This window comes from Dietzia sp. WMMA184, from assembly GCF_002441635.1.
GTDB classification, from domain to species: Bacteria; Actinomycetota; Actinomycetes; order Mycobacteriales; family Mycobacteriaceae; genus Dietzia; species Dietzia kunjamensis.
Window position 1 is genome coordinate 3,657,163 of sequence record NZ_NXEI01000001.1, and the last position, 55,864, is coordinate 3,713,026.

General features: G+C 71.6%; 56 protein-coding genes, 1 tRNA gene and 1 pseudogene (2 of these 58 running past the window's edge). 34 read left to right on the forward strand and 24 right to left on the reverse strand.

Annotation, left to right across the window (positions count from 1 at the left end; genetic code table 11):
• The 5 genes in view from CK206_RS16930 to CK206_RS16950 are tightly spaced (at most 54 nt apart) and all read left to right on the forward strand, a layout consistent with a single transcriptional unit that may run on beyond the window.
• Positions 1 to 582 carry the 3' portion of a CoA ester lyase gene (locus CK206_RS16930; RefSeq protein ID WP_096907095.1) on the forward strand. The gene continues 285 nt to the left of window position 1, outside the view, so the window shows 582 of its 867 coding nt (coding positions 286-867); the start codon falls outside the window, past its left edge; its stop codon occupies positions 580 to 582.
• Positions 583 to 636: 54 nt separating this feature from the next.
• Positions 637 to 2,286, forward strand: a complete 1,650-nt coding sequence (locus tag CK206_RS16935) for an AMP-binding protein (RefSeq protein ID WP_096907096.1) — start codon at positions 637 to 639, stop codon at positions 2,284 to 2,286.
• A 27-nt stretch (positions 2,287 to 2,313) separates the two neighbouring features.
• The gene (locus CK206_RS16940) at positions 2,314 to 3,090 is read left to right on the forward strand and encodes a CoA transferase subunit A (protein WP_067713235.1); all 777 of its coding nucleotides are present in this window, start codon (positions 2,314 to 2,316) and stop codon (positions 3,088 to 3,090) included.
• Positions 3,090 to 3,752, forward strand: a complete 663-nt coding sequence (locus tag CK206_RS16945; RefSeq protein ID WP_096907097.1) for a 3-oxoacid CoA-transferase subunit B — start codon at positions 3,090 to 3,092, stop codon at positions 3,750 to 3,752. Before CK206_RS16940 ends, CK206_RS16945 begins: the two co-directional genes overlap by 1 nt.
• Complete coding sequence (locus tag CK206_RS16950; RefSeq protein ID WP_096907098.1) at positions 3,749 to 4,498, forward strand: CPBP family intramembrane glutamic endopeptidase; 750 nt, start codon at positions 3,749 to 3,751, stop codon at positions 4,496 to 4,498. Before CK206_RS16945 ends, CK206_RS16950 begins: the two co-directional genes overlap by 4 nt.
• Here the strand turns inward: CK206_RS16950 and CK206_RS16955 are convergent.
• The 5 genes from CK206_RS16955 to rpmB all read right to left on the reverse strand — a co-directional run bounded on the left by CK206_RS16955 (position 4,487) and on the right by rpmB (position 6,594).
• A complete protein-coding gene (locus tag CK206_RS16955; protein ID WP_069388689.1) occupies positions 4,487 to 5,431 on the reverse strand; it encodes an AEC family transporter in 945 nt (314 codons plus the stop codon). The genes CK206_RS16950 and CK206_RS16955 overlap by 12 nt on opposite strands.
• 183 nt (positions 5,432 to 5,614) lie before the next feature.
• Positions 5,615 to 5,872: a 30S ribosomal protein S18 gene (gene rpsR / locus CK206_RS16960; RefSeq protein ID WP_007632792.1), complete on the reverse strand. Its 258-nt coding sequence runs from the start codon at positions 5,870 to 5,872 to the stop codon at positions 5,615 to 5,617.
• 10 nt (positions 5,873 to 5,882) lie between these two features.
• Positions 5,883 to 6,188 (reverse strand): 30S ribosomal protein S14, encoded by a 306-nt coding sequence (rpsN, locus tag CK206_RS16965; RefSeq protein WP_017836289.1) that lies wholly within the window; start codon positions 6,186 to 6,188, stop codon positions 5,883 to 5,885.
• A gap of 3 nt (positions 6,189 to 6,191) precedes the next feature.
• Positions 6,192 to 6,356, reverse strand: a complete 165-nt coding sequence (rpmG, locus tag CK206_RS16970) for a 50S ribosomal protein L33 (RefSeq protein ID WP_010542298.1) — start codon at positions 6,354 to 6,356, stop codon at positions 6,192 to 6,194.
• A gap of 1 nt (position 6,357) precedes the next feature.
• Complete coding sequence (gene rpmB / locus CK206_RS16975; protein ID WP_010542299.1) at positions 6,358 to 6,594, reverse strand: 50S ribosomal protein L28; 237 nt, start codon at positions 6,592 to 6,594, stop codon at positions 6,358 to 6,360.
• A 385-nt stretch (positions 6,595 to 6,979) separates the two neighbouring features.
• Between rpmB and CK206_RS16980 the strand changes: the two genes are divergently transcribed.
• The 7 genes from CK206_RS16980 (at position 6,980) to CK206_RS20065 (ending at position 11,942) form a co-directional block, all read left to right on the forward strand.
• The gene (locus CK206_RS16980) at positions 6,980 to 7,237 is read left to right on the forward strand and encodes a type B 50S ribosomal protein L31 (protein WP_067713246.1); all 258 of its coding nucleotides are present in this window, start codon (positions 6,980 to 6,982) and stop codon (positions 7,235 to 7,237) included.
• A gap of 53 nt (positions 7,238 to 7,290) precedes the next feature.
• Positions 7,291 to 7,461 carry a 50S ribosomal protein L32 gene (gene rpmF, locus CK206_RS16985; RefSeq protein ID WP_067713249.1) on the forward strand — a complete coding sequence of 57 codons (171 nt, stop codon included), beginning with the start codon at positions 7,291 to 7,293 and terminating at the stop codon, positions 7,459 to 7,461.
• A gap of 193 nt (positions 7,462 to 7,654) precedes the next feature.
• Entirely contained in the window at positions 7,655 to 8,338 is a 684-nt protein-coding gene (locus tag CK206_RS16990) for a response regulator transcription factor (protein WP_069388691.1), read from the forward strand.
• Positions 8,338 to 9,729 (forward strand): HAMP domain-containing sensor histidine kinase, encoded by a 1,392-nt coding sequence (locus CK206_RS16995; RefSeq protein ID WP_096907099.1) that lies wholly within the window; start codon positions 8,338 to 8,340, stop codon positions 9,727 to 9,729. Before CK206_RS16990 ends, CK206_RS16995 begins: the two co-directional genes overlap by 1 nt.
• 61 nt (positions 9,730 to 9,790) lie before the next feature.
• A complete protein-coding gene (locus CK206_RS17000) occupies positions 9,791 to 11,224 on the forward strand; it encodes a S1C family serine protease (protein WP_216824147.1) in 1,434 nt (477 codons plus the stop codon).
• 53 nt (positions 11,225 to 11,277) lie between these two features.
• A complete protein-coding gene (locus tag CK206_RS17005) occupies positions 11,278 to 11,796 on the forward strand; it encodes a molybdenum cofactor biosynthesis protein B (RefSeq protein WP_200841576.1) in 519 nt (172 codons plus the stop codon).
• Positions 11,793 to 11,942 (forward strand): hypothetical protein, encoded by a 150-nt coding sequence (locus tag CK206_RS20065; RefSeq protein WP_172812104.1) that lies wholly within the window; start codon positions 11,793 to 11,795, stop codon positions 11,940 to 11,942. Before CK206_RS17005 ends, CK206_RS20065 begins: the two co-directional genes overlap by 4 nt.
• 106 nt (positions 11,943 to 12,048) lie before the next feature.
• Here CK206_RS20065 and mscL read toward each other — a convergent pair whose 3' ends face one another.
• The 4 genes from mscL to CK206_RS17025 all read right to left on the reverse strand — a co-directional run bounded on the left by mscL (position 12,049) and on the right by CK206_RS17025 (position 14,281).
• Positions 12,049 to 12,477 (reverse strand): large conductance mechanosensitive channel protein MscL, encoded by a 429-nt coding sequence (gene mscL / locus CK206_RS17010; protein ID WP_067713269.1) that lies wholly within the window; start codon positions 12,475 to 12,477, stop codon positions 12,049 to 12,051.
• A gap of 79 nt (positions 12,478 to 12,556) precedes the next feature.
• A complete protein-coding gene (locus tag CK206_RS17015) occupies positions 12,557 to 13,006 on the reverse strand; it encodes a hypothetical protein (RefSeq protein WP_096907101.1) in 450 nt (149 codons plus the stop codon).
• Positions 13,007 to 13,238: 232 nt separating this feature from the next.
• On the reverse strand, positions 13,239 to 13,616 hold the full coding sequence (locus CK206_RS17020; protein WP_082923739.1) for an FmdB family zinc ribbon protein: 378 nt from the start codon (positions 13,614 to 13,616) through the stop codon (positions 13,239 to 13,241).
• 38 nt (positions 13,617 to 13,654) lie between these two features.
• Positions 13,655 to 14,281 (reverse strand): 5-formyltetrahydrofolate cyclo-ligase, encoded by a 627-nt coding sequence (locus CK206_RS17025; RefSeq protein WP_067713276.1) that lies wholly within the window; start codon positions 14,279 to 14,281, stop codon positions 13,655 to 13,657.
• Positions 14,282 to 14,345: 64 nt separating this feature from the next.
• On the opposite strand from CK206_RS17025, the gene CK206_RS17030 reads away from it, so the two are divergent.
• The 9 genes from CK206_RS17030 (at position 14,346) to CK206_RS17070 (ending at position 23,004) form a co-directional block, all read left to right on the forward strand.
• The gene (locus CK206_RS17030) at positions 14,346 to 15,245 is read left to right on the forward strand and encodes a UTP--glucose-1-phosphate uridylyltransferase (RefSeq protein WP_067713277.1); all 900 of its coding nucleotides are present in this window, start codon (positions 14,346 to 14,348) and stop codon (positions 15,243 to 15,245) included.
• 64 nt (positions 15,246 to 15,309) lie between these two features.
• Entirely contained in the window at positions 15,310 to 16,569 is a 1,260-nt protein-coding gene (gene glp / locus CK206_RS17035) for a gephyrin-like molybdotransferase Glp (protein ID WP_096907102.1), read from the forward strand.
• Positions 16,570 to 16,582: 13 nt separating this feature from the next.
• On the forward strand, positions 16,583 to 17,251 hold the full coding sequence (locus CK206_RS17040; RefSeq protein ID WP_082923740.1) for a GNAT family N-acetyltransferase: 669 nt from the start codon (positions 16,583 to 16,585) through the stop codon (positions 17,249 to 17,251).
• 132 nt (positions 17,252 to 17,383) lie between these two features.
• Entirely contained in the window at positions 17,384 to 18,610 is a 1,227-nt protein-coding gene (gene glpR, locus CK206_RS17045) for a gephyrin-like molybdotransferase receptor GlpR (RefSeq protein ID WP_096907103.1), read from the forward strand.
• Between the two features lie 113 nt (positions 18,611 to 18,723).
• Positions 18,724 to 18,796, forward strand: a tRNA-Ala gene (locus CK206_RS17050).
• Positions 18,797 to 18,920: 124 nt separating this feature from the next.
• Entirely contained in the window at positions 18,921 to 20,174 is a 1,254-nt protein-coding gene (locus tag CK206_RS17055) for an alpha/beta hydrolase fold domain-containing protein (protein WP_067713286.1), read from the forward strand.
• Positions 20,175 to 20,374: 200 nt separating this feature from the next.
• The gene (locus tag CK206_RS17060) at positions 20,375 to 21,628 is read left to right on the forward strand and encodes an NADH:flavin oxidoreductase (RefSeq protein WP_067713288.1); all 1,254 of its coding nucleotides are present in this window, start codon (positions 20,375 to 20,377) and stop codon (positions 21,626 to 21,628) included.
• Between the two features lie 108 nt (positions 21,629 to 21,736).
• Entirely contained in the window at positions 21,737 to 22,600 is an 864-nt protein-coding gene (locus CK206_RS17065) for an SDR family oxidoreductase (RefSeq protein WP_069390420.1), read from the forward strand.
• Between the two features lie 5 nt (positions 22,601 to 22,605).
• Positions 22,606 to 23,004, forward strand: coding sequence for a DoxX family protein (locus tag CK206_RS17070; RefSeq protein ID WP_096907104.1), 399 nt, complete (start codon positions 22,606 to 22,608; stop codon positions 23,002 to 23,004).
• Positions 23,005 to 23,041: 37 nt separating this feature from the next.
• Here the strand turns inward: CK206_RS17070 and CK206_RS17075 are convergent, their stop codons facing one another.
• Positions 23,042 to 24,070: a mechanosensitive ion channel family protein gene (locus CK206_RS17075; RefSeq protein ID WP_069390418.1), complete on the reverse strand. Its 1,029-nt coding sequence runs from the start codon at positions 24,068 to 24,070 to the stop codon at positions 23,042 to 23,044.
• Positions 24,071 to 24,251: 181 nt separating this feature from the next.
• A complete protein-coding gene (locus CK206_RS17080) occupies positions 24,252 to 25,763 on the reverse strand; it encodes a dolichyl-phosphate-mannose--protein mannosyltransferase (protein WP_067713301.1) in 1,512 nt (503 codons plus the stop codon).
• Positions 25,764 to 25,829: 66 nt separating this feature from the next.
• On the opposite strand from CK206_RS17080, the gene rsmI reads away from it, so the two are divergent.
• The gene (rsmI, locus tag CK206_RS17085) at positions 25,830 to 26,669 is read left to right on the forward strand and encodes a 16S rRNA (cytidine(1402)-2'-O)-methyltransferase (protein WP_096907529.1); all 840 of its coding nucleotides are present in this window, start codon (positions 25,830 to 25,832) and stop codon (positions 26,667 to 26,669) included.
• Positions 26,670 to 26,683: 14 nt separating this feature from the next.
• Here the strand turns inward: rsmI and CK206_RS17090 are convergent, their stop codons facing one another.
• A complete protein-coding gene (locus CK206_RS17090) occupies positions 26,684 to 27,913 on the reverse strand; it encodes an aminodeoxychorismate synthase component I (protein ID WP_096907106.1) in 1,230 nt (409 codons plus the stop codon).
• Between the two features lie 156 nt (positions 27,914 to 28,069).
• Here CK206_RS17090 and CK206_RS17095 point away from each other — a divergent pair, with 156 nt between their 5' ends.
• The 7 genes from CK206_RS17095 to CK206_RS17125 all read left to right on the forward strand — a co-directional run bounded on the left by CK206_RS17095 (position 28,070) and on the right by CK206_RS17125 (position 37,602).
• Positions 28,070 to 29,587: a BCCT family transporter gene (locus CK206_RS17095; RefSeq protein WP_244200750.1), complete on the forward strand. Its 1,518-nt coding sequence runs from the start codon at positions 28,070 to 28,072 to the stop codon at positions 29,585 to 29,587.
• A 79-nt stretch (positions 29,588 to 29,666) separates the two neighbouring features.
• Positions 29,667 to 31,505: a methionine--tRNA ligase gene (metG, locus tag CK206_RS17100; protein ID WP_096907108.1), complete on the forward strand. Its 1,839-nt coding sequence runs from the start codon at positions 29,667 to 29,669 to the stop codon at positions 31,503 to 31,505.
• A gap of 9 nt (positions 31,506 to 31,514) precedes the next feature.
• Positions 31,515 to 32,381 (forward strand): TatD family hydrolase, encoded by an 867-nt coding sequence (locus tag CK206_RS17105; protein ID WP_096907109.1) that lies wholly within the window; start codon positions 31,515 to 31,517, stop codon positions 32,379 to 32,381.
• A 224-nt stretch (positions 32,382 to 32,605) separates the two neighbouring features.
• Positions 32,606 to 33,796, forward strand: coding sequence for a resuscitation-promoting factor (locus CK206_RS17110; protein WP_096907110.1), 1,191 nt, complete (start codon positions 32,606 to 32,608; stop codon positions 33,794 to 33,796).
• The gene (gene rsmA / locus CK206_RS17115) at positions 33,793 to 34,722 is read left to right on the forward strand and encodes a 16S rRNA (adenine(1518)-N(6)/adenine(1519)-N(6))-dimethyltransferase RsmA (protein ID WP_067713441.1); all 930 of its coding nucleotides are present in this window, start codon (positions 33,793 to 33,795) and stop codon (positions 34,720 to 34,722) included. Before CK206_RS17110 ends, rsmA begins: the two co-directional genes overlap by 4 nt.
• Before the next feature lie 10 nt (positions 34,723 to 34,732).
• Entirely contained in the window at positions 34,733 to 35,752 is a 1,020-nt protein-coding gene (locus tag CK206_RS17120) for a 4-(cytidine 5'-diphospho)-2-C-methyl-D-erythritol kinase (RefSeq protein ID WP_096907530.1), read from the forward strand.
• Positions 35,753 to 35,754: 2 nt separating this feature from the next.
• Positions 35,755 to 37,602 carry an ABC-F family ATP-binding cassette domain-containing protein gene (locus CK206_RS17125; protein ID WP_096907111.1) on the forward strand — a complete coding sequence of 616 codons (1,848 nt, stop codon included), beginning with the start codon at positions 35,755 to 35,757 and terminating at the stop codon, positions 37,600 to 37,602.
• Positions 37,603 to 37,620: 18 nt separating this feature from the next.
• Here the strand turns inward: CK206_RS17125 and CK206_RS17130 are convergent, their stop codons facing one another.
• The 4 genes and pseudogenes from CK206_RS17130 to CK206_RS17145 form a co-directional block, all read right to left on the reverse strand.
• The gene (locus tag CK206_RS17130) at positions 37,621 to 39,144 is read right to left on the reverse strand and encodes an HNH endonuclease signature motif containing protein (protein ID WP_096907112.1); all 1,524 of its coding nucleotides are present in this window, start codon (positions 39,142 to 39,144) and stop codon (positions 37,621 to 37,623) included.
• Between the two features lie 337 nt (positions 39,145 to 39,481).
• The gene (locus tag CK206_RS17135; RefSeq protein WP_096907113.1) at positions 39,482 to 40,183 is read right to left on the reverse strand and encodes an HAD hydrolase-like protein; all 702 of its coding nucleotides are present in this window, start codon (positions 40,181 to 40,183) and stop codon (positions 39,482 to 39,484) included.
• Positions 40,180 to 40,533 (reverse strand): TetR/AcrR family transcriptional regulator, encoded by a 354-nt coding sequence (locus CK206_RS17140; RefSeq protein ID WP_096907114.1) that lies wholly within the window; start codon positions 40,531 to 40,533, stop codon positions 40,180 to 40,182. Before CK206_RS17140 ends, CK206_RS17135 begins: the two co-directional genes overlap by 4 nt.
• 51 nt (positions 40,534 to 40,584) lie before the next feature.
• A pseudogene (locus tag CK206_RS17145) lies at positions 40,585 to 42,194 on the reverse strand (GMC oxidoreductase).
• A gap of 86 nt (positions 42,195 to 42,280) precedes the next feature.
• Between CK206_RS17145 and ppk2 the strand changes: the two are divergent.
• The 3 genes from ppk2 to CK206_RS17160 all read left to right on the forward strand — a co-directional run bounded on the left by ppk2 (position 42,281) and on the right by CK206_RS17160 (position 45,556).
• Complete coding sequence (ppk2, locus tag CK206_RS17150) at positions 42,281 to 43,183, forward strand: polyphosphate kinase 2 (RefSeq protein ID WP_235027705.1); 903 nt, start codon at positions 42,281 to 42,283, stop codon at positions 43,181 to 43,183.
• Between the two features lie 85 nt (positions 43,184 to 43,268).
• Positions 43,269 to 44,312 carry an enoyl-CoA hydratase/isomerase family protein gene (locus tag CK206_RS17155; RefSeq protein ID WP_069390334.1) on the forward strand — a complete coding sequence of 348 codons (1,044 nt, stop codon included), beginning with the start codon at positions 43,269 to 43,271 and terminating at the stop codon, positions 44,310 to 44,312.
• A 74-nt stretch (positions 44,313 to 44,386) separates the two neighbouring features.
• Entirely contained in the window at positions 44,387 to 45,556 is a 1,170-nt protein-coding gene (locus CK206_RS17160) for an AI-2E family transporter (protein ID WP_096907115.1), read from the forward strand.
• A gap of 14 nt (positions 45,557 to 45,570) precedes the next feature.
• Here CK206_RS17160 and CK206_RS17165 read toward each other — a convergent pair whose 3' ends face one another.
• From CK206_RS17165 to CK206_RS17180, 4 genes are all read right to left on the reverse strand, one after another.
• Positions 45,571 to 47,301, reverse strand: coding sequence for a serine hydrolase (locus tag CK206_RS17165; protein WP_096907116.1), 1,731 nt, complete (start codon positions 47,299 to 47,301; stop codon positions 45,571 to 45,573).
• A gap of 60 nt (positions 47,302 to 47,361) precedes the next feature.
• Positions 47,362 to 49,014 (reverse strand): hypothetical protein, encoded by a 1,653-nt coding sequence (locus tag CK206_RS17170; protein WP_254050640.1) that lies wholly within the window; start codon positions 49,012 to 49,014, stop codon positions 47,362 to 47,364.
• 85 nt (positions 49,015 to 49,099) lie between these two features.
• Positions 49,100 to 50,044 (reverse strand): LLM class F420-dependent oxidoreductase, encoded by a 945-nt coding sequence (locus tag CK206_RS17175; RefSeq protein WP_096907532.1) that lies wholly within the window; start codon positions 50,042 to 50,044, stop codon positions 49,100 to 49,102.
• A gap of 57 nt (positions 50,045 to 50,101) precedes the next feature.
• Positions 50,102 to 51,775 (reverse strand): peptide chain release factor 3, encoded by a 1,674-nt coding sequence (locus tag CK206_RS17180; RefSeq protein WP_096907117.1) that lies wholly within the window; start codon positions 51,773 to 51,775, stop codon positions 50,102 to 50,104.
• Between the two features lie 290 nt (positions 51,776 to 52,065).
• On the opposite strand from CK206_RS17180, the gene CK206_RS17185 reads away from it, so the two are divergent.
• Entirely contained in the window at positions 52,066 to 52,497 is a 432-nt protein-coding gene (locus CK206_RS17185) for a DUF6508 domain-containing protein (protein WP_096907118.1), read from the forward strand.
• 38 nt (positions 52,498 to 52,535) lie between these two features.
• On the opposite strand, the gene CK206_RS17190 is transcribed toward CK206_RS17185, so the two are convergent.
• Genes CK206_RS17190 through CK206_RS17200 form a run of 3 tightly spaced genes read right to left on the reverse strand, consistent with a single transcriptional unit; the run spans position 52,536 to position 54,548 of the window.
• On the reverse strand, positions 52,536 to 52,994 hold the full coding sequence (locus tag CK206_RS17190) for a DUF1990 family protein (protein WP_096907119.1): 459 nt from the start codon (positions 52,992 to 52,994) through the stop codon (positions 52,536 to 52,538).
• Positions 52,991 to 53,602: an aminoacyl-tRNA hydrolase gene (gene pth / locus CK206_RS17195; RefSeq protein ID WP_096907120.1), complete on the reverse strand. Its 612-nt coding sequence runs from the start codon at positions 53,600 to 53,602 to the stop codon at positions 52,991 to 52,993. The genes CK206_RS17190 and pth overlap by 4 nt, the downstream gene beginning before the upstream one ends.
• 49 nt (positions 53,603 to 53,651) lie before the next feature.
• A complete protein-coding gene (locus tag CK206_RS17200; protein WP_096907121.1) occupies positions 53,652 to 54,548 on the reverse strand; it encodes a LysR family transcriptional regulator ArgP in 897 nt (298 codons plus the stop codon).
• Between the two features lie 68 nt (positions 54,549 to 54,616).
• Between CK206_RS17200 and CK206_RS17205 the strand changes: the two genes are divergently transcribed.
• Complete coding sequence (locus CK206_RS17205) at positions 54,617 to 55,234, forward strand: LysE/ArgO family amino acid transporter (RefSeq protein WP_096907122.1); 618 nt, start codon at positions 54,617 to 54,619, stop codon at positions 55,232 to 55,234.
• Positions 55,235 to 55,367: 133 nt separating this feature from the next.
• Here the strand turns inward: CK206_RS17205 and CK206_RS17210 are convergent, their stop codons facing one another.
• Positions 55,368 to 55,864 carry the 3' portion of a 50S ribosomal protein L25/general stress protein Ctc gene (locus tag CK206_RS17210; protein WP_069389953.1) on the reverse strand. It continues 136 nt past the right edge of the window, so 497 of the gene's 633 nt are visible here — the last part of the coding sequence; its start codon lies beyond the right edge, outside the window; the stop codon is at positions 55,368 to 55,370.

Here is a 55,864-nt window from a genome sequence, read left to right on the forward strand (position 1 = left end):
AAGACCGAGTCCGCCGCGCAGGTCACGGATCTGCACTCGACGACCGGCGCCGCTGTGCTGGCGTTGGTCGAGACCCCGCTCGGCGTCGTCCGCGCGGAGGAGATCGCCGCCGCGCCCGGGTGCGCCGGGATGATGTGGGGCGCCGAGGACCTCCTGGCCGCGATGGGCGGATCGACCAGCCGGTTCTCCTCCGCCGAGGCCGGTGGCCCCCGCGAGGCGGGGGAGTACCGCGACGTGCCCCGTCACGCCCGGGCGCGGGTCGCGCTCGCCGCGGCCGCGTTCGGTCGGTGGGCGGTCGACTCCGTGCACCTGGACATCGCCGACTCCTCCGGTCAGCGCGCCGAGGCGCTCGACGCCGTCGCGCTGGGATTCGTGGCCACCGCGTGTATCCACCCGTCCCAGGTCGCGGTGGTCCGCGAGGCCTACGCCCCCGACGACGACGAGGTGGCCTGGGCCCGGAAGGTCCTCGCCGCCGCGGAACACAACCAGGGCGTGTTCCGGCTGGACGGTCGCATGGTCGACGGTCCCGTCTTCCGCCAGGCCGAGGCGACGATGCGTCGCGCCGCGGCCGTCGCCACCTGATACCGCAATCCCCACCCCGTGGGCCGTCCGGCCCCACCCCCAAGGAGTACCGAGATGACCACCACCGATCTCGATTCCACGACCCTCGACCCCGCCGGGTCCCACACGCGCGGAGAGACCGACGTCCCCCTGCTCACCCAGACGATCCCCGAGAACCTCGCGGCGACCGTCGAGAGGTTCGGCGACCGCGACGCGCTCGTCGACGTGCAGGCCGACCGGCGGTGGACCTACGCCGAGTTCCTCGCCGACGTCCGCCGCCTCGCCTCCGGACTGCACCGCCTCGGCATCCGTGCGGGCGACCGGGTGGGGATCTGGTCGCCCAACCGGTGGGAGTGGGTGATGGTCCAGTACGCCACCGCCGAGATCGGCGCGGTGCTGGTCAACATCAACCCGTCCTACCGGGTCCACGAGCTGGAGTACGTGCTCAAGCAGGCGGGGATCAAGGCCGTCGTCGCCGCCCCCCAGTTCAAGGATTCCGACTACACCGGGATGCTCGCGCAGGTCCAGCCGAACTGCCCCGACCTCGAACTGGTCGTGCTCTTCGGCGACGAGGAGTGGGAGTCGCTGGTCTCGGGCCCCACCCACGCCGAGGAACTGGCGTCGATCCGCGCCGCACTGCAGCCGGGCGACCCGATCAACATCCAGTACACCTCCGGCACCACGGGCTTCCCCAAGGGCGCCACGCTCTCGCACTCGAACATCCTCAACAACGGGTACTTCGTCGGCGAGCTCGTCAACTACACGGAGGTCGACCGGGTGTGCATCCCGGTGCCCTTCTACCACTGCTTCGGCATGGTGATGGGCAACCTCGCGTGCACCAGCCACGGATCGGCAATGGTCATCCCGGCGCCCGCGTTCGACCCCGCGGCCTCGCTGCGCGCGGTGGAGCAGGAGAAGTGCACGAGTCTCTACGGCGTGCCCACGATGTTCATCGCCGAGCTCGCGCTGGAGGATTTCGACTCCTACGACCTGTCCACGCTGCGCACCGGGATCATGGCCGGCTCGCCGTGCCCCGAATCCACCATGCGTCAGGTGATCGACAGGATGAACATGGAGGAGGTCTCCATCTGCTACGGCATGACGGAGACCTCGCCGGTGTCCACCCAGACCCGTCGGGACGATTCGCTGGACCGGCGCGTGTCCACGGTCGGCCGGGTCGGGCCGCACCTCGAGATCAAGATCGTCGACCCGTCGACCGGTGCCACCCTGCCGCGCGGCGAGGCCGGCGAGTTCTGCACGAAGGGCTACAGCGTCATGCTGGGCTACTGGGACCAGCCGGACAAGACCGCCGAGGCGATCGACCCCGAGGGCTGGATGCACACCGGCGACATCGGGGAGATGGACGACGCCGGTTACGTCCGCATCACCGGCCGCATCAAGGACATGGTTATCCGCGGTGGCGAGAACATCTACCCGCGGGAGGTCGAGGAGTTCCTCTACACCCACCCGGACATCCTCGACGCCCAGGTGATCGGCGTGCCCGACCCCAAGTACGGCGAGGAGCTCATGGCCTGGGTCCGGCTCAAGCCGGGACGCGACGATCTCACGGCCGAGGAGGTCCGCGAGTTCGCCACCGGCAAGCTCGCCCGCCACAAGATCCCGAAGTACGTCCACGTGGTCGACGAGTTCCCCATGACCGTCACCGGCAAGGTCCGCAAGGTCGACATGCGCAAGAGCGCCATCGAGATCCTCGGCATCGCCTGACCGCCCCCACACCCAAGGAGTGCGTGTATGTCCAGCAAGATCATGACCGCGGCGGAGGCCGTCGCGGACATCCCCGACGGGGCGTCCATCGCCGCCGGCGGGTTCGGCCTGAGCGGGATCCCGCAGATCGTCATCGAGGCCCTCGCCGCCCGCGACGTCGGGGACTTCGAGGTGTTCTCCAACAACGCCGGCGTCGACGGCAAGGGCCTCGGCATCCTGCTGGAGAGCGGCAAGCTCCGGCGCATCGTCTCCTCCTACGTCGGGGAGAACAAGGAGTTCGCCCGCCAGTACCTGTCCGGTGAGCTCGAGGTGGAGCTCACCCCGCAGGGCACGCTCGCCGAGCGGATGCGTGCGGGCGGGTCCGGCATCGGGGCGTTCTTCACCCGCACCGGCGTCGGCACGTTCGTCGCCGACGGCGGCATGCCGTGGAAGTACGACTCGGCCGGCGGGATCGCGGTGGCCTCCCCGCCCAAGGAGACCCGCGAGATCCGCGGCGAGACCTACGTGCTCGAGCAGGCCATCGAGGCCGACTACTCGCTGGTGCGCGCCGCGGTGGCCGACCGCAACGGCAATCTCCGGTTCAACCTCACGGCCCGCAACTTCTCACCGCTCGCGGCGATGGCCGGCCGGGTGTGCATCGTCGAGGCCGAGAAGATCGTCGAGGTCGGAGAGCTCGCCCCCGACGACATCCACCTCCCGGGCATCTTCGTCCACCGCCTGGTGGAACTGACCCCGGAGCAGGTCGCCCAGACCAAGTGGATCGAGAAGACCACCACCAACCCGCCCTCGGAAGGACAGCGCTGATGAGCACGCCCGCACGACTCGGACGCGACCGCAAGGCCATGGCCGCCCGCGCGGCCCTGGAACTGGAGGACGGCCAGTACGTCAACCTCGGAATCGGCCTGCCGACCCTGGTCCCCAACTACGTCCCCGAGGGCGTCAACGTGACTCTGCAGTCCGAGAACGGGCTGCTGGGCATCGGGCCGTACCCGCACCCCGACCACGTCGACCCGGACCTCATCAACGCCGGCAAGGAGACCGTCACGACCCTGCCGGGGTCGGCGATCTTCGACTCGGCGATGAGCTTCGGCATGATCCGCTCGGGCAAGATCGACGTGGCGATCCTCGGCGCGATGGAGGTCAACCCGGCCGGTGACATCGCCAACTGGATGGTCCCCGGCGCGATGGTCAAGGGCATGGGCGGGGCCATGGACCTCGTGGTGGGCGCCCGCCGGATCGTCGTGGTCATGGACCAGGTCGCCAAGGACGGTTCCTCCAAGATCGTCTCCGAGATCTCCCTGCCGCTGACCGGCCTGGGCTGCGTCGACCGGATCATCACCGAGCTGGGCGTGTTCGACCGGGACGCCGACGGGCTGACCCTCATCGAGATCGTCGACGGGGTCACCGTCGAGCAGATCGAGGCGGCCACCGACGCGCCGTTCCGGGTGGCCGAGCACCTCAGGTGACCCCGCCGCCGCCGGCGCCGCCCGGCCTCTGGACCACACCGGTCCGGGGCCGGGCGGCGCTCTCGGCGTTGGCGTGGGTCCTCGTGTACGGGGCCTCCCTCGTCGTCGTCGTCCTCCTCGGCCTGGTCACGGCACGGACCCTCGGGGCCGGCCGCCCCGACACCGCGCTCCTCGCCCTGGTCGTCCTCGCCGGCACCGCCGTGGCCGCGCTGCTCGCGGTGCGGATCCACCTCCTGCGCCGGCGCGGTCTCGGGTGGGCGGACGTCGGCCTCCGGCCACCGGACCGCTCTCCCTGGCACCTGGCGTGGCAGATCCCCGCGGTGATGGCGGCCGGCGTCACCGCCTCGATGATCGTGCTCATCCCCCTGGGGGCGGGCGCCGAGTCGACGGGGGATGAGGCCGATGCGGCGATCGCGGACCTGGCGGCCGGCGGGCCGGTGTTCGCCGCCCTCGGGCTGCTGACCGTCGCCGTGCTCATCCCGGTGGCGGAGGAGGTCGTGTTCCGCGGCATCGTGCTGCCGGCCCTGCGGGCGCGGCTGCGGGCCGTCGCGGGGATCACGCTCGCGGGAGCGGTGTTCGCCGCCGTGCACCTGCTGCCCCCGGCGCTGCCGTACCTGCTGGTGGTGGGGATCTCACTGTGCGCGATGGCAGAGTGGTACCGGTCGATCGTGCCCGGCATCGTGCTCCACGGCGTCAACAACGCGATCGTGTTCACCGGCGTGATCGCCGCCGGGTCAGGCCAGTAGCGCCGAGACCAGCAGGAGGACCGGCAGCGCGCCGAGGGTCGTGAGGACGGCGGAGTCCCGGGCCAGCAGTGTCCCGTGTCCGTACCGGGTCGCGACCACGAGGACGTTCTGCGCGGTGGGCAACGCGGCGGCGACCACCACCGTGAGAAGCTCGTGACCCTGCATGCCCATCAGCCCGGCGCCGATGGCGTACGCGAGCACGGGGTGGGCGACGAGCTTGAGTGCGCTCGCGAGGAAGATCTCCCGGCGGGGCGAGGCGCCGGCCTCGAGCACCTTGACTCCGTAGAGCGACATGCCGAACACCAGCAGGGCGCCGGGGACGGAGATCTGGCCGACCAGGTGCACGGGCTCCAGGAGAGTCTCGGGCGGCGTCCAGGGCAGGGCGGCGACGACGACGCCCGCGAGCGCAGCGAGGACGATCGGGGTGCGGACCGACTGCAGTAGCGCACCGAGCGCGCCCCCGTCCCCGCCGCCGTCCGACCCCTCGGCCCGCGCGGCCCGCTCCAGCACGGCGATGGCGACCGGTTGGAGGACCACCACCTGGAAGAGCAGCAGCGGCATGACGAACCCGAGGTCCCCGAGGACGTACAGCGCGATGGGGATGCCGAGGTTGGCGGAGTTGACGTAGCCGGCGGACAGGGCACCCACCACGAGGTCCGCCGCCGGGCGCTTGAGCCACAGCCGGGCGATCGCCACGTACAGGACCGCGACGATGATCGCCGACACCGCGGACACCACGAACACGCCGGTGAAGACCTGGTCGAGGGTGGTGCGGGCGAGGGAGTCGAACAGCAGTGCCGGGGTGGCGACGTAGAAGACGAGCCGGTTGAGCACCAGGTGCGCGTCCGTGCCGAGGACCAGGGTGCGGGCGAGTATCCAGCCCAGCGCGACCAGCGCGACGATGACGGCGAAGCCGTTGAGGACGCCGGCCACGGGTGGACTCCTGGTGTCGGGGAGGGGAGGGGGAGAGGGGAGCGGTAGGCGCGGTAACGCCGATCGGGGTCGCGCACTCCTGCGTGAGGAGGCACGACCCCGATCGGGTTGCTGTTGCCTGAGTCGGCGGCTAGAGGCCGCAGGCGGGACGGGCGGTCCGGTTCACCCGCGCCGAGTGGTGACTCAGCGGCTGGTGAACGGCAGCAGGGCCATCTCGCGGGCGTTCTTGACCGCGACGGCGACCTGACGCTGCTGCTGCGGCGTGAGGCCGGTGACCCGACGCGAACGGATCTTGCCGCGATCGGAGATGAACGTACGGAGGGTGTTGACGTCCTTGTAGTCGACCGTCTCGATACCCGCCACCTTCAACGGGTTCTTCTTGGGTCGACGGCCCTCCTGGGCGCGGATCTTCTTGGACGGGGTGCTACGTGCTTTAGCCATGGTTACCTACTCACCAACTCGACTTCGTGACACCGGGCAGCTCGCCACGGTGGGCCATCTCGCGCATGCGGACGCGGGAGAGGCCGAACTTGCGGAGGTAGCCGCGGGGGCGACCGTCGGCGACGTCGCGGTTACGCACCCGCACGGGCGAGGCGTCACGCGGCATCTTGTTGAGAGCGGTCTGGGCATCCATACGTGCCTCGTCCGTGCTCTCGGGGTTCTTGATGATTGCCTTGAGCTCGGCGCGACGCTCGGCGAACCGGGCGACCTTGGCCTTGCGCTGCTCGTTGCGCGCGATCTTGGACTTCTTGGCCACGAGTCAGCGCTCCTCTCGGAATTCGACGTGCTTACGGACGACCGGGTCGAACTTCTTGAGGACGATGCGGTCCGGATTGTTGCGACGGTTCTTGCGGGTCACGTACGTGAACCCGGTACCGGCCGTGGACTTCAGCTTGATGATGGGGCGGATGTCGTTACGAGCCATCTCAGATCTTCTCCCCACGGGCGCGGATGCGGGCCACGACGGCCTCGATGCCATCGCGGTCGATGGTCTTGATGCCCTTGGTCGAGACCGTCAGCGTGACGCGACGACCCTCGGAGGGCACGAAGTAGCTACGGCGCTGGATGTTCGGGTTCCAGCGACGGTTGGTCCTGCGGTGTGAGTGCGAGACGGACTTGCCGAAACCCGGCTTCCGTCCCGTTACCTGGCAATGCGCCGACATGGCGTGGTTCTCCTTCCGCCCCGTCCTGCGGTGGCGCGCGGCGGAGGGGGCACCCTCGGTCGGCCTGGGCCGTACGGGGGGCTTACCGCCACGTCGCGAGCACCGTGAGAGGCGATAGCAAACGTGCAGACAACAGCGATGGTCTAGTTTACGGCCCGACCGCGTGAAACGGTAATCGGCACGTCAGTGGGCATAAAGGCGGCCGGACCGGCTCCGGCGGCCGGATGTCCGCGCCGCACGAATTGGGTGCCCGGCCATCCTACGGGTACGATCTACCGATGCGTGTGCTGACACCGGGATCCCCGGTTCGGCCACTGGCAGTTGCGCGCTCTTGCAGGAGCGAGCGCCAGACCCACAGACTTCTACCGAGCTAGAGGGATCCAGTATGAAGAACGACATTCACCCCGACTACCACCCGGTGGTCTTCCAGGACTCGGGCACGGGCACCAAGTTCCTCACCCGTTCCACCGCGACCAGCAGCCGCACTGTCGAGTGGGAGGACGGTCAGACGTACCCGCTCATCGTCGTGGACGTGACCAGCGAGTCGCACCCGTTCTGGACCGGCGCGCAGCGCGTCATGGACACCGCCGGCCGCGTCGAGAAGTTCCAGCGTCGCTACGGCAACCGCACCCGCCGCAAGTGAGCAGCGGGGCGTCCGCGCCCCGACCACCCTCCTAGACCCCGAGGACGATAATCATGGCAGTTCCGAAGCGCCGCCTCTCGCGTGCCAACACCCACTCCCGCCGGTCCCAGTGGAAGGCCGACAACGTCGCCCTCCAGGAGACCAAGATCGACGGCCGCCCCGTGGCGCTGCCGCGTCGTCTGGTCAAGGCCGCTCAGCTCGGCCTGGTCAACCTCGACCGCTGAGCCGCGTCGGCTGCCGCCCCCGGGGCGCAGCTGAGCACGGCGGCGCCGCGGGCGCCGCACGCACACGCCCGGTCACGAGCCCGGCGGGTCCACACGGACCCGTCGGGCTCGTCGGCGTCTGTGGCGCGCGTGGCGGCGGCCCTCCGGGGCGGATCCTCAGCCGCGCTTCAGTCGGGTGGGCGAGAATCCCGTCATGAAGATTCTCGTTGTCGACGACGACCAGGCCGTGCGCGAATCGCTCCGGCGCTCCCTGACTTTCAACGGCTACGACGTGGAGCTCGCCGGCGATGGCATCGAGGCGATCGAGAGGGTCGACACCAACCGGCCCGACGCGGTCATCCTCGACGTGATGATGCCCCGTCGGGACGGGCTCGAGGTGTGCCGGATCCTGCGCAGCAGGGGGGACGACCTGCCGGTGCTCATGCTCACCGCGAGGGACGCCGTCTCCGAGCGGGTCGCTGGTCTGGACGCGGGGGCCGACGACTACCTGCCCAAACCCTTCGCGTTGGAGGAACTCCTCGCCCGCCTGCGGGCTCTGCTGCGTCGTCGCGGCACGGACGCCGAGGAGGTCGACGAGGTGCTGGAGTTCGAGGACCTGCGGATGGATATCGCGACCCGCGAGGTCACCCGCGGCGAGCGCCGGATCCAGCTGACCCGCACCGAGTTCTCCCTGCTCGAGCTCCTCATGCACCACCCACGCCGGGTCCTCACCCGGAGCCACATCCTCGAGGAGGTGTGGGGCTACGACTTCCCGACCTCGGGTAACGCTCTCGAGGTCTACATCGGCTACCTACGGCGTAAGACGGAAGGGGAGGGTGAGAGCCGGTTGATCCACACCGTGCGCGGTGTGGGTTACGTGCTGCGCGAGACGCCGTAGTGCCCGCCCGCACGATGCGGACGGGGTCCGCACCGATCTCCCTGCACCAGCGGGTGACGCTGCTGGCGGCGAGCTCGGTGGGTGTCGCGGTCGCCCTCATGGCCGTCGCGGCGTACTTCGTCGTGTCGGGGTCGATGTACAGCGATGTCAACAACCGCCTGCAGCAGCAGGCCGACCAGTTGGTCAACAGCCAACTCGCCTCCGAGTTCGCCCTGCAGTCGCGCAGCACGCTGATCGCACTGCGGGCGTTCAACCCGAACCTGGACGCGCAGATCGTCGCTCCCTCCGGGGTGCGCACCGCGACCGGGGAGCCCTTCCAGATCGGTGGCCCGGAGATCGCGGTCGTGCACGGCGAGGCCGAGTCGAGCCTGCGTACCTCCGGGGGCAAGCAGATCTACGCGGTCGGGGTCCGAGACGGCTCGACCCTCATCCTGGCCCAGGACCTCAGCCCCACCCGTGCTGCGTTGAACCGTCTGGCGATCGTGCTCACGCTCGTCGGGGCAGCGGGCATCGCCCTGGCCGCGGTGGCCGGGACGGCCGTCGGCCGCACCGGGTTGGCGCCGGTGGCCCGGCTGACCAGGGCCGTGGAACGCATCGCCCGCACCGATGATCTGCGGCCGATCCCCGTGGCCGGTGACGACGAGATCGCCCGCCTGACGAGCAGTTTCAACCAGATGCTCGTCGCGCTGGGGGAGAGCCGGGAGAGACAGGCGCGGCTCGTCGCGGACGCCGGGCACGAACTCAAGACGCCACTGACGAGTCTGCGGACGAACGTCGAGTTGCTCATCGCGGCCAGTCGCCCCGGCGCGCGGACGATCCCCGACGCCGACCGGAACGAACTCGAGGCAGACGTCGTGGGGCAGATCTCGGAACTCAGTCAGCTCGTCGGGGATCTGGTCGAGCTCGCCCGCGAGGACTCCGGGGAGGTCGAGCTGGAGCCGGTGGCCGTCTCCGACGCGGTCGAACGGGCCCTCGAGCGGGTCCGGCGTCGCCGGCACGACGTGGACTTCGACGTCGAGTTGATGCCCTGGTACTCCTTCGGCGACTCGGCCGGGATCGAGCGTGCGGTGCTGAACGTGTGCGACAACGCGGCCAAGTGGAGTCCCACCGGCGGGACGGTGACGGTGCGGATGCGGCCCATCTCCGACGCGGTGATGGAACTGACTGTCGCCGACCAGGGGCCCGGCATCCCCGAACAGGACCGCGAGCTGGTCTTCGAGCGCTTCCATCGCTCGCACGAGGCGCGCGCGATGCCGGGGTCGGGTCTGGGGCTGGCCATCGTCCGACAGGTCACGACCCGACACGGCGGAACCGTCGAGATCAGCGACGCCGAGGGCGGCGGCGCACTGGTGCGGGTGACCATCCCCGGAAGCGAGCAGCCGACCGGGTGAGTCCCGGGGTGGCGCGCACCGTCTCAGCGGGCACACAGCGCCATCGGGAACCATGGGACTCATGGAGAACGAGAACGAGAACGGCCGGGGCAGGGGCGAACCCGGGTCCCCGGACGAGTGGGCCGGTAGATCGGGTGCAGGTCTCGAAGGACCCGCACACGGACCCTCCGGCCAGAACCCCTACGCCGCCAAGAATCCCTACGGCATGGCCCAGGGGTGGGGTGGAACCGATCGGCCCACCACGGCCTTCCCCGCACAGCACCCCGCACAGCCCCCCGCACAGGCGCAGGGGCAGGGGCAGCACCCCGCACAGGGGCAGGGGCAGGGGCAGGCCGGACCGTGGCGACCCGCGGACGCCATGCCCCCCTCGGGCCCGCCGCCCCACCCCGGGGCCGGGCCGGGTGTGGAGCCCGGGACGCCGCAGGGCCAACGGAAGTCGGGCCGGGGCCTGCTCGCGGCCGGCATCGTGGCCGCCATGCTCGTCTCCGGTGGGCTCGGTGGGTGGATCGGTGCGACGGTCGCCGGTGGGTCCGCGGCGGGGTTGTCCTCGCCCATCAGCGCGACCCAGCCCGAGGGGACGGCGCCCGACGGCACCGTCGAGGCGGTGGCGGACAAGGTGCTGCCGAGCGTCGTGTCGATCGACGTGCGTTCCCAGACGGGCCGCGGCGAGGGGTCCGGGGTGGTGCTGACCGCCGACGGCCTCATCATCACCAACAGCCACGTCATCGGCGCAGCTCTCGCCGGGGGCCAGATCCAGGTGCGTTTCGACGACGGCTCCAAGGCTCCCGCGAGCGTCGTCGGCACGGACCCGGCCACCGACATCGCGGTCATCAAGGCGGAGACCTCCCGCCCGCTCACCCCCATCGCCCTGGGCACCTCGGCGACGTTGACCGAGGGACAGGCCGTGGCCGCGGTGGGGTCGCCACTGGGGTTGTCGGGTACCGTCACGACCGGCATCGTCTCCGCGCTGAACCGCCCGGTGCGGGCCGGCGGCGCCCAGTCGGACCAGAGCACGGTGATCGACGCCATCCAGACCGACGCAGCCGTGAACCCGGGCAACTCGGGCGGCGCGCTGGTCAACATGAACGGCGAACTGGTCGGGATCAACTCGGCCATCGCGTCGTTGGGATCGGGCAATTCGGGATCGATCGGCCTGGGCTTCGCCATCCCGGTGGACCAGGCCAGGCGGATCGCCGACCAGCTGATCAAGCAGCAGTACGCGACCCGCGCGGTGCTCGGGGTCTCGGTCAGCGACTCGCCGGAGGGCGACGGCGCGCTGGTGCGTGCCGTCGAGCCGGGTGGGCCCGCCGAGCGCGCGGGGATCGAGCAGGGCGCGGTCATCACCGGGGTGGGGGATCGGCTCATCGAGGGCGGCGACGCGCTCGTCGCGGCCATCCGGTCCCAGGCGCCGGGGGACACCGTGACCGTCACCTATGCTTCTCGTGAGGGCGATTCGCCGAACACCGTAGACGTGATGCTGGGAGAGGCCAGATGAGCACCAGATTTGACCCGCGGGCTCTGCCCGGGGGCCGCAAGCTCCCCACCGGTATGGACTTCGACCCCGCGGCCGTCGAGCCGGTCGAGCCGCAGATCGCCGGACGCGCCATGGTCGTGGTGGTGACCGACCGCCTCAACGAGCGGGAGGACTCCATCGGTCCGCTGGTCACGGAGCTCCTCGAGGAGGAGGGGTTCCTCGTCGGCGGTGTCGTGGGCGTGGCGTCGGACGAGGCGGAGGTGCGCAAGGCCCTCGAGACGGCGGTGGTCGGTGGATTCGACTTCGTCGTGACGGTGGGGGGCACCGGGGTCGGTCCCCGGGACATCACGCCCGAGGTCACCGAGGAGATCCTCGACCAGCGACTGCCCGGCATCGCCGAGGCCATCCGGTCGTCGGGTCTCACGGCCGGCGCGGTGGACTCGATCGTCTCGCGCGGTTACGTGGGGGTGTCCGGAAGCACGGTGGTCGCCAACCTCGCGCCGAGCCGCGCGGCCATCCGCGACGGGATGGCGACCCTGTGCCCGCTCGTCTCGTACGTGGTGGCGCAGTTGTCCGCCTTCGACGAACTGTGACGGATCCGCGGCCGGTGGACCGGGCGCGACTCGACGAGGTGTTCGGGGAGATCCTGCCCGAGACGACCTCGGACGAGGCGCGCACCGCGGACAGTCGGATCGACGACGACTGGTGGCGCGATCAGCGTCCGCCGCATCACGGCTGACTCCACGGCGACGCAGCGCCACCTCCGGCAGACGCCGACGCCCCGCCGGCCATGACGGCGCCGACGGGGCGTGGAACGTAGACCGTGGAACGCGGACCGGAGTCGATCAGGCGTTGCTCGACGGGCTGTCCGGCTCGGACGGGTGCGTGAGCGGGCGGCCGGCGAGCAGGTCGCGGATCTCCACGAGGAGGTCGTTGTCCGAGGCGGGGGCCTCGATGCCCTTGCGCTTGGCGGCGGCCTCCTTCATCTTGTTCATCGGCCCGACCAGGACGAAGTAGATGATGGCCGCGATCAGCAGGAAGTTGATGATCGCGGTGATGAGCATCCCGAAGTCCATGACCGTCTCGGGATTGCCGTCCAGGAGCTGGACGGCGAATCCGATCTCGCGGTCCCCTCCGAGCAGCGCGATCAGCGGGTTGATGATCGCGCTGGTGAACGCGTCGACGATGGAGGCGAACGCGGTGCCGATCACGACGGCGACCGCCAGATCGATCACGTTGCCCTGCATGATGAATTCCTTGAAGCCCTTGAGCATTCGTGGCGCCCCTTTCCCAGACGGGTCTTCTCACCGGATCCGGTGACGATACCACCCGGCCGTGCCGCTTCCGGGCATCTCAACCGTGGACCACGACGGCCAGCGGGGTCCCGGCGGCCGTCGCGGCGAGGCGGGCGGCGTCGGCCGCGGGGACCTCGACGAGGAGGGATCGCGCGCCCGACCGTCCCACGGGGGCGTCCCGTACCCGGGCGGCGTGGGCGACGAGCGCGGGCGGCTGCCCCGGGGCGAGTTCGGCGGTGCCGACGAGATCGACCAGGTCGCCGGGCCGGAGCAGATCGGCCACGGTCGGGTCGGCGAGCGGGACGGGCACCACCCGGACCGGCCCGCGAGCGGGATCGTCGCCGGGTCCCGCGGCGGCGGCCGGGGCGGTGAGCTCCGCCGGATCCGGGGCGCCGGATCGGTCCACGAACGGGGCGGCCACGACGAGCGCGGCCGCGAGCCCGATCCGAACCGCGCGGCGCCGCCGCCACCGCCCGGGTGTGGTCACCGAGGCGATGGTGCGGCGCATGGGGTCCCCCGTCGGTCGGTGCGCTCGACTCGAGCGCCGGATCGGTGGGCGCCGGGCGGGCCGGTGCCGTTCGATCAGACCGTAGCGGCGCGGCGGGGCGGCCATGCCGCTCCGGGCGCGTGGAGGTGCGACGCCTGTGGAGATGGCCGGGGGTGTGGATAACCGCGCGGGGAGAACCGGCGGGCGGTGCCCCGGCAGGTGATGATGACGGTGCCGGTGACGACGGTGCCGGTTACGACGACGAGGTCGACGACCCCGAGGAGGAGCCCGAGCCGGTGGATGCGCCGGAGCCGGAGCCCGAGCCGGATCCCGAGGAGCCGGACGTCGAGGAGCTACTGTCCGACGAGCCGGAGCCCGAGGAACCGCTGCCGGACGAACTGCCGCCCGATCCCTTGCCGGCCGATCCCTTGCCGGCCGAGCCGCTGTCGCCGGAGGCCCGGCTGTCGGTGCGGTAGAAGCCGGAGCCCTTGAAGACGACGCCGACCGTGTTGAAGAGCTTGCGCAGCGTGCCGTCGCACCGGGGGCAGACCGTCAGCGAGTCCTCGTCGAAGGACTGCTGGATGTCGAAGGCGACGTCGCAGTCGCGGCACCGGTAGGAGTAGGTGGGCATCGGGCCTCCCGAGGAGTATCGGATAACGCCTTGGCACTCTACTCCGGCGAGTGCCAAGTTCCGAAGTCGAGAACCGCCTCCGGGGTGATGACGCCGTCGACCGGCCGGTCGTGTGGCTCGGCGGGGACGTGGTCGACGACGTTCTCGGAGTCCAGCAGCGCGAGCATCCTCGTGCGCGGGCCGGTCAACGCGAGGGACCGGTCGTAGTAGCCACCGCCCCGGCCGAGCCGGTTCCCGGACCGGTCCACGGCGACGGCGGGGACGAGGACGAGATCGGCACCCGAGATGAACTCCGGCCCGGCGGGCGGGGCCGACGGGACGGGGATGCCGAACCGTCCCGGGACCAGGTCCGCCGGCCCCGCGTACGCCGCCCACTGCAACGGGCCGACCACCGGCGAGACCGGCAGGAACACCCGCGCACCGCACCGGGTGAGTTCCTCTGCCAGACCCCGTCCGCCGGCCTCGTCGTCGTCGGGGACGTACGCGCAGACCACCATCCCGGCGGTGACGACGCCCCCCAGGCGCCCGAGGATCCTCCGGTCGCGTTCGGCGCGCACCGGCGCCGGCACCGCGGCCCGGCGATCGAGGGCCTCGCGGCGCAACCGCGTCTTGGCGACCGAGAGGGCGACGGTCTCGTCGGTACGATCGGGCCGGTCGGACTGCATGACCCCAGTCTGCCGCGCGTGGCGCCACCCCGAGGGGGCGGGTGCGAGGTCTAAGGTGGTCGCCATGACGTCCAGTACCTCTGTCGACCCGCAGTTCCGGACCGCCGTCGTGCCGGCGGCCGGCCTGGGGACCAGGTTCCTGCCCGCCACCAAGACGGTGCCCAAGGAACTGCTACCGGTCGTGGACACCCCGGGCATCGAGCTCATCGCCGAGGAGGCCACCGAGGCCGGCGCCGGCCGACTCGCGATCGTCACCTCCGAGCGCAAGGTCGGCGTGATGGCGCACTTCTCCGAGGACCAGGTCCTCGAGGACACGCTGTCCGACCGCGGCAAGGACGTCCTGCTGCACAAGGTCCAGCGCGCCCCCGGGCTCATCGAGGTCGTGGACGTGCGCCAGGACGAGCCGCTGGGGCTCGGTCACGCGGTCGCGCAGGTGGAGTCGGTGCTCGGCGACGAGGAGAAGGCGGTGGCCGTACTGCTGCCGGACGACCTCGTCCTGCCGTTCGGGATCCTCGGCCGGATGTCGGCGGTCCGCGCGGCCCGCGGCGGCAGCGTGCTGTGCGCGTTCGAGGTGGATCCGGAGGACGTGTCGTCCTACGGCGTGTTCCGCGTCGAGGACACCGATGACCCGTCGGTGAAGAAGGTGCTCGGCATGGTCGAGAAACCCGCCGCCGAGGACGCTCCGTCCAACCTCGCCGCGGCCGGGCGGTACGTGCTCGACCGGGCGATCTTCGACGCGCTGCGCCGGATCGAGCCGGGTGCGGGCGGCGAGCTCCAGCTCACCGACGCGATCGACCTGCTCATCGGCGAGGGACATCCCGTGCACGTGGTGGTCCACGACGGTACGCGGCACGACCTGGGCAACCCGGGCGGCTACATCAAGGCCTGCGTGGACTTCGCTCTGGACAACCCGGCGTACGCGGACGATCTGCGCGAGTGGCTCTCGGACCGACTGGGTTCCTGACGAGCACCGTAGGTGAGGCGGGCCCGCTCGGCGGGCGGTGACTGGTACGGGAAGGGGACACTGGGTGCGCTCCGTCGAGGAACAGCTGGCGCTGGTGACGGCGGCCGCGGTCGCCCCGCGCCCGGTCCGTGTGGCGATCTCCGAGGCGCAGGGTCTGTTGTGCGCCGAGGAGGTCGTGGCGGAGCGGCCGCTGCCGGCGTTCGACCAGGCCGCGATCGACGGGTACGCGGTGCGCAGCGTCGACGTGCGCGCCGGCGGACCCACCCCCCAGGGCGGGGACGGCCCGGCCGGACCGGCGACACTGCCCGTGGTCGGTCAGATCACCGCCGGATCCCGCCAGCCGACCCGCCTCCAGCCCGGCCAGACCGTCCGGGTGGACACCGGCGCGCCGCTGCCCACGCTCGCGGACGCGGTCCTGCCGATCGGATGGGCCACCGCCGACGGGCGTCACATCACCCCCTCCCGCGCCGTCCGCACCGGGGACTACGTCCGACGGGTCGGCGACGACGTGCAGCCCGGGGACGTGGCGGTGCGCGCGGGCAGCATCATCGGACCGGCGCAGGTCGGCCTGCTCGCCTCGGTCGGGCGCGCGAAGGTATTGGTGCACCCCAAGCCGCGGATGGCGGTCATCTCCGTCGGCGACGAACTCGTCGACGTCGACGGCCGGCCCGGCACCGGACAGGTCTACGACGTCAACTCCTACGCCCTCACCGCGGCCGGCCGGGACGCCGGCGCCGACGTCCACCGCGTGGGCATCGCCAGTAACGAACCGTCCCGCCTGCGCGAGGTCCTCGAGGGTCAACTCGTGCGCAGCGAGCTCGTCGTGGTCTCGGGCGCCGCCGGCGGTGAGGCGACCACCCGCATCCGCCAGGTCATGGCCGAGCTCGGCCAGATCGAGGTCAACCGGGTGGCGATGCATCCCGGGTCGGTCCAGGGGTTCGGGCGGCTCGGACGCGACGAGGTCCCCACCTTCCTCCTGCCGTCCAACCCGGTGAGCGCCCTGGTGGTCTTCGAGATCATGGTCCGCCCACTCATCCGGATCGCCCTCGGCAAGCGCCAGCCCATGCGCCGCACCGTCCGCGCACGGACCGTCGCGCCGATCTCGTCGGTCGAGGGTCGGCGCGGCTACCTGCGCGGACAACTGATGCGCGACACCGACACCGGCGAGTACCTGGTCCGCGCCCTCGGCGGCGCCCAGGGGTCGTCCACCCACCTGCTGGCCTCGCTGGCGGAGGCGAACTGCCTCGTCGTGATCGACCCCGGCGTCACCGCGGTTCGTACGGGTGACGAGGTCGACGTGATGTTCCTCGCCCAGCGCGGGTGACCGGGCCGGCGACGTGAGCGGACCGTGGAGCGCGTTCGCCGCCGACACGGTGACCCGCCCCGGGTGGCCGATCGAGGCCGGGCCGGTGCGGGTGCGCGCAGGGGTCGTGACCCTGCGCCCGGTCCGCCGCCGCGACGCCCGGGACTGGGCGGCGCTGCGGTTGTTCGAGCGGGACCACCTCGAACCGTGGGAGCCCACCGTTGAGGGGAGCTGGCACGAGAACAACTCCGCGCGCGCCTGGCCCCCCATCCACGCCCAGCTCAAGCGTTACGCCCGCGCCGGCGCTAGCCTGCCCGCCGCCATCGAGTTGGACGGCCGCTTCTGCGGGCAGCTCACCGTGGGCGGGATCGTCCGCGGCGCGCTGCACTCCGGCTGGATCGGCTACTGGGTGGGGCGACCCTTCCTCGGTGGCGGGGTGGCCACCGCCGCCCTGGCGCTGGGTGTCGACCACGCGTTGGGTCCGGGAGCACTGCACCGGGTCGACGCCACCGTCCGGCCGGAGAACACCGCCAGCCGCGTGGTGCTGGACCGGTGCGGTTTCCGCGAGGAGGGGCTGCTGCGGCGCTACCTCCACGTCGACGGGGCGTGGCGCGATCATCTCCTGGTGGCACGGACCCGCGAGGAGCACGGCCGGGGCGCCGTCGCGGCTCTGGTGCAGGCGGGTCTGGCGCGACGCGCGTGACCGCGCGTCTGAGTATGTCCTGAGCATCGTGACCTGCGGCGCGCCGTCACTGGACGGGGCTCGGGCCCCGATACGGTTGGGACCTCACCACGACGTCCCGTGTCGGGGTAGACGCTCGAGGAGGCCTGATCGATGTCGAGCTCGCTGCTGATCATCCTGCTGGTGGTGGTCTGGCTGTTCGTCCTCGCGCCGATGCTCATCCGGTCGCGGAATCCCATCCGCCGCACCGGTGACGCACTGGCCCAGACGCGCACGCTCTACTCCGGCGGTTCCGGCCGTCTGGTACCCAGTCGTGGCCGTGCCGCCGCCGACCCGGTCCAGGCCGAGGACGAGGACTCCCTTTTCGGTCTGCCCTCCGGGGCGGGCGCGACGGACGCCGAGTTGCTCGACACCGAGACGTGGGAGCACCTGCTCGAGCAGACCCTGCGCCGTGAGGCCGCCGGCCGTCGGGGCGAGGCCGTCCGCCGGGCGATGGAGGAGCGGCGCGCCGCGGTGGCCGGGGACCCGGCCGCCGAGGAGGTCACCTCCGAGATCCCGGCTGTCCCCGTTGTCGACGAGCACGACCCGGCCAGGGCGGTCGCAGGGGTGGACGAGCGGTCCGCCTCGGCTGTGGGCGCCCGGGTCGGCGACCTCCGCTCGAACGGCGTGGGCGCGGCGGCCGCGGACTCGGACGTGTCGGGCGCAGAGGCGGACGACGAGACCCGGCGACCGGTGGTCGTCGACGGCGAGCTCGTCGAGGGCACGGCGGGGGGGCGGACCGCGGCTCGGACCGATCACGCCGAGGACGCCGCGGGCATCGACGAGGAGGCCGTGCTCACCCATCGTGGGCGCCGACGCCCGGCCGAGCCCGAGGTCGAGCTCACCGACGCCGATCTGAGCTTCGCCGAGCGGCGTCGCGGGCGCGGGGCCTACGACCCGATGGCGGACCGCGAGGCCGCCGAGCAGCGGGCCCACGCGCGCCAGCGCACCGCGCTCATCCTCGTGGCGTTGTCCGTCGTCACCGTGATCGCCGCGCTGCTCACCGTGCCCGCCGTCTGGTGGTTCGCGGGTGGCTCGGTACTGCTGCTCGCCGCCTACCTGACCTACCTGCGCCGCCAGGTCAAGCTCGAGGAGAGCCTGCGCCGGCGCCGCGTCGAGAGGATGCGTCGCGCCCGGCTCGGTGTGGAGTCCCGCGAGGACGACGAGCTGTCCGTGGTGCCGCCCCGCCTGCGGCGTCCCGGTGCGGTCGTGCTGGAGATCGACGACGAGGACCCGGCGTTCGACGTCCTCGATACGTTCGACGATCATCTGGACTCCGACCCCGGGCACCACGATCACAGGCGTCGGCAGCACGCACCGCTGCGGCGCGCGGTGGGCTGATCGGCGGCCCGGTTTGGTCGGGGGACCGACCATCCTGGTAAGGTGTTCCACGCTGCTCGAGAGGGCGGCAGCGTCGCCCGCGAGGGTGACATCGTCGCCCGCCAGGGCGGCGAGGGGCTATAGCGCAGTTGGTAGCGCGTCTCGTTCGCATCGAGAAGGTCAGGGGTTCGATTCCCCTTAGCTCCACCCAAGGACTACGAGTTCTCAAGGCCGTTTCCGCGCAAGCGGGGACGGCCTTTCCGCTTTGTGGTGAGTTGGCGCTGTGGTGAGTTGGCGCTGTGGTGAGTTGGCGCTGTGGTGAGCTGGGGCAGTGGCCGTTCACTCCTTCACGATCGTCGAACGCTTCTCGGCCGAGCCCGGTGACGTGCTCTCCCTCGCCTCCGACGCCGCGCGGTGGCAGGAGTGGGCGCCTGCGCTGTTGCGCGGGCTCGGCCGACGTCACCCCGGCGCCGTCACCGTGCGCGCCCTGCCAGGCGGTGGTGGCGAGCTCGAGTGGGAGTGCTCCATCCGGACGTCCGATCGGGTCGTCGGCACGGTCGTCGCCCGTGTCATCGCGGCGCTCGTCGCCCTGCTGGCGCGTCGTCTGGTCACCGAGGCCGACCGTCGGATCACGCTCACCCGCCGGCCGAGCCTCCCGGCACGCCTCCAACGCCTCGGCCTGCAGCTGGTCATCCGCCCCGTGCTGACCGTCGCACCGTTCGACCGGAGGTGGATCCGGGCGATGCGCGCGGTGGCCACGGGCGCGTCGCGGGCCACGGGATCCCGCCGGGTGGCCCGACCGGCCGACGGTGCTCCCGTCCCCGGGCTCTGGATCGACGGGCCGGCGGATGCCCCGGGGCTGCTCGTGTTGCACGGTGGTGGCTATGTCGCCGGCTCAGCGGACACGCACGCCACCATGGCGACCACGCTCGCCCGGCTGTCCGGATCGACCGCCTACGTCCCCGACTACCGACTCGCGCCCGAGCACCGGTACCCGGCCGCCCTCGACGACGCCGAGGTGGCGTTCCGTCATCTCGCCGAGCGTGTCGGTGGCGCAGCGCGCGTCGCCGTCGCCGGGGACTCCGCGGGCGGCGCCCTCGCCCTCGGGCTGCTCGACCGCCTCCGCCGCAGTGGGGAGCGTCCGGCCGCCCTGGCGTTGGTCAGCCCCTGGGTCGACCTGGCCGGGCGCACCGGCCCGGGGCGGCAGGCCGGCGCGGCCCGGTGGAGTGGCGCGTTCGACCCGCGCACGCCGCCGAGGCTGGCCCGCGCCTGTCGCGACGCCTATGCCGGGAACGTCCCGGTCGACGACCCGGGGGTCTCACCCGCCCGGCGCCCCCTCGACGCGTCGGCGCCACCGACCGCGATCGTGTGCGGCGGCGACGACTTCGTGGTCGACGACGTCCGCCGCTTCGTCGAGGCCAGTCGCTCGCGTGGCGCGACGATCGACCTGAGGGTCTGGCCCGGGATGATCCATTGCTTTCCGGTCGTGGCGGGCACCCCGGAGGGCGCCTCAGCGCTGGCCGTGCTCGCGGTCCACATCGGGAGCGCGGTCGGCGGTGCCTCGGATCCCCGACGGGAGGACTGATGGGATCGGGGATCGTGACGACCGCCTGCGGCGTATCGCTCGTGGAGATCGGTGCGGGCGTCTGAAGCGGGTAAGGCCAACCTATGGTCTGCAGGTGGCGGGCGGTAGCGCCGCCCGGCGTAGGGTGCCTGCGGCGAATCACGACAAATGCGCTGGCCAGACAGGGGACGGGGCGGGTGGAACAGGTTATAGTTCTGCTCATGAGTCTCGCGCCCGGAACACCCGCACCCGATGTCTTCAGCCCCGGCAAGATCGGCAACGTGACGCTGCGCAACCGCATCGTCAAGGCCGCGACCTTCGAGGGGCGCTGTCCCAAGGGGCGCATCACCGACGAGCTCATCGAGTTCCACGCCGAGTACGCGCGCGGCGGCGTGGGCATGACGACCGTGGCCTACCTCGCGACCTCCCCCGAGGGCCGCACCGACAAGCACCAATACCACTGGGGAATGGACGACGGTGGCATGCTGCGCAAGCTCACCGACGCCGTGCACGCCGAGGGCGCCGCGATCTCCGCCCAGGTCGGTCACGCCGGGGCCGTCGCCAACGGGTCGTCCAACGGGCTGCCCCCGCTCGGGCCGTCCCGGATCCCGGCGCCCACCGGCCTGGCGATCACCAAGGCGTGCACGGAGGCGGACATCGACCGGATCGTGTCCGACCACGTCCGCGCCGCCCGCGGTGCGTATGAGGCCGGTTTCGACGCCATCGAGGTGCACTTCGGTCACAACTACCTCGTCAGCGAGTTCCTCAGCCCCAAGCTCAACCGGCGCAAGGATTCCTACGGCGGATCGCTGGAGAACCGCGCCCGCTTCGCCCGCCGCATCGGCCGCGCCATCCGCGACGCCATGGGCGACAAGATCGCGGTGACGATCAAACTCAACATGGACGACGGCGTGCCCGGTGGGTTCTGGATCGACGAGGCCCGCCAGGTCGCCCAGTGGCTCGAGCAGGACGGCTCCGCCGACGCGCTGGTGATGACAGTCGGCAGCTCCCTGCTCAACCCCATCTACCTGTTCAAGGGCGCCGCGCCCCTGGAGGAGTTCGCCGCCACCCAGCCCGCGGTGATCAAGATGGGCATGAAGGTCGTGGGTCCGAAGATGTTCAAGGAGTACCCGTACACCGACGCGTACATGTTCGACGACGCCCGGCAGATCCGCGAGGCCGTGGACCTGCCGATGATGCTGCTCGGCGGGATCGTCGACCGGCCGTCCATCGACAAGGCGATGGGGGCCGGTTTCGAGTTCGTCGCCATGGGCCGAGGCCTGCTGCGTGAGCCCGACCTACCCAACAAGCTCAAGGAGGACGACCGGCGTCGGTCGCTCTGCGTGCACTGCAACCGCTGTATGGCCACCATCTACAGCGGCAGCCGCTGCGTGCTGCGCGAGTACGTCCCGCCGATCCCCGCCCGCGGCGGCCACGACACCCTCCAGGCGACGAGCCCCACGCCACCCGTGTAGAGCGGACGCGCCCGCCCGTCCCCGCCTCACGTGCCCCGTCGGGCCGCTACGGTGATCACATCGGGTGGCCCGCCGCTTTTCGATCCGGGCCCGGACGTGGGGGAGTAGATGTCGAGGCGACGGATCAAGAACTACCGGGGCAGGGTCTGCGTGGTGACCGGCGCGGCCAGCGGGATCGGTCGCGCGGCGGCCCTCCGGCTCGCGGATGAGGGCGCCCGCTTGGTGCTCACCGACCTCAACGCCGAGGGGCTGGCCTCCGCCGAGCAGGCCTGCCGGGACGCCGGTGCGCCCGTGCTCGTGGCCGAGGCGCTCGATCTCACCGACCACGAGGCCGTGATGGCGTTCGGGGAGCGCGTCGTGGCCGACAGCGGTGCGCCCGACGCGATCTTCCACGTGGCCGGCAACTCGGCCTGGGGCCGCCCGGATCTGCTCGAGCACCGGATCTGGCGGTCGATGGTCGAGGTCAATCTCATGGGCACCATCCACGTGGTGGAGGCGTTCGTGCCCTCGATGATGACCGCCCGCAAGCCCGCCGCGCTCGTCCTGGTCTCGTCCGCCGCCGGTCTGCTCGGCCTGCCGTGGCACGCCGCCTACAGTGCCGCCAAGTTCGGGATCCGCGGCGTCGCCGAGGTCCTGCGCTTCGACCTGGCGCCGTACGACATCGGTGTGCACCTCGTCTGCCCCGGCGGCGTCGACACCCCGCTCGTGGAGACCGTCGAGATCGCGGGCGTCGACAGGTCCGATCCCGAGGTGGCCAGGACCGTCGACCAGTTCCGGCGCCACGCGGTCACCCCGGACCAGGCCGCCGAGAAGATGCTCGAGGGCGTGCGCAAGGGGCGCTACCTCGTCTACACCTCCCCGGACGTCCGCATCGGCTTCGCCGCGCAGAAGTTCGCCCCGCCGCTCTACCAGATCGCGATGACGGCCCTCCACCGCCGACTCGCCAAGGCCGGCCGGGGCATCCTCCCGTGAGGGGGATGGAGACCCTCCGGGACGCCGCGATCCTCCTGGCCCGTGTCGGGCTCGGGGTGGTGTTCGCGGCCCACGGGTGGCAGAAGTTCTTCACCCTCGGCCTGAGCCGGGTGGCCGAGCAGTTCTCGAGCTACGGCATCCCGCAGCCGGCCGTCACCGCCGCGATCGTCGCCGGGGTGGAGTTGGTGGCGGGGGCCGCCCTCATCGCCGGGCTCCTCACCCCGCTCGCGGGCATCCTGCTCGGCGTGGACATGGCCGGCGCGTTCTACTTCGTCCACGCCACCAACGGCCCGTTCATCACGCAGAACGGCTGGGAGCTCGTGGTGGCGCTCGGGGTGGGGGCGCTGCTCGTGGCGGCGGTCGGCGCCGGCCGGTTCAGCATCGACAGGGTGCTGGGCGGCTAGCGCCGACCGGGCGCGGACGGCTGTCGCCGCCCGGGCCTCACCCCGAGGCCATCGCGCGCATCGCGGACACCGGGAGGCCGTCCGGGTACGGGGCGTCGATGCCGGCCTCGTCGAAGGCGTTGCGGATGCGGCGCCGCAGCTCCCGCTCGGTGGCCCACTGGGTGTTGGCCTGCGTCACCGCGGTCATCCGCAGCGACCAGAAGTCCGCGTCCAGCGCGTTCACGCCCTGGAGCTCCGGGCCCGAGATGAGGTTCGACGCGATCGGCTCCTCGGCCGCCGCCTGCCTGGCGGTCTCGATGGCCACGGTGCACGCCCGGTCGACGTCGGCGGTGTAGGACACGGGGATCTCGAGGAACGCGACGCCGAAGTCCTGGCTGTAGTTCCCGACCCGGGCGATGTCGCCGTTGCGGCAGTACCAGAGCGTCCCGTGCAGGTCCCGCAGTGAGGTGACGCGCAGTCCCACGTGCTCGACCGTGCCCTCGGCCTCGCCCAGGTCGACCCAGTCACCGACGCCGTACTGGTCCTCGAAGAGCATGAACAGACCGGAGAGGAAGTCCCGGACGAGGGCCTGGGCGCCGAAGCCCAGCGCGACGCCGACGATCCCGGCGGACGCGATGAAGGGCGCCACGTTGACGCCGACGATGGCCAGGGTCTGCAGCACCACCCACACGAGCACGGCGAACGAGACGATCGACTTGAGCACCGACCCGATGGTGGCCATCCGCTGTGCCCGCCGTTCCGCGCGTCGATGCTCGGTCCGCACGTGCTCCGCGGAGCGTCGTCGACTGTTCTTCTTCAGACTCGCGGCGGTGAGACCGCCACTCTCGTCGGCGGTGACCTCACCGCGGTCGCCGTCGGGGTCGAGTTCGACCGTGTGCGCGCCGGCGCGCCGGTCGGCCCGTTCCTGTCGGCGGCGCCGCCACGAGGACGGGGACGCGTTCTTCGACGGGGCGGTGATCCGGTCGATGCCCCGGTGGAGCACCCACCGCACCAGCAGCGCCAGCACGAGGTACAGGGCGATCATGGCCGGCTTCTCGACCAGCCACTGTTGGGTCACGTCGCTCATCGGGAGATCGGCGAAGGGAAGGGATAGCTCGTTCACTGCCGCGACGGTACTGACCGCACACCGTCGGCGACACCTCGTCCCCGGCCGCGGGGCGGGGGGATCAGGCTGCGCCAAGCCGGTGATAAGCGAGCGCTCAGCGGCCGGGCTCAGTACGGGTCGGGTCCGCGCGTGGTCGACCGCGCTAGCGCCAGGACGGCAGCCAGAGCTGGTGGCTCCACTCGGTCTGGGTGATGGGCATCCCCGAGAGGATGGGCAGCGCATAGATGAAGTTCACCGCGACCAGCGCCAGGTACAGGCTGACGATCGCGCGGCCGATGAGCTGCCGCCGGGGGGAGTCGGTGGCCCTGCCGGCGATCTCGCCCAACACCAGCGCGATGATCATGACGAAGAACGGCGCCATGACCGAGGCGTAGAAGAAATACATCTGGCGGTCGTGCTGGAAGAACCACGGCAGGTAGCCGGCCATGTAGCCCACCAGTGGGAACGCGTAGCGGCCGTCGCGGCAGATGACGGCGCGCCAGAACGCCCACGCCAGGACGGGGATGGCCAGCCACCAGATGGCGGGCGTGCCCAGGAGCATGATCGCGCGCACGCACGAGGTCTCCCCGCAGCCGGCGATGCCCTCGCCCTGCTCGACGTAGTAGAGCATCGGCCGCAGACTCATGGGCCAGGTCCACGGTTTGGACTCCCAGGGGTGTCGGTTCCCGGCGGAGGTGGTCAGCGTGGAGTGGAAGTCCAGGACCGACGACTGGTAGTACAGCCACGACTGCACCGCGTCGGGCAGCCAGTTGTCCTCGACCTCGTCGCCCACGACGTGCCGGTACACGGAGTTCTCGTTCGCGAACCAGGGCAGCCAGGTGAACATGTGCAGGATCGCCGGCCAGAGGACGAGGGTGAGGAAGGCCGGCACCGCGTCGCGTAGCAGTGCGCCCGCGATTGGGCGCTGGACCCCGTAGCGGCTGCGCAGGGCCCAGTCCCACGCCACGGTCATCAGACCGAAGAAGGCGATGAAGTACAGGCCGGACCACTTGACCCCCAGTGCGAGGCCCAGCATGACGCCGGCGGCGAAGCGCCACCAGCGGAATCCCAGTCGCGGTCCCAGGCTCGACAGGTGGAGCCTGCCCTCGAGGGCGGCCCGATGCATGCGGGCGCGCATCCGGTCGCGGTCCACCAGCAGGGCGCCGGCGGCGGCGACGACGAAGAGCACCTGGTAGATGTCCAGCATGCCGATTCGAGAGGTCACGAAGCTGACGCCGTCGAGGCACAGCAGCAGCCCGGCGACGAGGCCGAGCTGGGTGGACCGGGTCAGGCGCCGGGTGATGCGCATGACCATGAGCACCACGAGCACCCCGGCCAGAGCCGCGGTGAACCGCCAGCCCAGGGGCGAGTAGTCGAAGAGCATGCCGCCGATGGACTGGATCTGCTTGGCGACGGGCGGGTGGACGACCAGGCCGTAGGCGGGGTTCTCCTCGATGCCGAGTTGGGCGACGTTGTACGACTGCGGTGCGTAGTGCTTCTCGTCGAAGACCGGGGTGCCCTTGTCCGTGGCCGAGGTCAGGCCCCAGAAGCGGGAGAGGAACGCCAGGACCAGGATGGCGCCGGTGGCGATCAGGTCGCGGGTCGTGTCGACCGGGCCGGTGTCGGGGGCGGGCAGCGGGCGTCCTGGTGAGCGCACGCCGATGGTCGAGGTCACAGGCAGAGCATAGTGGGGGCCGAGCGCCGGGCGGGGATGCGCCCGGCCACAGATAGGGTGGTCGTCATGACGTCCGGACGTGTCGTGTTGGCGGCCACCCCCATCGGGAACCCGGCTGACGCCTCGGACCGGCTGCGGCAGGTCCTGGCGACCGCCGACATCGTGGCCGCGGAGGACACCCGCCGGCTGCGTTCCCTCTCGACGGCTCTCGGGGTGACCATCGGGGGCCGGGTGATGAGTTTCTTCGAGCACAACGAGGCCGGTCGCGTGCCCCAGTTGGTCGAGCGGGTCCGCGCCGGGGACGTGGTGGCGGTGGTGACCGACGCCGGGATGCCGGCGGTGTCGGACCCGGGGTACTCGCTGGTCGTGGCGTGCATCGAGGCCGGGCTCCCGGTGACGTGTCTGCCGGGACCGTCGGCGGTCACCACGGCGTTGGTGCTCAGCGGGCTGCCGGTCGACCGCTTCTGCTTCGACGGGTTCCCGCCGCGGCGCCCGGGCCGACGCCGGACGTGGTTGGCCCGGCTGGCGGCGGAGGAGCGCACCTGTGTGTTCTTCGAGTCCCCGCACCGCCTGGCCGACACGCTCGCCGAGGCGGCGCAGGTCCTGGGCGCCGATCGCCGGGCGGCGGTGTGCCGGGAGTTGACCAAGACCTACGAGGAGGTCCTGCGCGGCACCCTGGGTGAGCTGGCCGAGCGGACCGCCGGCGGCGTGCTGGGGGAGATCGTCGTGGTGGTCGAGGGTGCCGACGCCGCCGGGTCGACCGCCACCCTCGAGGACCTCGTGGAGATCGTCGAGGAGCGGGTCGAGGCGGGGGAGCGGCTCAAGGAGGCCTGCGCCGCCGTGGCCGAGGGGTCGGCGGTGACCAAGCGGGACCTCTACCAGGCCGTGCTCGACTCACGCGCCTGAGGGGGCGCGGCGGCTCAGAGCCAGGGCGCGGGACCGCCGCCCCAGGTGAACGCCGCCTTGTGCACGCATTCGTCCCATTCGGCGTCCGGGTCGGAGTCGATGGTGATCCCGCCGCCCACCCCGAGTTCGCAGCGGCCGTCCGGCGCCACCTCGAGGGTGCGGATGGCCACCGCCAGGTCGAGGGTGTCGGCGGTCGCGAACCCGTAGGTGCCGCAGTGCAGGCCGCGGGACCGCGGCTCCCAGCCGGCGATGAGTTCCCGGGCACGCTGCTTGGGGGTCCCGGTGACCGAGGCGGGTGGGAAGGTGGCGGCCACGAGGGCGTCGTGGTCCACCGAGGTGCGCGCCGTGACGGTGGAGACCAGATGGTGGACGCCGGGCGCGGGACGGACGGCGAGCAGGTCGGACACCCTCACCGAGCCCACGTCCGCCACTCGTCCGAGGTCGTTGCGCGCGAGGTCGACGATCATGATGTTCTCCGCGACGTCCTTGGCGGAGGCGAGGAGCTCGGCGGGGTCGCGGTCGGCGGGCACCGTGCCCTTGATGGGGCTGGTGCGGACGTCGTCGCCGGTGCGCACGAGGAACTCCTCGGGGGAGAAGGCCAGCACCGCGCCCCACTCGCCCTCGAGGTACGCCGACCGCGCGGCGGGGGCGCGGCGGGCCAGGGAGAGGAACGTCTCGAGCGGGTCCGCGCGGAGCCTGCCGTCGAGGCGGGTGCTCAGGCAGGTCTGGTAGACCTCGCCGGCGCGGATCGCCTCGAGGCAGTCCACCACGGCACGTCTGTGCGCGCGTCGGTCGGGGGCGGCCCAGGTGAGGGGGATGCCGACCTCGTCGTCGTCGCCACCGTCGTCGCCAACGCCCTCGTCGTCACCGGCGCCCCCGGATGACGGCGGCCCGTACCGTCGGACCACCTCGTGCGGGTCGGGGGCGGTGCCGTCGCCCCGCCACCGGCCGTCCGGGTCGAGCGTGAGCATGCCCGTGGCCGTGCCGCGGACCGCCGCGGGCAGGAGGGGGGCGTCGCCCGCCACGTGGTCGGGGAAGGAGCGGAACCCGACGACGACGAGGTCGCCGTCCGCCGAGAAGACCTGCTCGGTCCGGGTCGGCCGTAGGTCCACGGACGGGATGATCACCGCCGGGGAGTCACGCCAGTCGCCGAGGAACGCCGCCGGGGGACCGATCCCGAGGGCCCGCGCCCGCACGTGGAGAGCGCGCAGGAGCGCCGGCACGGCGGGGGTGGAATCGGGCACCGTCCGATCGTGCCACCCCGGGGCGTCGAATCCACGCCAGGGCCCGATAAGCGTTTTAATATCTTGCGCTCACCTCGGATTGTTGACAGGGTTCGACGTATGCCAAAGTCACGAGAGAAAGCTTTCGACGCGTCGAATGACGGCCCAGAGGACCCTGTGCGCGGGCCCCGTCCGGGCGTCGACTTCACGGTCCTCGTGCCCACCACGATCATCGCGCTCATCGTGGTGATCTGGGGCTCGTTCTACACGAACTCGTTCGAGAACGCCGCCGGTGAGGCGTTCTCCGTCGTCGTGGACACGGTGGGATGGCTGTTCATCCTCGTCTCGACCACAGTCGTGGTCTACGCGATCTACCTGGCCCTGTCCCGGTTCGGCGGCATCCGCCTGGGCGGTGACGACGAGAAGCCGGAATTCTCCACGCGGTCGTGGATCGCCATGATGTTCGCCGCGGGTATGGGCATCGGGCTGATGTTCTACGGCGTGTCCGAGCCGCTCACCCACTTCCAGGAGCCGCCGCCGGGGCAGGAGCAGCAGTACGACGTGGCCATGGCCACGACGACGTTCCACTGGACCCTGCACCCGTGGTCGATGTACGCGATCGTCGGGCTCGCGCTCGCGTTGGCCGCCTACCGCTTCAAGCGCGGCCACCTCATCTCCCAGGCCTTCGTCCCGCTCATCGGCGAGAAGCGGGCCGCGGGGTGGATGGGGAGAGTCCTCGACATCGCGACCATCCTCGCGACGATCTTCGGCACCGCCGCCTCGCTCGGCCTGGGCGCCCTGCAGATCCGCGCCGGGCTCAACGAGACCGGCGCGGTCAGCGGTGGCGGCATCGCCCTGGTCGTGGGCGTCATCGTGGTCCTGGGCCTGGTGTTCCTCGCCTCGGCCGCCTCCGGGATCAGCCGCGGCATCCAGCTGCTGTCGAACATCAACCTCATCCTGGCCGTGTCGCTCGCGCTGTTCGTGGCGATCTTCTCCGGCGCCCTGTTCTTCATGCTCGACCTCATCCCCACCACGATCGGCACCTACTTCTCGAACTTCTTCGACATGGCCTCGCGCACCGCGGTGAGCGAGAACGGTGAGGCCGCCGAATGGCTCTCCGGGTGGACGGTCTTCTACTGGGCGTGGTGGATCTCCTGGTCGCCGTTCGTGGGCATGTTCCTGGCACGTATCAGCCGTGGGCGCACCGTGCGCGAGTTCATCATCGGCGTGGTCCTGATCCCCAGCACCCTGTCGGTGATCTGGTTCTCTATCTTCGGAGGCTTCGCGCTGTATCTCGAGGAGGCCGGACGCAGCGTCTTCGGCGACGGGTCACTCGAGCCGCAGCTGTTCAACCTGCTCCGCGAGCTGCCGCTCGCGCCCGTGCTCATGGTGGTGGCGATGGTCCTCATCGCCATCTTCTTCATCACCTCCGCGGACTCGGCGTCGATCGTCATGGGCGGAATGGCCCAGCGCGGCGTGGAGGAGCCGACCCGCTGGCTCGTCATGCTCATGGGATCGTTCACCGCCGCCGTGGCGATCATCATGTTGGTGGCCGGTGACGGTGGCGGCGACGCCCTGTCGAGCCTGCAGAACATGACGATCATCGCCGCCTCGCCGTTCGTACTGGTGCTGATCGCGCTGTGCGTGTCCATCCACAAATCGCTCTCGCGAGATCCCGCGGCCGAGGCGGCCTGACGCGACCCCGGGGGCGCGCCGGGCGTGCGGGTGTACGCCCGGCACGGCCCCCGCGGACGTGACCACTAGTCTGTAACCCATGGCGAAGACAGTCCTGACCGCGGTCGCATGGCCGTACGCGAACGGCCCCCGGCACATCGGACACGTCTCGGGGTTCGGGGTGCCGTCGGACGTCTTCTCGCGCTACCAGCGGATGGCAGGCAACGACGTCCTCATGATCTCGGGCACGGACGAGCACGGCACGCCGCTGCTCGTGCAGGCCGAGAAGGAGGGCGTGCCTGTCCAGGAGCTCGCGGACCGCTACAACCGGGTGATCGTGGACGATCTCGCCGGCCTGGGGCTGAGCTACGACCTGTTCACCCGCACCACCACGCGCAACCACTACGCGGTGGTGCAGGAACTGTTCCGGGGCCTGCACGCGAACGGCTACATGGTCGCCAAGACCACCACCGGTGCGGTGAGCCCGTCCACCGGGCGGACCCTGCCGGACCGCTACATCGAGGGCACCTGCCCCATCTGTGGTGACGACGGCGCCCGCGGGGACCAGTGCGACAACTGCGGCAACCAGCTCGACCCGGCGGACCTGAAGAACCCGGTCTCCAAGATCAACGGTGAGACGCCGAAGTTCATCGAGACCGAGCACTGGTTCCTCGACCTGCCCGCGCTCGCGGACTCGCTGGGGGACTGGCTCAAGGGGCGGAAGGACTGGCGACCCAACGTCCTCAAGTTCTCGCTCAACCTGCTCGAGGACCTGCGCCCGCGCGCCATGAGCCGCGACATCGACTGGGGGATCCCCATCCCGGTGGAGGGGTGGCAGGACCGCGGCGACAAGAAGCTCTACGTGTGGTTCGACGCCGTGGTCGGCTACCTGTCCGCTTCCATCGAGTGGGCGTGGCGTTCCGGGGAGCCCGAGGCGTGGCGGCGCTGGTGGACCGACCCCGAGGCCGTGTCCCACTACTTCATGGGCAAGGACAACATCACCTTCCACTCCCAGATCTGGCCGGCCGAGCTCATCGGCTACGACGGCCGGGGCGCCCACGGCGGCGAGCCCGGGGCGCTGGGCGCACTGAATCTGCCCACCGAGGTGGTCTCATCCGAGTTCCTCACCATGTCCGGGTCCAAGTTCTCGTCCTCGCGCGGCGTGGTGATCTACGTACGCGACTTCCTGGCCGAGTTCGGCCCCGACGCGCTGCGCTACTTCATCTCGGTCGCGGGCCCGGAGAACCACGACACCGACTTCACCTGGGACGAGTACGTGCGCCGCACCAACTCCGAGCTGGTCGGCGGCTGGGGCAACCTCGTCAACCGCACCGTGTCGATGGCACACAAGAACTTCGGCGAGATCCCGCGGCCCGGCACCCTGACCGACGTCGACGCCGAGCTGCTGCGCGAGGCGGAGTCGGCCTTCGCCACCGTCGGCGCGCACCTCGAGCGCTCGCGGTTCAAGGCCGGCGCCACCGAGGCCATGCGCATCGTCGGCGCCGCCAACCGCTACATCGCCGCCACTGAGCCGTGGAAGCTGGCCAAGGAGCCCGACCAGCGCGAGCGTCTGGGCACCGTCCTGCACACCGCGCTGCAGGTCGTCTCCGACGCCAACACGCTGCTCACCCCCTACCTGCCGTCCGCCGCGCAGCAGATCCACGGCGCGATCGGCGGGCAGGGCGTGTGGGCCGCCGCCCCGCAGGTGCACGAGGTCACCGACGACATGCCGGTCGAGCTCGTCGGAGAGGGGCTGCCCGACGCGGGCCGCAGTTACCCGGTGATCATGGGTGACTACGCCGCCGAGCAGGCGCGGTGGGCGCGCACCGAGATCACCCCGGGCACCCCGCTGGCCAAGCCCAGCCCGCTGTTCGCCAAGGTCGACCCCGAGTTGGCCGAGACCGGGCCGAGCTGGGCGCCCATCCAGCAGGAGGACTGAGGCGACCGTATGGGTAAGCGCAAGCCCCGCCCCACTCCCGTCCTGCCCGAGTCGCTACCCGGGCTCGTCGACGCACACACGCACCTCTACTCCTGCGGTCACCGCACCGCCGACGAGGTTCGCGCCGCCGCAGACCGCGCCGCGCTCGCCGGGGTCGCGGCCCTGGTCACGGTGGGTGACGACCTGGCCGAGTCCGAGGCCGTCGTGGCCGCCGCCGAGGCCGACGAGCGGGTGTACGCCGCCGTGGCCGTGCACCCCACCCGAGCCGCCGAGATCACCGACCCCGAGTGCGGCGAGCAGGTGCGGGCGCGCCTGCGCGAACTCGCCGCCCACCCGCGGGTCGTCGCGGTGGGGGAGACCGGCCTCGACCACTACTGGGTGGGGAAGATGGACGGCTGCGCCGACCCGGCCGAGCAGGAGGAGTCGCTGCGCTGGCACGCCGGGCTCGCCGCCGAGCTGGGCAAATGCCTGATGATCCACAATCGCGAGGCCGATGACGACCTGCTGCGTGTGCTCGCGGAGGTCGCCGGCCCGGGCTCGGGCATCCCGCACGTGATGCTCCACTGCTTCTCCTCGCCGCTGGAGGTGGCGCGGGAGGCGCTGGACCGCGGGTACGTGCTGTCGTTCACCGGCAACGTCACGTTCAAGGCCAACGACCACCTGCGCGAGGCGGCCCGCCTGGCCCCGGCCGGGCAACTGCTCGTGGAGACCGACGCCCCGTACATGGCGCCCGAACCGTTCCGGGGCGCCCGCAACGAGCCCGGCCTGGTGGGTTACACCGCCCGGGCGATCGCGGAGGTCCGGGGGCAGACGCCGGAGGACTTCGTGTCGGAGGTCGCCGACACCGCCCGCGCCGTGTTCGGCCTGACCGTCTGACGGGCGGGCCCGCCCGGGCCGACGACCGGTGTGGCGCGTGGTACTCGTGAGGGCTGAGTGGCGAATGTAACGAAACGTGACCTGAATACCTCGTCGTCGTCGACTCGTTCCCGCATGTCACGAGGGTCACGTTGCCCCGGCGCTGTCCGCTCGTTACGCTATCGTGATGAAACGCGAACGGCTGTACGGCAGTTCGCGGAGCTACCCGAGGAGAGAACCGACAAGTGGTTGACGACGCACGGACCGACACCCCCACGGGCGCCCGACCCACCGCGACCCGAGGCATGCTCGCCCCCGTCAAGCGACTCCACGAGTCCCGCTCCACCATGCTGCGGCTGTCCGTCGCCGGGATGCTCACCACCCTCGTGGTGGGTGGGGTGGCGGCGCTCGACCAGCGCACGCAGTACACCCTCGAGGTCGACGGCGAGCAGGTCGAACTGGTCACCTTCAGCTCCGACGTGCGCGCCGCGCTCGCCGACGCCGGCTACAGCGTCGACGACCGGGACGTGGTGATCGCGCCCGGCGACAGCATCGACGACGGCGACACCGTCACCCTGCTGCGCGCCCGGCCCGTCACCGTCGAGGTCGACGGTCGCAGCGAGCAGGTCTGGACCACCGCCACCACCGTCGCCGACCTCGTGGCCGAGCGCGACGACGTCCCGCCCCGCAGCTACGTCAGCCCGCGCATCGACGCGGACGTCCCGCTCGACGGCACCACCGTCTCCGTGGTGACCCCGCGCGAGGCGCTGCTGTCCGACCACGGCGGCCCCGCCACCCCGATGGCCTCACCCGGTGAGACGGTCGGGCAGTTCCTCGAGCGCGCCGGCATCACCCTCGGCCCGCTGGACACTGTCACCCCGGCCCCGGACGCCCCCGTCGAGCCCGGCACCGAGGTCACCATCACCCGCGTGGCCGTGGCCGAGGAGACCGCGGTCGAGCAGTTCGAGGCCCCCGAACAGACCACCGAGGACCCCGAGGCCACCGAGGGCGAGCGCACGGTCGTCGATCCCGGTGCCCCCGGCGAGCGCGAGGTCGTTTACACAATCACCCGCGTCAACGGTGTCGAGACCGAGCGCGCCCGCGGCGCGGAGAAGGTCCTCACCGAGGCCCGCCCCGCCGTCGTCCGCGTGGGCACCAAGCCCAAGCCCGCCGCGCCGGCCGTCTCGAACGGCGGCGTGTGGGACTCGATCGCCCAGTGCGAGTCGGGCGGGAACTGGAGCATCAACACCGGCAACGGGTACTCCGGCGGGCTGCAGTTCGCCGCCGGCACCTGGACCGGCCACGGCGGCGGCCAGTACGCGCCCAGCGCGCACCTCGCCACGCGTGAGCAGCAGATCGCGATCGCCGAGAAGGTCCGGGCCTCGCAGGGCTGGGGCGCCTGGCCCGCCTGCACCTCCAAGCTGGGTCTGCGCTGACCGGCCCGGACGCGACCTTCCGCGGGCAGGCCGACCCTCTCGGCCCGCAGGAGGTGCGCGCGCTCGCGGAGGAACTGGGCATCAAGCCCACCAAGACCCTTGGACAGAACTTCGTCCACGACGCCAATACGGTCCGCAAGATCGTCACCGCCTCCGGCGTGGGCCGAGACGACACGGTGATCGAGGTCGGGCCGGGCCTCGGGTCGCTGACCCTGCCGCTGCTCGACGCCGCCGGCCACGTGGTGGCCGTGGAGATCGACCCCGTGCTGGCCACGCGCCTGCCCCGGACCGTGGCCGAGCGGGCCCCGCAGCTCGCCGACGCACTGACCGTCGTGGGCGCCGACGCGCTCGCGGTCTCCGGCGCCGACCTGGGCGGCCCGGGGGTCCCGCCGCCGACCGCGCTGGTGGCCAACCTGCCCTACAACGTCTCCGTGCCCGTGCTGCTGCACATGCTCGCCGAGGTGCCGACCCTGCGCACCGCGCTGGTGATGGTGCAGCTCGAGGTGGCCGATCGCCTCGCCGCCGCCCCAGGCTCCCGCGTCTACGGGGTGCCCAGCGTCAAGGCCGGGTTCTTCGGCACCGTCCGCCGCACCGGCACCGTCGGCCGCAACGTCTTCTGGCCCGTCCCCAACGTCGAGTCGGGCCTGGTGCGGATCGACGCCTACCCCGAGGCCCCGTGGGACCTGGGCGAGGCACACCGGAAACGGGTGTTCGCGGTGGCCGACGCCGCGTTCGCCCAGCGTCGCAAGACCCTGCGCGCCGCCCTGTCCGGGTGGGCGGGCTCCGGCGCGAACGCCGAACTCGCGCTGACCGAGGCCGACGTCGACCCCAAGGCCCGCGGTGAACAACTCACCACCGCCGACTTCGTCCGGATCGCCGAGGCGGCGGTGCGGCTCGGGATCGGACCGGCGCACCGGGAGCCGTAGGCTGGTGGTCATGCCCTGCGACGCCTCCACCCCCGCCGGCGCGCGCGCCGTGACGGCCGTCGCCCCCGCCAAGATCAACCTCCACCTCGGCGTCGGTGACGTCCGCGGCGACGGTTACCACGACCTGCTCACCGTGTACCGGGCCGTGGACCTGTGGGAGCGGGTCACCGTGTCGCTGGACGACGCCGACGACGACAGCGAGGTCGTCGTCACCGGGCCCGGGGCCCCGCAGGTGCCGACCGATCGGGCCAATCTCGCCGCCCGGGCCGTCGACCTGCTCCGCGAGGAGGCGGGATCGGACGCCCGGATCGCCATCCGGATCCACAAGGGCGTCCCCGTGGCCGGCGGGATGGCCGGCGGCAGCGCGGACGCCGCCGCCGCGCTCGTGGCCACGGACCGGCTGCTCGGTCTGGGACTCGGCCGGGCGGCGCTGGAGGAGCGGGCCGCGAGGCTGGGCAGCGACGTGCCCTTCTGCATCCGCGGCGGCACGGCGCTGGGTACCGGGCGCGGCGAGAAGCTCGCGACGCTTCTGCACGCCCGTGCCGAGCAGCACATCGTGGTGGCCCTGGCCGACGGGGGACTGTCCACCCCGACGGTGTTCGCCGAGTTCGACCGGCTGCGCGCCGAGCGCGACCGGCTGCGCGCGGAGCGCGACCCTGCTGATCCCGGGCGCGACCCGGCTGATCCCGAGCGGGGCCTGCCGCGCGCGGGCGGGGTCGACCCGCTCGTGGCGGCCCTCGCCGGCGACGATCCCGCCGCCGTGGCCGGGCTGCTCGCCAACGACATGGAGGCCGCCGCGCTCTCGCTCATGCCCGCCCTCCGCCGGACCCTGCGCGTCGGCCGGGAGGCCGGGGCCCTGCACGGCATGGTCTCCGGCTCCGGCCCCACCTGCCTGTTCTTCTGCACCGACCGTGACCACGCGATCGCCGTCGCCGCCGAGGTCAGCGAGCACGGCGTCGCCCGCGAGGTCCGCGTGACCCGCGGCCCGGTCGGCGGTGCGCACATCGTCGACGACCCCACAGGAAAGTAGAGATGGCCCCCACCAACCTCATCAACCTCGAGCAGTGCTCGGTCTCCTTCGGGATCCGGCAGGTGCTCGACAACGTCTCACTGGGCGTCAACGCCGGCGACCGCATCGGCGTCGTCGGCCTCAACGGGGGCGGCAAGACCACCCTGCTGGAGATCCTCACCGGCGTGGCCGAGCCCGACTCCGGGCGCGTCTCGCAGGTCAGCGGTCTGCGGATCGCCGTGGTCACGCAGCGCACGGAGCTCGCCGCCGACACCGTGGGCCAGGCCGTGGTCGGCAGGCTCGGCCTCGCGGTCCACGAGTGGGCCGGTGACGCCCGCGTCCGCGCGGTGCTCGACGGCATCGGGATCCACGACCTGGGACTGGACACGCCCGTCGCGGATCTGTCCGGCGGTGAGCGGCGCCGGGTGTCGCTCGCCGCGGCCCTCGTGCAGGATTTGGACCTGCTCGTGTTGGACGAGCCGACCAACCATCTCGACGTCGAGGGGGTCCAGTGGTTGGCGGACCACCTGGTCGCGCGATCGAGTGCGCTCGTCGTCGTCACCCACGACCGGTGGTTCCTCGACACGATCGCCACCCACACCTGGGAGGTGGTCGACGGCCACGTCGAGCAGTACGAGGGTGGCTACAACGACTGGGTGTTCGCGCGCGCCGAGCGCGACCGCCAGGCCGCGGCCACCGAGTCGCGTCGTCAGAACCTCATGCGCAAAGAACTCGCGTGGCTGCGCCGCGGCGCCCCGGCGCGGACGTCCAAGCCGCGCTATCGCATCGAGGCGGCCGAGGCGCTCATCAAGGACGTGCCGCCGCCCCGCGACTCGCTACAGCTGTCGAGCTTCGCCGCGCGGCGCCTCGGTAAGGTCGTGATCGAGCTGGAGGACGCGCGCCTCGATGCCCCCGACGGCCGCACCCTCGTCGACGACCTCACCTGGCGACTGGCCCCCGGCGAGCGTGTGGGCCTGGTCGGCGTCAACGGTTCCGGCAAGACCACGCTCCTGCGCGCGCTCGCCGGTGAGGCCCCCCTCGCCGCGGGTAGCCGCAAGGAGGGCAAGACCATCCGGATCGGGTGGCTGCGTCAGGAACTCGACGACCTGCCGCTGGATCAGCGGGTGCTCGAGGCGATCGAGGACGTCGCCGCCCGGGTGGCGTTCGGCAAGGACGAGCTCACCGCCTCCCAGCTGGCCGAGCGGCTGGGCTTCTCGCCGGCCCGTCAGCGCACGCCCGTCGGCGACCTGTCCGGCGGCGAGCGGCGGCGCCTGCAGCTCACGCGCGTGCTCATGGCCGAGCCCAACGTCCTGCTGCTCGACGAGCCCACCAACGACCTCGACATCGACACGCTGCGCCAACTCGAGGACCTGCTCGACGGCTGGCCCGGCACGATGGTCGTCATCTCGCACGACCGCTACCTCGTCGAGCGCATCTGTGACTCGGTGTGGGCGCTGTTCGGCGACGGCCAGCTCACCAACCTCCCGCGCGGCATCGACGAATACCTCGAGCGCCGTCGCGTCGCCGGGGCGGCTGGCGACTCGGGCAAGGTGTCGCGCTCCACGCCGGGCGCCGCGTCTGCTTCGGCTGGCGGCTCTGGGGCCGGTGCCGCGGGTGGTAGTGCCACGGCTCCCGCCCTCTCCGCCGCCGAGGAGCGGGCACTCACCAAGGAGATGTCGAAGATCGAGCGGCAGATGGGCAAGCTCGACAAGCGCGAGGCCGAGCTCCACAAGGCCATGGCCGATGTCTCGGCAGGGGCAATGGACACCGAGAAGCTGGCCGCCCTGGACCGCGAGCTCAAGGACGTCTCCGCGGAGAAGGACACGCTCGAGGAGCGCTGGATGGAACTGGGCGAGCAAATCGAGGGTTGAGTCGCCCGGCCGGCCGACCTAGGCAGCCGACTGCGACCCCGGTTCGCGCTCTGCAGCGTGGAGTCGCTGTTCCGCCTGAGCGCGCAGGTACCTCCGTTCGGAGGCGCGACGGTGCCGGGTGTGCGGTTGGCGCTGCGATCCGGGTATGCAGTCTCCGGTTCTGCCGGCTTCGCCGGCCTCCTTCTGTAGCCGGGAGCGTTCGGGGTGTCGCGGTGCGCCGAACTCCGCCAATGGGCCGGTGGGGGTGGTGATGACGCGTGTCCCGGGGTCCTTGTCGGGATGGTTCGGACCATGTATCCACACGTAGTCCCCGTCAGTGCTCCGGTAGTAGGCCCAGATGCCATCGGTCTTGAGGCGATGGTGGGTGCGGCAGATGCTGCCGAGGTCGTCGCTGGTGGTGTATCCGCCGCGTTGGGGATCGTCGTGGTCGAAGGGGATGATGTGGTCGAGGTCCGTCTTGTCCGCCGGGGTCTGGCAGCCGGGGAAAACGCAGGTGCCGTCGCGACCCCGACAGAAGCGGGCCAGTGCCTCCGAGGGGCTGTACCGGCGGGAGGCCTCACTGTCCGGGTCCGCGAGCGTGTCGATCGCGTCGAGTCTGCGCCTGGCGAATCGCTGCAGTTCATCGGACGTGAAGCGACTGACGGGGCCGTAACCTGCCACGAACAGGCCCCGGAAGTCCGCGTCCCCGTCGTCGTAGGCGTGGATCACGACCCGGCGGGCCGCGGCCATCGCGTCCGGGTCCGTGAGGTGGTCTCCGTCGGGTGCGGGCAGACAGGTCCAGCCGCGGCTCAGGGCGAGGAGGCCGGCGGCCCTGAGTTGCCCGATCGACCGGGGGTCGTCTGTTGCGGCGGTGCGGACCAGGGCTTCGATCCGCTCGGTGATCTCCAGGCCGTCGACAGCTGAGAGGGTCGCGGTGAGCAGCGCGAGATCGCCGGTGACCGGCGTCATCTTCACGTTCTGCTCTCGCCGAGCCTGTTGTGCGCGGGCGTCCGCTCCCACGGGGTCGCAGCTCGCGACGTGCTTGCTGAGCATCTTGCGCAGTGGCCCGATCCTGGGAGGGTGGGTTCGGCGCCTCGTCGGTGCGAGTCCCTCGCTGATGCGGCGGTCGAGTTCCGGCATGAGACGGTCCTCCACCAGGGCGGTCTCCTCGGCGATGGCGTGGGCCGCGTCGACTCCGATCCACCCAGTCGTCAGCAGTGTCGCGGTGAGAGGCAGCCGCTCGGTCAGTTCTATGGCGGTGGCCACCAGCCGAAATGCCCCGCGGCGGGACAAAGCCATCGAGGCGCTCACCATGGTCGCCGCCGTGTCCAGGGGATCGCGTCGCTGGTCGTTCTGGGTTGACCTGGATACGCAGTCGTACGCATAGGCCACAGTGCGGCCTTCGGCAGCGTTGATCGCCCGCTGCGCGAGATAGCCGCGTCGCTGTCCGGGGTCCCATCGGCTGAAGGCCTCAGGGACGACGACGTCGGTGGCGGGGGTAGGCACCGTCGTGAATCCCGGCGGGGTCACGAACGGCGAGTGGGCGGTGTCTGTTGGGCTCATGGTTCGACTGTATGTTCGAGGTACGACATGGTCGGAAGAAGTGGCTGTCACGGCCGTGACCTGCGGTGCCCTGGATGCCCCGTTCAGGGCGGCGCAGGTCAGACGGCACCGCGGTTCAGACGGGACTGCGGTGCAGTCGGAGGGGTTGACGGCAGGCAGCAGCGCGGCGGCGGAGGTGAGGCATGGCGGTACGGCGCCACCGCGCCCGGGTGCTCGATGGACACCGGCAGCCCGCGGGCCCGGGCGGCGTCTGCAGCCTCGTGACCTGCGGTGCCCTGGATGCCCCGTCCAGGGCACCGCAGGTCAGACGGCACCGCAGGTCAGATGGCACCGCGGCTCAGACGGAGGCGTGGACGGCAGCCAGTAGCGCGTCGGGGTCCGTGAGGTCCGGCAGGACGGTGTGGGCGCCGGCGGCGCGGAGGTCGTCGGCGGATACCCTGCCGGTGGCGACAGCCACGCAGACGGCACCCGCGGCGCGCGCCCCGCGGACATCGTGCACGTGATCGCCCACGACCACCGACCGCCCGGGGGTCACGTCCACACCGCGGGCCCGGGCGGCGGCGAGGGCGTCGCGGACGAGGTGGGCGCGGTCCGCGTGGTGATCACCGAACGCGCCGAGTCCGGGATCGGGCAGCCCGTCGAAGCCACAGAGCCGCAGCTTGAGCAGCGCCGTCCGCCGCATGTTGCCCGTGACGATCCCCTGGTGCAGTCGCGGGTCCGCGGCCAGGGCGGCGACAGCTTCGTGGGCGCCGGGCAGGGGGCCGCCACCTCCGGCCAGGAGATCGTCCCCGAACGTTTCGCAGCGCCGGGCCACGGCGTCCATGAGGGAAAGGACCACCTCGTCGTCGTCGACACCTATCCCGTTGATCTCGAGGAGATCGGTGAGGATCGCGCGGTCGGTCCGTCCGGCGAAGGACGCGCCCATGACGGGGTCGCGGCCGAGGAGGTCGGCGAGCGCCGGGGTGATCATGCGGGTCCCGAAGCCGGCGGGGTCGAGGAGGGTGAGGTCGAGGTCCCACAGGACGAGTACGTCGCTCACGTCCCGAACGTCTCCAGCAGCGGCGCCAGCCAGGTGGTGAGGAAGGTGCGGAGGTCGTCGTCGGAGCGGGCCTCGGGCGAGTCCAGGCACAGCACCGACCAGCCCACGTGCACGCCCACCTCGAGGGGCGTTGTCGCGGCGTCGAGCACATCGGTGAACGCGCCGGTGAGCATGGTGAGTCGCTCGGAGACGGCCTGCGAGACCAGGTCCTCGCGGCTGCCGAAGATGGAGTAGACGGTCTGGCGGCTGACCTCGGCCCGCTTGGCGACCGCGGCGATCGTGACGCCCCCGAAACCGGCGCGCCCGATGACCGCTCGGGTGGCGTCGAGGATGGAGTCGCGGGAGCGCACCCCGCCAGTATCCCGGACGCCGCCGGACGCCGTGCCTAAAAGACGGCGCCCCTAGAATACAGCGCCCACGTCCTGCCGCACGATCCTGTCCAGCGGGCGCTCGGCGATCGCGGCGATGGTCAGCGACGGGTTGCACGCGGCGGTCGTGCCGGGGATGAGCGCGCCGTCGACGACGTACAGCCCGCGCTGGCCCGGGACGCGGCCGTCGAGGTCGCAGACCTGTCCCATGACGGCGCCGCCGAGCGGGTGCCAGGTGGAGTTGAGCATGCGGTTGGTGTCCGTGAGGTGGTCGGTCGGGCCGGCGATGTCGCGTGCGGTGCGATCGACGTGGGTGAGGATGCCGGAGTCGCCGTCGGCTGGCCAGCGGATGATCCCGCGGTCCTGCGCCGAGTCGTAGACGACCCGACCGCGGTCGGCGCTGACGCCGTAGCCAACCATCACCGTGGTGTGGGGGTCCGGTCCGAACGGCGGGAGCGAGGCCTGGATGACGGTGTGGGCGGTGGCGGGGTCGGACCAGTTGAGACTGCCGTAGACCACGGGCCCGCCCTGGACGGCGCCGAACCCGGCGGTGGGGTCGGTCCACAGGTAGATGCGGTCGGCGTTGGAGCCCCAGCCGCTGCCGACGGCGTCGGGCAGGTCGGTGACGGCGTCGGTGGCGGCGGCGCGGGTGAGCAGGGTGGAGGTGCCCACCGAGCCGGCGGCCATGATCAGTGCCGGGGCCCGCATCGACAGCGTCCGGACGAGCCGTCCGGCGGTGTCGAGGACCTCCACGTCCAGCTCCCAGCGGCCGTCGGGAGGCGGCGCATCGCGCGCACATCGTGCAGAGGCCGGACGTCGACCAGGCCCGTGGCCTCGGCGCGGGCGAGTTAGGTGACGTCGACGGAGTGTTTGCCACCGTTGTTGACCCCCAGGGAGCTGTCGCCGTTGGTGTAGGACGGGCGCATCTCGCCGCGCAGTTCCGCCAGGGCGTAGTCCCAGTCCATCGGCATGGGGATCTTGCGCAGGGGCAGCCCGGCGTCGCGGACGCGCTGGGCGAAAACGCGGGAGGCGGCGTACCGGGGCGCGGCGACGAGCTCGTCGGGGGCCTCGGCGAGGCGCAGCATCCGGGAGACGCGTGGGTAGTACTCGCGCTCCATCTCGCGCCAGTCGATCGCGCCGGGGGACCACGTGTGGAACAGCTCCTCGGTGGGTTGTAGTGCCATGCCCTGGTAGATGAGGGAGCCGCCGCCGACGCCGGTGGCGCAGACGGACGTCATGTTCTCGCCGACGGACGCCTCGAGCAGGCCGGTGTGGCGCGGGAGGTCCACGGGGCGGCCGAACACCTCGGCCGGCGGGCGGAACCACGGGGCGCGCTCGTCGGGGGAGGTGGCGCTGGGGAAGGTGGTGGAGCCCGGTCCGGTGGGCCAGCGACGGCCTCGTTCGACGACGACGACACCCGCCTCAGCGAGACGAAGCGCTGAGATGCCGCCGCCGAATCCGCTCCCGACCACGATGCACCGGTGGTCCTGCGCATCGTGGGGGATCCGTCCGGGTGCGGGGGAGTCGGTCGCGGCGCCGGCGGAGTCGCTCGGCCGGGCGGCAGCCGCGGGGTCGGTGGCCAGGGCGGCGACCCCGGCGGCGGCGACGGTGCCGAGGAAGCCCCGGCGGGAGATGTGCCGCATGGGCGTGAAACTAGACAGTGTTGACGAAAACTGTCAATATCGTCGTCCCGGTCGAGGAGGCCGGGTCGGGTCCGTAGGCTCAGGCCATGAGCAGCAAGAAACCCTCCGGCAAGAGCGGCAGCAAGAGCGCGTCCAAGAGCGGTGCCAAGAGCGGTGCGAAGAAGAAGGACCTCCTGCCCAGCGGTCTGGAGAAGCTGCCGAAGAAGGCCTACGAGGCCGAGCTCGAGCGGCTGCAGGCGGAGCTGGTCGAGATGCAGGCCTGGCTCCGGGAGACCGGCAACCGGATGGTGGTGGTCTTCGAGGGGCGCGACGCCGCGGGCAAGGGCTCGGCCATCAAGCGGATCACGCAGTACCTCAACCCGAGGCACGCCCGGATCGTGGCATTGCCCGCCCCGACGGAGGTGCACAAGACGCAGTGGTACTTCCAGCGCTACATCGAGCACCTGCCGGCGGCCGGGGAGATCGTGATCTTCGACCGGTCCTGGTACAACCGGGCCGGGGTGGAGCGGGTGATGGGTTTCTGCACACCCGACGAGTACCGGCGGTTCCTGCACCAGGCTCCGATCTTCGAGCGGCTGCTGGTGGAGGACGGGATCATGCTCCGCAAGTACTGGTTCTCCGTGTCCGACGAGGAGCAGGAGCGCCGGTTCCGGTCGCGCCATGACGACCCGATGCGCCGCTGGAAGCTCTCGCCGATGGACCTGGAGTCCATCACCCGGTGGGAGGACTACAGCCGGGCCAAGGACGAGATGTTCGTCCACACCGACATCCCCGAGGCGCCGTGGTTCACGGTCGAGTCCGAGGACAAGAAGCGCTCGCGGATCAACGTCATCTCGCACCTGCTGTCGACCGTGCCGTGGGAGAAGCTCGACCCGCCGGAGCTGGAGATCCCCGAGCGGCCGAAGGGTGCGGACTCGAGCTACGACCGCCCGCCGCGCGAGGAGTTCAGGTACGTGCCGGACGTGGCCTCGCAGTTGTTGGAGGGCTGAGGCGGCGGGCCCGCATCGGGGGCAGTGAAGTAGGAATTCCTAGTATCCGTGCGACGGTCGGTGGGCGGCCTGACACTATGGGGTCATGAGCGAATTCGTCAGCAGCCGGCGTGATGGCCGGATACAGCACATCGTCCTGGACCGCCCCAAGGCCCTGAACTCGCTGGACCTGTCCATGTGCCGGGCCCTGCACACGGCGCTGGACCAGGCGTCCAAGGACGAGGACGTCGAGGCCGTCGTCACCACCAGCACCTCGGAGAAGGCGTTCTGTGCGGGTGGCGACATCCGCGCGCTGCGCGACGCCGCGGCGGCCGGTGAGCACGAGAGGAACCACGAGTTCTTCTCCGAGGAGTACGCGATGGATCTGGCGTACCACACGCACCGCGTCCCCACGGTCGCCGTGATCCACGGGGTGGCCATGGGCGGAGGCCTGGGAGTCTCGATCAACGGTTCGCACCGCGTGGTGACCAAGAAGGTCATGATGGCCATGCCGGAGACGGCGATCGGCTTCATCCCGGACGTCGGCGCCAGCCACTTCCTTCCGCGCCTGTGCGGCGGCGGCGCACGCGGCCTGGCCGTGGCGATCTACCTGGGCACGACGGGCGTGCGGATGAACTCCGCCGACGCCCTCTTCACCGGCCTGGCCACCCACCTGATCGACGACGACGAGCGCAACGCCTTCGTCGACGCCGTCGCTGCCATCGGCTTGGCCGACGCGCTGAAGAGGTTCGGTCTCGAGCGCGCCGAGGCGGGGGAGTCCGCCGTCGAGGCCCGTATCGAGCGCATCGAGGACGTCTTCTCCCGCGACACCGCGCAGGAGATGATCGCGGCGCTGGAGTCCGGTGAGCAGGACGAGTGGGCCACGTCCACTCTCGAGATGTTGCGGTCGCACTGCCCCACGTCGATCGTCGCCACCATCGAGCTGCTGCGCGCCGGGGCGAAGGCGGAGGACCTGCGGGAGTGCCTGGACAACGAGCTGGCCCTGGGCGCCTGGATCACCGCCCGCCCGGACTTCGTCGAGGGCGTGCGGGCCGTCGTGATCGACAAGGACCGCAACCCCACCTGGGATCCGGCGGATCTCGATTCGGTGGACGTCGACGCCATCCGTTCGGCGCTCGCCGGGAGCTGAGCGGTTTCTCCGCGGACTGATCGGGATACGCTGAGCGGCGTCCGGCGCACGGGGCGCCACTCGTGAGGAGCGTCATGACTAGCAGCGGAGACAACGTGGGCCCTCCGGCGGCGCCGACGCCGGCGGACCCGACGCCGGAGGCGCTGGCTCCGCACGAGGAACCTAAGGGCTGGGGCATCGCAGGCGTCACGGCGGTGTCCCTCGCGGCCCTGTTCGTGGTGGTGTGGGGACTGTCCGAGCACGCCAGTCTGCTAATGCCGGCGTTCCTGGCGCTGAACCTGGTCATCGCCGCCCAGCCCCTGCAGCGGCTGCTGCAGCGGGCAGGGTTGCCCCGCTGGGGGGCGATGATCATCGTCCTGCTGGTGCTCTACCTGCTGCTTGCCGCGCTGGTCGGAATGCTGGTGTGGGCGTTGTGGGTCGCGGCCGAAGAGATCCCGCAATACCAGGACAAGTTCATCGAACTGTACGAGCAGACGATCGCGTTCCTCGGCACCTTCGGCGTGAGCGAGGATCAGGTCACCTCGAGCCTCCAGGGAGTGGACCCCACCACGATCGTCGGCACCCTGCAGAACGTCGCGGGCCAGTTGTCCTCGGCCGGCGGTCAGCTCACCGTCCTGGTGATCGCGCTGACGTTCCTCGTGTTCGACGTCCCCGGCATCACGAGGCGTCGCGCGGTGATCGCCCGGCAGCGGCCCCGGCTCGCCGACGCCCTCGGGTCGTTCACCGACGGCGTGAAGTCGTACTGGATCGTCTCCACGGTCTTCGGCGTCATCGTGGCCGTGATCGACACGGTGGCCCTGATGATCCTCGGCGTGCCGCTGGCGCTGGTGTGGGGCGTGCTCGCGTTCGTCACCAACTACATCCCCAACATCGGCTTCGTGCTGGGGCTGGTACCGCCGGCACTGTTCGCGCTGCTCACCGGGGGGCCGGTCGAGGCCATCTGGGTGGTGGTGATCTACAGCGTCGTCAACCTGGTCATGCAGAGCTTCATCCAGCCCAAGTTCACGGGCGATGCCGTGGGGCTGACCCCCACCGTGACGTTCCTGTCGTTGGTGTTCTGGTCGGCGATCGCCGGTGCGCTGGGCGCGATCCTCGCCGTCCCGCTGACGCTGGCGGTCAAGGCGTTCCTCGTGGACGCCGACCCCCGGATGGCCTGGCTCTCCACGTTCCTCACGACCCCGGACGCGGACGCCAGGAGGGACCGGCGGCGCGCGGCGCGGCTGGAGGCGGCCCGGTCGACGTAGTTCCGGCCGGACGGTCAGGCGGCGGGCTCGGTGGGCTCTGCGGGCTCGGCGGGTTCGTCCCCGACGCGGGTGAAGGTGCCCAGGCCGTTGCCGTCGAGGAGATCGACGGTCACCGTGTCGCCGTCGACGGTGACGCTGCCGCGGGAGCCGGGCGGCCAGTTCTCACCGACCGGGCTCACGGCGAAGGTGTCGCCGTCCCAGTGGTCGAGCGGCCAGACCTGCGGTCCCGGGCCCACGTCCAGCGCGAGTGCGGGGCCGGCGTCCGGCGGGTCGTCCGAAACCGGGTCGTCCGATCCCCGGTCAGCCTGTGAGGCGACGCGGCGGATCTCGATCTCGCCGAAGTAGTCGTTGCGGTAGACGCCCACCAGCTCATCCGCCGGGCGCGGCGGTGCGGGGGCGGAGGGTTGCCGAGTGGAGACCAGGTCGCCGACGGGGGCCAGCAGTGGGCCGAACGCCTCGCCGTACAGCTCCCGCCACTTCAGGGTGGGGTCGCCGAACTGCGCGTAGTCCGCGAAGCGCGAATTGATGGTCTCCGCCACCCCGACGGGCGAGGCGTTGGTCAGGGTGATGATGCCGAGGTCCAGCGACGGCATCATGAGCATCGCCGTTCCGGCGCCGAGCGCGAACGCACCGGAGTGGCTCCACTCGACGCGGCCGGAGGAGTTGGTGGAGATATTGAACCCATAGCCGTAGGTCCCGGTCCGGTCCGCCGCGGACTGCGGGGGCGAGGACACTGCCTGCGGGGTCAGGGCCTGTCGGAGCGCGTCGGAGGGGACCACCTGCGAGCCACCGGGCCCCTTGCCGTCGTCGAGCACCATCGACATCCACCGCGCCATGTCCGTGACCGACGAGCTCAGGCCCCCCGCGGGGGCCTGGGCGTCCGGGTCACGCGCGGGATCGGCCGGGACCCAGTCGCCGGACGACTCGCCCGACTCGTCGGCGGCGGCGCGGACATGGCCGACGACGCGGTTGTCGCGGTCGAGCAGGTCCTCGTAGGAGTAGGAGGTGTCGTCCATGTCGAGGGAGTCGAAGAGCCGCTCGCGGGCCAGCTCCGGCCACGGCGTGCTGGCCGCGACGGCCACGGCTTCGGCTCCGGCGGTGAGCCCGAAGTTGGTGTACGCGTACGAGGCGCGGAACGGCTCCACCGGCAGGTGGCGCAGGCCGTGCAGGATCGCCGGGCGGTCGTATCCGAGGTCCTCCAGGTCGTCGCCCGCATGCTCGGGCAACCCGGAGCGGTGCGCGAACAGGTCGCCCACCGTCACGTCGGCGGTCACTCCCGGATCGGACAGGGCGAACCACGGGAGGTGCTCGCGCACGGGCGTCGACCAGTCGACCTCACCCGCAGCGGTCTCCGCGGCCACGACGGTGGCGCTGACAGGCTTGGACACCGACGCCATGGGGAACACCGTCCGCGCGTCCACCTCCTCGCCGGTCTCGGTGCTGCGCACGCCGAACCCCTCGGCCAACGCCACCTCGCCACCGTGCACCACCGCCACTGCGACGCCCGGGATGCCCGAGGCCTCGAGCTCCTCCTCGACGATGTCGGTCACCTTGCCGATCGCGTACTCGACCCGGTCCTCCGAGACCTCCAGTCCGGAGTAGGCCGCGGGACTCTGGCCGGGCTCCGGGTCGGGGACCGGGGTGCCGCACGCCGAGGCGGACAGGGCCACGGTGAGCCCGAGCGCCGTTGCTCCGGCGATCCGCGGGCGGCGCGAGCGACGGGGAGGGGACGGGTCCGGGGTCATTGCCTCAGATTAGTCGTCCGGCGCCGCGAATCGCCGCAACAGCGCAGGACGAGCCGGTGGTCAGCGCGCCCGTTCCCAGTTGGCGGTCCACGCCTCGGCGCCGCCCATGAGCTGACGCTCCAGCTCGGCCCGGTCGGGCCCGGCGCGGTGCAGCACGTCGGCGGCCCAATCGGCGTAGAGGCCGTACTGGGCGACCCCGTCGGTGTTGAGGTCGTACACGCGGTCACCGAACCGCCACCGGTCCATCACCACGCCGCTGGGCGCGATGAACGGGTACACGAGCGGGTCGCCCGCCGCGCTCGGCCGGGGCTCGGCGAGGGCGGCCAGGCCGTTGACGTCGGAGCCGAAGCCGTAGCCGGTGAACGGCCGGGCGGCGCCGGCGGTGTTCGTGCGCCACTGCTCGAGGAAGCCGGTCTCGAAGTTCTCGGTGGCCTCGGCGGGCCAGGCGAACGCGGCCACGAACCCGCCCTGCTCGTGGACCCGGCGAGTGTTGCCCTGCGTGGCCCAGGCGTGGTCCACGACCAGGCCTGTGTACCCAGCCTCAGCGGCGATGTCGAGGGTGCGGTGGGCGGTCTTGACGCCCATGTGGTCGATGTTGATCACCATGCCGCGGGCCATCATCCCGCGGATCGCGTGCTCGCCTAGCGGCGTCAGCCCGCGCACGTTGCACAGCGGGGCCTCGGGGTAGACGGGCAGTGCCGCGCCCGCCGGGGCGTCCGAGGAGGCCACCGTCAGGCCGTCGGCGACGGGCGTGGAGGCCAGGGGTTGGGCGTGGTCGGCGTCGGGACCGGTGCACGGCTCGGTCTCCCAGAACCGCTGGGTGCCCAGTTTGTTGCCGATGTTGACCGCGAGGCCGGCCAGTTCCTCGTCCATGCGGGCGCCACCGAGGGCGTTGTCGAACTTGTGTACCGGGAACACGGTCGACACGCCCCACGAGGTGAACTCGTCGAGACCCCGGTCGATGTCCTCGGTCGTGCACATCGGCACGTCGTCGACCACCCGGCACCCGAACGGCTCGGATGCCTCGACGCCCAGCGTGACCGCGAGTTTCCCGTCCGCCGCGATCGCGCGGACGTCCTCCGGCGAGCGGGCGATCCGGAACCAGCCCCGCCCGGGACCGCCGTGCTCGGCGTCGATATGGGCCTCCATCCGCTCGAGGTAGTCCACCTGCCGGCGCAGCTGCGCCATCTCGTCGCACCGGGAGCGCGCGGGCACCCCGATCCCGGCCAGGGCCTCGCAGAGCACACGGTTCGCTACGAGGTGGTTGTTGAGTACCCGGAGCCCGCCGCGCCACGCCCGCTCTATACCGGTGTAGTAGGCCTGTTCGTGCAGTTGTGAGTCGTGCGACGGCCACTGCGCGAAAGTGGGGAAGCCCTGGGTCCCGCCGGGCAGGGCGGTGCCCCCGAGCACCGATTCGAGCAGCGCGAAGTGCCCGGTTCCCGAGTGGCTCGGACAGTCCGCCAGCGCCTCGCCGAGGCCGCCGGGGGAGAACGGCTCGCCGCAGCGCAGGGCCCCGCCGAACGCTTGCGACGCCGCGAGGTGCGCGTGGGCGTCGACCATGCCGCTGATGGGGGAGCCGTCGGTCGGGGTCGCCGCCCGGGTCGGTGCGGCGTTCAGGGGGGCGAGTAGGGCGACGACGACGAGGAGTGCCGTCGCGGCCCACGCACGGCCTCCGGGATGTGCTGCCCTCGTCGTCGTCCCTTGTACCACCATGGCGTGACATTAATCCCACTCCTCCGGCAGGGGTGGGGGTTTCGCCCGGCCGGCGGGGCGACCGGCCGGCCGGGCAGGGCTCGCGTCAGAGCTGGCGCGCCACCTCGGAGGCGACCAGGTCGAGGTGGTCCAGGTCGGACATGTCGAGCAACTGCAGGTAGATGCGCCGGGCACCGATCGCCGCGTACCGGCCGATCGTGTCCACGACCTCGTCCGGGGTCCCGGCGGCGCCGTTGGCCCGCAGTTCGTCGACCTCGCGGTTGATGGCGTCCGCCCGCCGGGCGACCTGCGCCTCGTCGCGCCCGCAGCACAGGACGAGCGCCGCCGAGCGGATGATCTCCTCGGGGGCGCGGCCGCGCGCGGCGCAGGCCTCGTCGACCCGTCGGTACTGCGTCGCCACGGTGTCGAGGTCGGCGAACGGCACGTTGAACTCGTCGGCGAACCGGGCGGCCAGCGCCGGGGTCCGCTTCCTGCCGTGACCGCCGACGATCACCGGTGGGCGCTGCTGCACGGGCTTGGGCAGGCCGGGGGAGTCCAGCATCTCCATACGCTTCCCGTGGACGGAGACCGTCTCGCCTGCGGGCGTGGACCAGAAGCTCTCCAGTGCCCCGAGGGTGTCCTCCAGCAGGTCGAACCGCTCGCCCAGCGGCGGGAAGGGGATGCCGTAGGCGGTGTGCTCGTCGGCGTACCAGCCGGCGCCGAGTCCCACGTCGAGGCGGCCACCGGACATCTCGTCGACCTGGGCCATCGAGATCGCCAGCGGGCCCGGGTGGCGGAACGTCACCGAGGTGAGCAGCGTGCCGAGCCGGATGGTCGAGGTCTCGCGGGCCAGGGCGGCGAGGGTCAGCCACGCGTCGGTGGGGCCGGGCAGTCCGCTGATGTCGCCCATCTTGAGGTAGTGGTCCGACCGGAAGAAGGCCTCGTAGCCGAGGTCCTCCGCCGCGCGGGCGACGGCGAGCTGGTCGGCATACGTCGCGCCCTGCTGGGGCTCGACGAAGACGCGGAGGCTGACCGGAGAATCACTGGGCATGCCCTCCAGCATGCCGCCGGGTGACCCGCCCGCGCCAACCGCCGGCCCGCGTCAGGGCTAGTTGGTGTCGGCGACCAGCGGCTCGATGGTGAGGTGCTCCATCTCCTTGGTGATGTACTGCAGCCGCCACTTGTCACCGAACAGGGCCAGCAGTTCGCCGTCGGTGCGCTGGAAGACCTCGACTCCGCGCTGGCGGCCGAGTTCGCCGGCCGACTCGGCGTCGGTGCGGCGGGCGATCGTGTACGGCAGGTTGTCCACCACGACCTCGACGTTGAACTCGGCCTTCATCCGGGCCGTGACCACCTCGAACTGCATGGGGCCGACCGCGGCCATGACCGGGTTGGCGTCGCCGCGGGTGTCGTTGCGCAGGATCTGCACCACGCCCTCGGCGGCCAGCTGGTCGATGGCCTTGCGGAACTGCTTGTACTTGCCCAGCGACTGGGCGCGGACCACCGCGAAGTGCTCGGGGGCGAACTGTGGGATCGGCGGGAACTGCACCTTCCTACCGCTGTAGAGGGTGTCGCCGGGGGCGAGGGCCGTGGCGTTGACCAGGCCCACCACGTCGCCGGGGTAGGCGGTCTCCACGGTGGTGCGGTCGCGGCCGAACACCGTCAGCGCGTACTTGGTGGTGAACGGCTTGCCCGTCTGGGCGTGCTGGACCACCATGCCGCGCTCGAACTCGCCGGAGACCACGCGCATGAACGCCAGGCGGTCGCGGTGCGCGGCGTCCATGCCGGCCTGCACCTTGAACACCATGGCGGAGAACGGCTCCGAGGTCTTGCGGGGCTCGCCCGAGACGGTCGGCCACTCGCGCGGCGGCGGGGCCAACTCGACGAGCGCGTCGAGGATCTGGTGGACACCGAAGTTGAGCATCGCCGAGGCGAAGATCACCGGGCTGGTCTCACCGGCCAGGTATAGCTCCTGGTCGTGGTCCTGGCCCATCGCCGAGAGCAGCTCGGACTCCTCGACCGCGGTCTCCCACACGTCGCCCTCGCGCTCGGCGGCGGTGTCCGGGTCGTAGTGCTGCTCGGGGGCGATCGTCGACCCGCCGGCGGTGCGGGTGAAGTGCACGTACTCCTCGGGGGCGCCGTCGTCGCCGCGCCGCAGCAGGCCGCGGTAGTCGCCGGCGATGCCCACGGGCATGAACAGGGGGGTGGGCACGAGGCCGATCTGCTCGGTGATCTCGTCGAGCAGTTCGAGCGGCGCCCGGCCGGGCCGGTCCCACTTGTTGATCACCGTGATGATCGGCAGACCGTTGTGCTTGCACACCTGGAAGAGCTTGAGGGTCTGCGGCTCGAGACCCTTGGCGGCGTCGATGAGCATGACCGCCGCGTCGACCGCGGTGAGGACGCGGTAGGTGTCTTCGGAGAAGTCGGCGTGGCCGGGGGTGTCGACCAGGTTGATGACGTACGGGTCGTCGCCCGGGTTCGAGCCCTCCGGTGCGTAGGTGAACTGCAGCGCGGTGGAGCTGACGGAGATGCCGCGGGCCTTCTCCATCTCCATCCAGTCCGACACGGTGGACCGGCGGCCCGACTTGCCGTGGACGGCGCCGGCCTCGGTGATCACCCGCGCGTGCAGCGCGAGCGCCTCCGTGAGCGTGGACTTGCCGGCGTCCGGGTGGGCGATCACGGCGAACGTCCTGCGGCGCGCGACTTCGGACGTGACGTCCCCGGCGGCGTCCGCACCCGTGGCGTGCCCGCCCGTTCCGGTGTCCTCGGCGGTCTCGGTCACGCGCACTCCTTCTGGCAGTCGACGGCCCTCGTCGTCGTCACCCAGCGTACGTCCGCCCACGGGTGAGCACACAATCCGGCGGTGCGACCCACGAGGTCGGTGTGGTGCGTGAAAGGCGAGGTCAGGCGCGGCGCTGGCAGGGATCGAGCGCGCCAGTCGATAGCTTTCGTAACGAGTGCGCGTGCCCCGACCGATGAACCGTGAACGACGCTACGCGCGGCCGGGTGTCGTACCCGGTCGCTACGGTGCGCGCGAGCCGCGTCGGACGACGCGCAGAGGCGGGGACTGGAATGGGCGAGGGCAGTGACCGGCACGAGCTGGAGGAGCGCAGGGCCGCGCTCCTGCGGCTGCTGCCCGTGGTCGAGCGGTTGCGCGGGCTGGACGGAGTGACGCGGGCGGGCGGGCAGCGACACCGCAACGGCGCATACCTGGTGCGCTACCCGACCTACGACGAGGACACCCTGGCCGTGATGGAGGCGTTCGGCGGGGGCGTGCTCACCCGGCACGGGTACCTCGACGAGTTGGAGCGGCGCGGGTTGTCGGACGGCTCGCTGACCGACCTCACCGGGCTGGCCGAGCGGTCGGACGAGGACCTGACCCGCGCGCTGCTCACCTGGGTGGTCCGGTCCGACCGGTTCGTCGACGGTGCCGTCGCGGAGGCGCTGAGGGAGGGATCGCTCGTGGCGCTCCTCGACCGGCTGCGGGAGCTCTATGAACTGTGACGTTGCTGAACTGTGATGTCCACGCCGGGCGCCGCGGGTCAGGGCCGGTCGCGCAGGGCGGCGAGGTAGCGGCGGGTGATCCGCTCCTGTTCGAGTCGGGCGATGGGTGCACCCAGCCGGGCGAGCAGGGTGGCGTGCGTGGATTCACCGGTGAGGGTGAGCGCGACGGCGCCGGTGACGGAATCGTGCCGGACGAGGAACGTCTCCCATCCGCGCTCGGGGTGGCCGGGTAGGGCGCGGTAGGTGAACCCCCGCGCGTCGGGGCGGTCCACGACCTCCGTGACCTCGCAGGGGGCGGCCAGTCGCAGCCACGCCCCGGGGCCTGATCGCGGCCGGAGGATGACGGTGCGGCCGGGGGTGGCGGGCCCGGTGGCGACGACGGCGAGGCCCGCCCGCCGGTGCAGGTCCCAGCTGACGAGTGCTGCACTCGCGCGGCGGAAGAGATCGGCACCGGAGCCCAGGTGGGCCTCGCGCTCGAACCGCCGGGAACGCGTCACGCGGAGTGGACCTGGTTCTGGGCCGTCTCCAGCCCGTGCTTGAGGAGGAGTTCCACGGCGTCGGCGGCGTCCTGGATGAGGAACGGCACATCGGGTTGCTCGAGCTTGGAGAAGCGCTTGAGTACGAAGTCGGCCACCGCCATGCGGCCCGGCGGACGGCCGACCCCGGCGCGGACGCGGATGTAGTCGCGGGTGCCGAGGGAGCCGGACAGCGAGCGCAGGCCGTTGTGGCCGCCCTCGCCGCCGCCGCGCTTGAGGCGGACCTGTCCGAAGTCGATGTCGATCTCGTCGTGGATCACGATGATGTCGGTGGGCGTGACCGAGAAGTACTTGGCGACCGCGGCGACAGGCCCGCCCGAGAGGTTCATGTAGCTGCGGGGGCGGGCCAGGACCACGGGCTTGTCGGCGAGCCTGGTCTGGGCGATCTCGCAGTTGGTCCGCTTGTGGGTGGAGAAGCTCGCCGGCATCGGCAGGGCGCGGGACGCCAACTCCTGCAGGACGTCCCAGCCGATGTTGTGGCGGGTGCCCTCGTAGTCGGGTCCGGGGTTGGCCAGACCCACGATGAGCGTGGGGCCGGGCGTGGGGCCGGGCGTGGAAGCGGTAGTCACGGGCCCATGATCCCAGACGGCGCCGGCCCGCCCGGGCGCACCTGTCCGATCAGTTCCGCAGCTCGGTGCGGGCGGTGTCGAGGACGGCGGCGGTGAGGGCGTCGAGGTCGGGTGACTGCAGTTTCCAGTGCTGCCAGAACAGGGGGACGTCGAGGAAGTGGTCGGGGGAGACGTCGACGATCTCGCCGGAGACCAGCCATGGGGTGGCGAGGTGCTCGGGGATCAGGCCCCAGCCCAGCCCGGCGACGATCGCCCGGACGTGATCGTGCGAGCTGGGGATGAAGTGCCGCGGCCCGGTGGGTTCCCGGCGGGCCAGGCGGCGATAGTGGTTGTTCTGGTGGCCGTCGCTGCGGTCGAAGTCGACGATGGGCGCCCGGCCGAGCGCGGCGGTGGTCGAGCCGTCACGCAGGTGCCGGGCGACGAACCCGGGGCTCGCGCAGGCCAGGTACCGCATGGATCCCAGGGGCTGCGAGCGGCAACCCTGGACCGGCCGGGACTGGCTGGTCACCGCGGCCATCACCTCGCCGCGCCGCAGCAACTCGCTGGACAGGGACTCGTCCTCGCGGCGGATGTCGAAGACCACCCGGCCGGCCGCGTGGACCTCGGTCATGGCATCGAGGAACCAGGTCGCCAGCGAGTCGGAGTTGCACGCCACGGCCAAGATCACGTGTTCCTGGGCCGACGCCGGGTCGTCGAGTTCGCCGGCGAGGGATTCCTCGAGGTGGAGCATCTGCCGCGCAGTGCGCAGCACGATCTCGCCGGAGGCGGTGGCGGAGATCGGCCGCTCGCGACGGACGAGGATCCGTCCCGCGGACTCCTCGAGTGCGCGGACCCGCTGGGACACCGCCGACTGGGTGATGTGCAGGTGGGCGGCGGCGGCCTCGAACGAGCCGAGGTCCACGACGGCGGCGAGGGTGCGGAGGTGATCCAGCTGCAGGGTGTTCATAAGCATGGCTAATGCTAGTGCAGAAAGTACAGTGGCACTACTGATGAAACCGGGCCTACGGTGACATCGTGACCGCTACTTGCTCACTTCTCACGGGCGTCGGCATGGGCCTCGGGCTCATCGCCGCCGTCGGCGCGCAGAACGCCTACGTCCTCCAGCGTTCGATCCGTGGCGATGTGGCGATGGTTCCCATCGTCGCCTTCTGCGTGGTGTCCGAGGCCGCGCTCATCCTGCTCGGGGTGGCGGGCGTGGGGGTGCTCATCGAATCGGCGCCGGCGGCGATCACGGTCATGAAGTGGATCGGGGTCGTGTTCCTGCTGGCCTACGGGGCGTTCGCCGCGTCCCGCGCGATCCGGCCCGGCGACGGGTTGCAGGTCGACGGCAACGCGCGGGTCCCGTCGACGCTCGGGGCGCTGGCGGCGTGCGCGGCGTTCACCTGGCTCAACCCGCACGCCTACCTCGACTGCGTGGTGTTCCTCGGCACGCTCGCCAACCAACAGGGGACCGACCTGCGCTGGGTGTTCGCGGCCGGGGCCTTCATCGCGGGCGTGCTGTGGTTCTCGCTCATCGGGTTCGGTGGCAAGGCGTTGCGGGGGCTGTTCGCCAGGCCCGGGGCGTGGCGGGTGCTCGACGCCGGCATCGCCGTGATGATGCTGGTCCTGGCGATCGGCCTCGTCCGCGGCTGATGCCGAGCCCTCGGCGGGGAGGGGCCGGGCCGGCGAAATACGGGACGGGCCCGGCACGACGCTGTGGTCGTTCCGGGCCCGTGGCCGGGTGCCGCCGGTCAGGCGGCGTCCGCCTGATTCACGCGGGGGAGGATCAGCCCTCCTCGGCGGCCTTCGCGGCGTCCTCGGCGGCCTCGCCCTGGGGCGCAGCCTCCTCGTCTTCCTCGAGGTCGGACTCGGACGGCGCCTCGATCACGTTGACCAGCAGGGTCTCCGGATCGGAGACCAGCGTGGCGCCGGCGGGCAGCGTGATGTCGGCGGCGGTGAACTGGGTGCCGGCCTCGACGTCCTCCACCGAGAGCGTGAACTCCTCGGGGATGTCGGTGGCCTCGACCTCGATCTCGATGTAGTCGGCGTCCGTCGTGACCAGGGTGCCGGGGGCGGCCTCACCCTCGAGGACGACGTAGACCTCGACGACGACCTTCTCGCCCTTGCGCACGACGAGCAGGTCGGTGTGCTCGATGATGCGGGTCAGCGGGTGCACGTCGATCTGCTTGGGCAGCGCGAGCTGCTCCTCGCCCTCGATGTCGAGGGTGAGCAGGGAGTTGGTGCCGTGCGCGCGGAGCACGGCGGCGAACTCGAGCGCGTCGA

Coding starts and splice junctions, on each gene's coding strand:
- CK206_RS17005 (WP_200841576.1), top strand. CDS start 11,278: ATGGACTTCGACCCCGCGGCCGTCGAGCCGGTCGAGCCGCAGATCGCC.
- CK206_RS17130 (WP_096907112.1), bottom strand. CDS start 39,144: ATGAGCCCAACAGACACCGCCCACTCGCCGTTCGTGACCCCGCCGGGA.
- CK206_RS17070 (WP_096907104.1), top strand. CDS start 22,606: ATGGAGACCCTCCGGGACGCCGCGATCCTCCTGGCCCGTGTCGGGCTC.
- CK206_RS17075 (WP_069390418.1), bottom strand. CDS start 24,070: ATGAGCGACGTGACCCAACAGTGGCTGGTCGAGAAGCCGGCCATGATC.
- CK206_RS17200 (WP_096907121.1), bottom strand. CDS start 54,548: ATGAACACCCTGCAGCTGGATCACCTCCGCACCCTCGCCGCCGTCGTG.
- CK206_RS16980 (WP_067713246.1), top strand. CDS start 6,980: ATGAAGAACGACATTCACCCCGACTACCACCCGGTGGTCTTCCAGGAC.
- CK206_RS17025 (WP_067713276.1), bottom strand. CDS start 14,281: ATGCAGTCCGACCGGCCCGATCGTACCGACGAGACCGTCGCCCTCTCG.
- CK206_RS17020 (WP_082923739.1), bottom strand. CDS start 13,616: ATGCCCACCTACTCCTACCGGTGCCGCGACTGCGACGTCGCCTTCGAC.
- rpsR (WP_007632792.1), bottom strand. CDS start 5,872: ATGGCTAAAGCACGTAGCACCCCGTCCAAGAAGATCCGCGCCCAGGAG.
- CK206_RS17000 (WP_216824147.1), top strand. CDS start 9,791: ATGGAGAACGAGAACGAGAACGGCCGGGGCAGGGGCGAACCCGGGTCC.
- rpmB (WP_010542299.1), bottom strand. CDS start 6,594: ATGTCGGCGCATTGCCAGGTAACGGGACGGAAGCCGGGTTTCGGCAAG.
- glpR (WP_096907103.1), top strand. CDS start 17,384: ATGTCGAGCTCGCTGCTGATCATCCTGCTGGTGGTGGTCTGGCTGTTC.
- mscL (WP_067713269.1), bottom strand. CDS start 12,477: ATGCTCAAGGGCTTCAAGGAATTCATCATGCAGGGCAACGTGATCGAT.
- metG (WP_096907108.1), top strand. CDS start 29,667: ATGGCGAAGACAGTCCTGACCGCGGTCGCATGGCCGTACGCGAACGGC.
- CK206_RS16990 (WP_069388691.1), top strand. CDS start 7,655: ATGAAGATTCTCGTTGTCGACGACGACCAGGCCGTGCGCGAATCGCTC.
- rsmI (WP_096907529.1), top strand. CDS start 25,830: ATGACGTCCGGACGTGTCGTGTTGGCGGCCACCCCCATCGGGAACCCG.
- ppk2 (WP_235027705.1), top strand. CDS start 42,281: ATGAGCAGCAAGAAACCCTCCGGCAAGAGCGGCAGCAAGAGCGCGTCC.
- CK206_RS17065 (WP_069390420.1), top strand. CDS start 21,737: ATGTCGAGGCGACGGATCAAGAACTACCGGGGCAGGGTCTGCGTGGTG.
- CK206_RS17175 (WP_096907532.1), bottom strand. CDS start 50,044: ATGCCCAGTGATTCTCCGGTCAGCCTCCGCGTCTTCGTCGAGCCCCAG.
- CK206_RS16935 (WP_096907096.1), top strand. CDS start 637: ATGACCACCACCGATCTCGATTCCACGACCCTCGACCCCGCCGGGTCC.
- CK206_RS17170 (WP_254050640.1), bottom strand. CDS start 49,014: ATGGTGGTACAAGGGACGACGACGAGGGCAGCACATCCCGGAGGCCGT.
- CK206_RS17165 (WP_096907116.1), bottom strand. CDS start 47,301: ATGACCCCGGACCCGTCCCCTCCCCGTCGCTCGCGCCGCCCGCGGATC.
- CK206_RS16945 (WP_096907097.1), top strand. CDS start 3,090: ATGAGCACGCCCGCACGACTCGGACGCGACCGCAAGGCCATGGCCGCC.
- CK206_RS17060 (WP_067713288.1), top strand. CDS start 20,375: ATGAGTCTCGCGCCCGGAACACCCGCACCCGATGTCTTCAGCCCCGGC.
- CK206_RS17160 (WP_096907115.1), top strand. CDS start 44,387: ATGACTAGCAGCGGAGACAACGTGGGCCCTCCGGCGGCGCCGACGCCG.
- CK206_RS17030 (WP_067713277.1), top strand. CDS start 14,346: ATGACGTCCAGTACCTCTGTCGACCCGCAGTTCCGGACCGCCGTCGTG.
- CK206_RS17155 (WP_069390334.1), top strand. CDS start 43,269: ATGAGCGAATTCGTCAGCAGCCGGCGTGATGGCCGGATACAGCACATC.
- CK206_RS17120 (WP_096907530.1), top strand. CDS start 34,733: ATGCCCTGCGACGCCTCCACCCCCGCCGGCGCGCGCGCCGTGACGGCC.
- CK206_RS17125 (WP_096907111.1), top strand. CDS start 35,755: ATGGCCCCCACCAACCTCATCAACCTCGAGCAGTGCTCGGTCTCCTTC.
- CK206_RS17185 (WP_096907118.1), top strand. CDS start 52,066: ATGGGCGAGGGCAGTGACCGGCACGAGCTGGAGGAGCGCAGGGCCGCG.
- CK206_RS17105 (WP_096907109.1), top strand. CDS start 31,515: ATGGGTAAGCGCAAGCCCCGCCCCACTCCCGTCCTGCCCGAGTCGCTA.
- rpmG (WP_010542298.1), bottom strand. CDS start 6,356: ATGGCTCGTAACGACATCCGCCCCATCATCAAGCTGAAGTCCACGGCC.
- rpmF (WP_067713249.1), top strand. CDS start 7,291: ATGGCAGTTCCGAAGCGCCGCCTCTCGCGTGCCAACACCCACTCCCGC.
- CK206_RS16940 (WP_067713235.1), top strand. CDS start 2,314: ATGTCCAGCAAGATCATGACCGCGGCGGAGGCCGTCGCGGACATCCCC.
- CK206_RS17015 (WP_096907101.1), bottom strand. CDS start 13,006: ATGCGCCGCACCATCGCCTCGGTGACCACACCCGGGCGGTGGCGGCGG.